Origin of the sequence: Pseudarthrobacter sp. R1 (assembly GCF_024494415.1) — a bacterium.
In the GTDB taxonomy this organism is placed as follows: Bacteria; Actinomycetota; Actinomycetes; order Actinomycetales; family Micrococcaceae; genus Arthrobacter.
Genome location: NZ_JAMKFI010000008.1, coordinates 831,772 through 888,325 on the forward strand (window position 1 = coordinate 831,772; position 56,554 = coordinate 888,325).

Consider the following 56,554-nt stretch of genomic DNA (forward strand, 5'->3'; position numbering starts at 1 on the left):
GAGTGGTAGCACCCGCAGCCGCCGAGCCGGTTGCTGCGGAAACCAGCACCGCCGTTCCGGTTGAGGCTCCGGCCGCCGTCGAGGTCCCCGAAGCCGAAGGCGCAGCCGATCGTCGCCAGCCGCGCACCCGTAACCGCCGCCGCGGCGAAGCAGCCGCAACCGCGCCGCAGGGCGCCGAAAGTGTGGAGGCCCCGGCAGAACAGGCCGACGGCGAACAGCGCGCCGGAGCGCAGGCAGCCGCAGAGCCCCGCACGGCAGAACGCACCGAGCGGACGGAAGCTGAAGCCGGCGAAGCCGGGCAGCGCACCGACCGCCGCGAAGGCGCACGCACCCGCGGCCGTGACAACGCAGCACGCGAGAACGCCGACAGCGGCCGGGACAACGCAGGCAGCCGCGAGGCCGGCCAGCGTGAAGGTGCCCGCCGCGATGACAACCGCGACAGCGACGACACCGATGGCGGCAGCCGCCGCAACCGGCGCAACCGCCGCGACCGCAATGACCGTAATGACCGCTCCGGCGGCCAGGACCGTGACAGCAGCTCACGCAACGACCGCTTCCGCGACCGCAACGACCGCCGTCGGGGACGCGCCCAGGGACCGGACGTCGACGACGTTGAGGTCACCGAGGACGACGTCCTGCTGCCGGTTGCCGGCATCCTGGACGTCCTGGAGAACTACGCGTTCATCCGTACTTCCGGCTACCTCCCGGGCCCGAATGACGTTTACGTCTCCCTCGCCCAGGTCAAGAAGTACAACCTGCGCAAGGGCGACGCAGTGGTTGGCGCCATCCGCGCTCCGCGTGACGGCGAAGACCGCAGCCAGCAGTCGGCCCGCCAGAAGTTCAACGCCCTGGTCCGCGTCACCTCCGTCAACGGCAAGACGTCCGAGGAACTCAAGGACCGTGTTGAGTTCGCCAAGCTGGTGCCGCTGTACCCGTCGGAGCGCCTGCGCCTCGAGACCGACCCCAAGAAGATCGGCCCCCGCGTCATCGACCTGGTTGCCCCGATCGGCAAGGGCCAGCGCGGCCTGATCGTCTCCCCGCCGAAGGCCGGCAAGACGCTCATCCTGCAGTCCATCGCCAACGCGATCACCACCAACAACCCTGAGGTCCACCTCATGATGGTGCTGGTTGACGAACGCCCCGAAGAAGTGACGGACATGCAGCGCACGGTCAAGGGTGAGGTCATCGCCTCCACCTTCGACCGTCCCGCCGACGACCACACCACCGTGGCCGAGCTCTCCATTGAACGCGCCAAGCGCCTCGTGGAAATGGGCATGGACGTGGTGGTCCTGCTGGACTCCATGACCCGCCTGGGCCGCGCCTACAACCTGGCAGCGCCGGCCTCAGGCCGCATCCTGTCCGGTGGTGTGGATTCCGCAGCACTGTACCCGCCCAAGCGCTTCTTTGGTGCAGCCCGCAACATTGAAAACGGCGGCTCGCTCACCATCCTGGCCACCGCCCTCGTGGAGACCGGATCCAAGATGGACGAAGTCATCTTCGAGGAGTTCAAGGGTACCGGCAACATGGAGCTCCGCCTGTCCCGCCAGCTGGCAGACAAGCGCATCTTCCCGGCCGTGGACGTCAACGCGTCCGGCACCCGCCGCGAGGAGAACCTGCTCTCGCCGGAGGAAGTCAAGATCATGTGGAAGCTGCGCCGCGTCCTCTCCGGACTCGAGACCCAGCAGAGCCTTGAACTCCTGACCAACAAGATCCGGGAAACCCAGAGCAACGTTGAGTTCCTGATGCAGGTTCAGAAGACGACGCTTGGTGCGAAGTCGGATAACGACAAGTAGCTGAGTTCGGGGCGGGCGCCGGTGCGTTCGTGCGGTGGGTGCCGCGCGGATGTTCCGCCCCCGCCCCTTCGCGTTGCAGCTGACGTACTGCGTACGTCAGCTGCAACGCTCCGACAGGCCCGATGCCACTCCCGGGGCGGAACATCCGCGCGGCAGTACGTGGCTCCCTCACCGTGGCGCGCCGCTTCTTGTGCCAGTTTTAAACTGGGCACAGAACGAAAGGTTTTGAAAAATGTTTGAGTCCGTACAGGGCCTGCTTGATGAGCATGATGCTATCCAGGCGCAGCTGGGGGATCCTGCTGTTTATGCTGATCAGCGGCTTGCCCGGAAGCTTGGGCGGCGTTCGGCTCAGCTCAACGGCATCGTCGAGGCTTATCACAAGTGGGAAGCCATCCGTGATGACCTTGCTGCTGCCCAGGAGATGGCGTCGGAGGATCCTGAGTTTGCGGCTGAGGTCCCTGAGCTGGAGGCTTCGCTTGAGGTTGCTGCTGCGAAGCTGCGCCGGCTGCTCATTCCCCGCGACCCTGACGACGCGCGCAACGTGATCCTTGAGGTCAAGGGCGGCGAAGGTGGCGACGAGGCTGCGCTCTTTGCCGGTGACCTGCTGCGGATGTACACCCGGTACGCGGAATCACGCGGCTGGAAGACTGAAATCATTTCGGCCACCGAATCGGACCTTGGCGGCTACAAGGACGTCCAGGTCGCGGTGAAGGGCAGCTCGAATGACCCGGCCGAGGGCGTTTACGCCAGGCTGAAGTTTGAAGGCGGCGTGCACCGCGTGCAGCGCGTTCCCGTGACCGAGTCGCAGGGCCGCATCCATACGTCTGCTGCCGGCGTGCTGGTCCTGCCCGAAGTGGACGAGCCTGAAGAGCTTGAGATCAACCAGAACGACCTCAAGATCGACGTTTACCGTTCGTCCGGTCCCGGCGGCCAGTCCGTGAATACCACTGACTCTGCCGTGCGCATCACCCACCTTCCCACCGGCATCGTGGTGGCCATGCAGAACGAGAAATCCCAGCTGCAGAACCGTGAAGCGGGCATGCGGGTGCTCCGGGCACGCATCCTCGCGCACCAGCAGGAGCAGATCGACGCCGAAAACTCCGCCCAGCGGAAGTCGCAGATCCGCACCATGGACCGTTCGGAGCGCATCCGCACCTACAACTACCCCGAAAACCGGATCGCGGACCACCGCACCGGCTACAAGGCATACAACCTGGACCAGGTAATGAACGGTGACCTTGAGCCGGTTATCCAGTCCGCAATCGAGATGGACGAACAGGCCCGCCTGGACGCCATCGGCGACTAACCTGTTCCGGGAATACAGCGTATGACACTCGGGCCAGGCCAGTCGCTTGCGGATGCCGTCAGCGCGGCAACGGATATACTGCGTGACGCCGGCGTACCCAGTCCGCGGGTGGACGCCGAGCTGCTCGCCGACCACCTGCTGAACGTCGGGTTGGGCCGCCTGCGGGCCATGATGCTGGGGAACGCTCCTGCCCCGGAGGGCTATGAGGCCCTGGTCGCAGAGCGGGCCAGCCGGATTCCGCTGCAGCACATCACCGGCGTGGCGCATTTCCGGTACCTGGAGCTGGCCGTGGGCCCGGGCGTTTTCGTGCCCCGCCCCGAGACCGAATCCGTGGCGCAGCTGGTGATCGACCACGTCAAGGACATGCCGCACCCGCGGATCGTCGACCTCGGGACCGGTTCAGGCGCCATCGCGGGCTCCATTGCCCACGAAGTGCCAGGCGCCGAGGTGCACGCGGTCGAGTTCAGCCCATTCGCGCACGCCTGGGCGGCAAAAAACCTGGCCCCGCTGGGCGTCCATCTCGTCCTCGGGGACCTGCGCGACGCGCTGCCGGAACTCAACGGAACCCTCGACGTCGTGGTTTCCAACCCGCCGTACATCCCGGCCGAGGCCGTTCCCAACGAGCCCGAAGTCGCCCTGCATGATCCCCCCGAAGCGCTGTACGGCGGAGGAGCGGACGGCATGGAACTTCCGACGGCGGCAGCGGCCTCGGCTGCCCGCCTGCTGCGGCCCGGCGGCTACTTCGTGATGGAACATGCAGAAGTCCAGGCAGGCTGGATCTCGGCCATGCTGGCCAGGACCGGGAACTGGACCACTATCAGGACGCATCTGGACCTCAACGGCAAGGAGCGCGCCACCAGCGCCCTGCTCGCGGATCCGGACCCAGGGAATGAAAGAATAAGCCAGTGACCACAACCTATAACTGCACCAGCGACGACGAGCGCGCCCAGGGACTTGAACACGCGCAACGGGCCATCAGCGAAAAGAAGTGCGTGGTCTTTCCCACGGACACTGTCTACGGCATCGCCGCCGACGCCTTCTCGCCGCAGGCCGTCACCATGCTCCTGGTGTCAAAGGGACGCAGCCGCACCATGCCGCCGCCCGTGCTGATTCCACGCGTGAACGCCCTCGACGGGCTCGCCACCGACGTGTCTGCCGACGCACGAAAGCTTGCCGAGGCGTTCTGGCCGGGCGGCCTGACCCTCATCCTGCACGCCCAGCCGTCCCTGGACTGGGACCTTGGGGAGACCAAGGGCACTGTGGCGCTGCGGATGCCCGACGACGAAATCGCCCAGGAACTGCTCACACTCACCGGGCCGCTGGCTGTTTCATCCGCCAACCGCACCGGCCATGCTCCTGGACAGACAGCAGCGGCCGCCCGCGAGCAGCTGGCGGACTCCGTGGAGGTCTACCTGGAGGGTGGCTTCCGGCCGCTCGAAGGTGAGGCAGCCGTACCTTCCACCATTGTTGACGCCACCGGACCCCGCCTGCGCGTTGTCCGTAACGGCGCAGTGAGCCTCGACCAGCTCCGCGAACATGTGCCGGGTGTCCTGGGACTCGGCGAGATTCCGATGGCGGAAGAGGAACCGGTGGAGGCAGCGCCGGTGGCAGATGCACCGGTTGACGCAGCGCCGCTGGAAGCAGCACCGGTGGCGGAGACACCGGTTGAAGCAGTGCCGGTGGCAGAGACACCCTCGGGTTCATCGGTGGTAGAGCCCGAAGCCCCGGGAGCAGCTGAAGTCACCGCCGCCCCGGCACCAGACCGGGACTCCCGGCCTTGATGACGCTGGACCGGCAGCGGATTCCCGTCCTGGAGGTTGATGCCACGCCGCTGCGGGTTCCTGAACTCGTGGAGGAACTCAGCCGATTCCTTCAGGAGGGGTCAACGCGGACGATCTTGGGCCACAACCTGCACAGCGTCACGCTGACCCTCTCGGATGAGGGCTTCAGCAAGTTATACCAGCGGAGCGACGTAGTCTTGCTGGACGGCGCTCCCGTGCTCTGGTTGTGGGGGAGGACCGGCAAGGCCGAAGGCCCGGTGATGGACTACCGGCTGGGCTCCACTGACTGGCTGCCCGCCCTGGACCAGGTGCAGGGACTTGAGCGGATCGCCGTGCTGGGTGCCGGGGCCGAGGCGAACGCCGGAGCCGTCCGGAAACTCCAATCCATCGTTCCTGGGGCCCATGTCTCAGGCTTCCCCGGCGAGGGCTGGAATGGGGAGCTCGAAGACAAGGCAGTGGCATGGCTTCACCTGCAGCAGCCGCAGCTGGTTCTCCTTGGGCTGGGCATGCCCCTGCAGGAAAAGGTCCTGGAGCGGCGCCTTGGCGACATGCCGCCGGCCATCTACTGCGCGGTGGGTGGAGCCATCGAACAGTTGGCCGGCTTTCAGAAGCTCGCACCGCGTTGGCTGGGCCGAATGGGACTTGAGTGGGCGTGGCGCCTGCTGCTTCATCCACGCCGCGTTGCCTACCGGGTGCTCGGCGAGCCTTGGGTCCTGCTGTGGCTCCTGGCAGGCCGCGGGTTGAAGCGGCAGATGCTCAAGCGCCGGAAGTAGAACCGCCGAAATTGGTAGTGCCGGAACAGCGGGCTGCAGCCTAGAACTTCTGGTCCTCCAGTGGCGCGAAGCCTTTGCCGCGGAGGCCGGTGGTAAAGGACCTGGCCCAGCCCAGGAATCCAGGAAGGTCCCTACGCTGGGCGAAATAGCCCACGTAGCCGCCGACGTCGGCCACAAAGGACCGGACGCGGAAATAGCGGCGGATCAGGTAGCCGCGGTTCCGGTAGTAGTAGTACCGCTTGAAGGCGGACTCCGGAACAATGACGTGCCAGCGGGCTCCGAACACGTGCTGTGTCTCGGAAAATGCGTGCGGATGCGTGATTGCGGTTGTGGTCACCGTGCCGAAGCGGATGCCCGCCTTGCGGAGTCGGATGGTGAAATCCACCTCGTCGCCGCGGATGAACAGGCGCATGTCCGGCATGCCCACTTTGAAGAAGACGTCAGAACGGATCAGGGCGCCGTTAAAGAAGTGTCCGTCGTTCGGAAGGAAGCCGATCTTCTCCACCTCGGCACGGCTGTGCGTGACCTTGCCGTCCAGGCGGAAGAAGAAGGAAAGCCGGTCCGGCTGGCCGGGCGCTGTCACCAAGGGGACCACCGCCTCCAGGTCGCGCGCCTCAGCCTCCCGGAGCAGCGTGGCGAGGCATTCGGGATCGGCCGGCTCGGCGTCGTCGTCCATCATCCAGATCCATTTGGCGCCGCTGGCAACCGCCTTGAGCGCAGCCAGGGAGAAGCCGCCCGCGCCGCCGAGGTTTGCTTCGGAACGGACGTAGTCAACGTTCGGGTGCTTCCCGGCCACGTCCAGTGCCGGGGTTTTGCCGCTGTCCACCAGGCAGATCGTGTCCACCGCTGCCGTCTGGTTGTTGATCGAATCCAGCAGGACAGCAAGTTCTTTCGGCCGGTCGAACGTCACGGCGGCAACTGCTATGCGGGGGGTCATGGGGGTCCTTTCAGCATGGCTGACAGGGATTTCCCCGCTCGCGATGCGCCAGTGTGGCGCGAAGCCATGATGCTGTTGGCGCTAGTATCTTTGACTAGAGTCCACTGTAATACAGCCCTGTAAGGCACCGCGTACAAGGAAAAACGCACTGCCTGCTGCGCGCTCGGCGACGGAGAAGTTTCATTTATCGAAGAACAGATTCCCGGCCAGTGAGCCCATCGACCACGGACCATCGAGCAACAAGGTTGTCCGGCTTCAGCAACACCTTTGAAACGGCCATCGCCCCATGATCATGTACCTGCTGATGGGGCTGACCGCTGCGGTGGTGTCCTATTTTGCCACCTGGGGTGCCCGGATCGTCGGCCACCGGCTCGAGCTGCACCTGCCCATCCGCAGCCGGGACATGCATTCCATTCCCGTGTCCCGGCTGGGGGGCGTGGCCATCTTCCTTGGAATCCTGGTGGCGCTCATTTTGGCCAGCCAGTCCTTTTTTGTTAAGGACATCTACCGGAACAACTTCTCGCCCTGGGGCGTGCTCGCCGGTGCGGCCGTCATCGTCCTGGTGGGCGTTGCGGATGACCTGCTGGACATCCGCTGGTGGGTGAAGCTGATTGGCCAAAGCGCCGCGGGCCTCACAGTGGCCATCTGGGGAGTCCAGATGACCATTGTCCCGTGGGTACCTGAGCCCATCAACCTGGAAAACGAGACCCTCCGGGTAGTGCTGACCGCCGGCCTCATCGTCACCACCATGAACGCCTTTAACTTCATTGATGGCCTGGACGGGCTGGCGGCCGGAGTGGCGGTCATCGGCGGTACTGCCTTCTTCTTCACGGCGTATTGGGTCCACCGCAACGCGGTGCTGCTGGACTACTCGGATCTCGCCACCTTGATTACCGCTGTCCTGGTGGGCAGTTGCCTGGGCTTCCTGCCCCACAACTGGTTTCCGTCCAAGATCTTTATGGGTGACTCCGGGGCAATGCTGATCGGCCTGCTTATGGCCTCAGCCGGCGTGGTGTCCACAGGCCAGATCACCTCGGGCCTCTACGACCGGGCCAACGGTATCTCCACGGTGATACCCATCCTGCTTCCGTTCGCCGTCCTCTTCCTGCCGCTGCTTGACCTTGGCTTGGCTGTGGTCCGGCGCACGGCCCGGGGCCGTTCGCCCTGGTCCGCAGACCGGGGCCACCTGCACCACAAGCTGCTGGACATCGGCTACTCACACCGCACCGCCGTCATCCTGATGTACCTCTGGACCGGCATTCTGTCCTTCGGGGGACTGGCATTCGCGATCTTCCCCTGGCAGATCGTGCTGTCCGTGGACATCTTCGCCACGCTGGTGATGGGCCTCATCACCGCCTGGCCGTATCTTTCCCGGCGGGGCGAGGAAACCCGGGCGTAACCCCTGTGCAGAAATATTTCTATCTCATGTAGAATTTAGGGGCAGCCAAAGCTGCCCCTCCAACCCTGCCTCCTGGCTAACTGCCTCTTGGTGCCGACGATTGGGATCGAATGACCTCCAACGCCGAGTCCGGACCTGCGTCCGGCAACGGAAACGTTGGCGCATCCGGCCCCACGCCGTCCCTGTGGCTGAACCTCCTCAAGCGAAGTTCTGCGGCCGCTGCGGCCGGACTGGCGCTGTGCGCAGTTCCTGCAGCGCTGGTGGATGGAGCGAGGGGTGCCCTTTCAAGTTCCGCGGGCGGACTCCTGGTGATGCTGTTCTTCGGGATCAGCCTGCTGGTGGGCCATTTCGTGGGACGCAGCAATCCCTCGGGAGCTATTGGCATGTTCGTGGCCACCTACTTCGTGAAGGTGGTGGGGTTCGCCGTGGTCCTGTTCGTCATCGATGCTCCGCAGTGGCTGCAAGGCCGCTGGTTCGTCGCCGGCGCAGTCACCGCCGTCGTCCTCTGGCAGGCCGCTGAAATTTACGGTTTCAGCAAAGCCCGCCTCCAGATCTACAACGATCCAGAAACCAAGGAAACCCGTGATGCGTGATCCAGACAAGCCAAGCGACGGCACCAACGGCACGGGCCGATCCTCCCGCTCTGCCCCCGGTGTATCAGGCGACGGAACCAGCGGCGGATACAACGCCGGCATGGCCGTATTCAGCTACATCATTGGCGGAATCATCGTCTGGAGTTTGATAGGGTGGGGACTGGATTACGTGTGGGGAACGCGCTGGATTGTGCTCGCAGGCGCTCTGCTTGGAGCCGTCGGAGGTTTCTACCTTTCCCACATGCATGGCCTTACCAGTTCTCGAAAAAATGCTGGGGAGCGCCATGCTGCCAGCGGGCCGTCCCAGGACGGCGACACTAATGCCAAATAATTTCACAGGGGGAACAGCAGGCCTTCAGGCTGCCGGTCCCCGCCCAACGCCCAATGATGGACACTGCAGAGAGGAAACGCGTTGATCGCGCTTGCGCTCCCGGCCCAAGATTCAGGAGAGTTCACTCCTCCTGGTATTAACGATATGCATTTGCCGGCAGTCCTGCCGTGGGGTGCCGCAGAGGGATTCACCAAGCAAATGCTGCTGGTCCTCCTCTCTGTCGTCTTTATCGCCGTCTTCTTCGTGCTCGCCGCACGCAAGGGGCAGCTGGTACCCGGCAAGCTCCAGTTTGCCGGTGAAGCCGCCTACGGCTTCGTCCGCAACGGAATCGCCAAGGACATCATCGGCGGCAGGGACTTCATTAAGTACGTCCCGCTGTTGTTCAGCCTGTTCTTCTTTATCCTGGTGAACAACATTTACGGTGCCATCCCGTTCTTCCAGCTCCCCTCGTTCTCGCACGTCGGCGGCGCGTATGTACTGGCGGCCATTGTCTACTTCACCTGGATTGCCATCGGCGTGAAGAAGAACGGACTCCGTTACTTCAAGCTGGCCACTGTGCCCTCCGGTGTTCCCTGGTTCATCCTTCCGATCGTTATCCCGATCGAGATCATCTCCAACTTCCTGGTCCGGCCCGTCACGCACAGCCTCCGTCTGTTCGCGACCATGCTCGCAGGACACCTCATCGTGATGATCGCCGGCTATGGCATCGAGTTCCTCATCATGCAGGAGAACGTCCTGCTCAAGGGAACCTCCGTCCTGGTCCTGGCCGGTGCCATCGCCATGTACATGCTTGAAGCCCTGATCATGGTCCTGCAGGCCTACGTCTTTACCCTGCTGACAGCGATCTACATTGAAGGCGCAATTCACGCCGACAGCCACTAGGCACCCCTAAACTTCCCCTCGCGGGGATGATAGCAACCCAAACAACCTGCCACATGGGTGGCATCTTGAAAGGAAGAAAAATGGAAGGCAATCTCAACCTCGTAGGTTACGGTCTGTCCGCAATCGGCGGTGGTATCGGTGTTGGTCTCGTATTCGCTGCCTACATCAACGGCGTAGCCCGCCAGCCGGAAGCACAGCGTGTCCTGCAGCCGATCGCATTCCTCGGCCTTGCGCTGACCGAAGCCCTCGCCATCCTCGGCCTGGTCTTCGCCTTCGTTCTCTAGTCCTTAGAGCGAAGCGAATTTACAGAACCGAGTAGAAAAGGACGGGTGAAATATGAATCAGCTGATCATCTCAGCCGCCACTGAGGGCGACGTCAACCCCCTGGTTCCCAATGTTTGGGAAATGGGCGTTGTCCTCGTGGGCTTTGCCACCCTCATGTTCATCGTGGTCAAGTTCGTTGTCCCGATGTTCGAAAAGACCTTCGCCGAGCGTGCCGAGGCTATCGAAGGCGGCATTGCAAAGGCTGAAAAGGCCCAGGCTGAGGCGTCTGCTGCACTCGAAGAGTACAAGCAGCAGCTGACCGATGCCCGCGCCGAAGCCAACCGCATCCGTGAGGAAGCCCGCGCCGAAGGTGCCCAGATCCTCGCGGATCTCAAGGAAAAGGCAGCTGCAGAGTCTGCCCGCATCACGGCCCAGGCCCATGCCCAGATCGAATCCGAGCGTCAGGCGGCCGTTGTGTCCCTGCGTTCAGAGGTCGGCACCCTGGCCACCACCCTTGCCGGCCGCATCGTCGGGGAATCACTGAACGACGACGAGCGTGCAGCACGGGTAGTGGACCGCTTCCTGGCAGATCTGGAGACCCAGAACGCAGGTGCAGCTAAGTAATGGCAGGCGTATCGAGCGAATCGCTGGCAACAGGGCTGGCCGAGCTGGAAGCCAAGCTTCCGACGGCGTCACTGCAGCTGGCAAAGGAACTCTTCGGAATTCTGGGAATGGTGGACAGCTCGGCTGGCTTGCGCCGCGCCCTGACTGACCCGTCCCGCAACGGTGACGAAAAGTCGGCGCTGGTCAGGCAGCTGGTTGGCGGAAAAGTCTCCGCTGATGCTGCAGACATCGCGGGCGGACTGGCCAGCTCACGCTGGGCAACCGCACGGGATATCGGCGATGCACTCGAGACTCTTGCCGCAACGGTGGTCATTTCCGTTGCTGAAAACAAGTCGGCCGTTTCTGCCTCCGGAATCTCTGGCCTGGAGGAGCTGGAGAACGATCTGTTCTCCTTCAACCAGGCCGTTGCCTCCAACCACGAGGTACAACGTGCTCTGTCTGAACCGCAGGCCAGCGCTGCAGCCAAGGCAACCCTGGCCGAGAAGCTGGTGCCCGGCGTGAGCGAGGAAGCAAAGGTCCTTATCACGCAGGCGGTCACCCAGCCCCGCGGCATCAAGCCCACCCGGCTGGTGGAACGGTTCGCCGAACTGGCGGCCAAGCGGCAGCAGCGCTGGATTGCGACGGTCAGCGTGACCCGTCCCCTGACAACGACGCAGCTTGCACGCCTCCAGGCGGGCCTGAATGCAATGTACGGGCGGGAACTGAAGGTCAACGTCAATGTTGACCCGGCACTCATTGGCGGCATCCGCGTCCAGATTGGTGACGAAGTGCTCGACGCTTCGGTCATCACCCGCTTGGGCGAGCTTCAGCGCCAGCTGGCCGGCTAGCCGGACAAGCACAACAAAACTGATAGAAACCCCGGTCATCGTGAACAACGGTGATCACAAAACAGGAGAGCAGGGACTGCAGATGGCCGAATTGACCATCAACGCCGACGACGTCCGTAATGCGCTGAACGAGTTCGCGGCGTCCTACGAACCCGGAAACGCAGAACGCGTAGAGGTCGGCCGCGTAACCACCGCTAGTGACGGCATCGCCCGTGTTGAGGGCCTTCCCTCGGTCATGGCGAACGAGCTGCTGCGTTTCGAGGACGGCACCCTGGGCCTGGCCCAGAACCTCGACGTCCGTGAAATCGGCGTCATCATCCTCGGCGACTTCACCGGCATCGAAGAGGGCCAGGAAGTCCACCGCACCGGACAGGTTCTGTCCGTGCCCGTGGGCGACGCCTTCCTCGGCCGCGTTGTTGACCCGCTGGGCGTGCCCATTGACGACCTCGGCGAAATCAAGGCCGAGACCACCCGCGCACTGGAGCTCCAGGCTCCCGGCGTGACCCAGCGCAAGTCGGTGCACGAGCCGATGCAGACCGGTCTCAAGGCCATCGACGCCATGATCCCGATCGGCCGCGGCCAGCGCCAGCTCATCATTGGCGACCGCCAGACCGGCAAGTCCGCTATCGCAATCGACACCATCATCAACCAGAAGGCCAACTGGGCTTCGGGCGATGTGACCAAGCAGGTCCGCTGCATCTACGTGGCGATCGGCCAGAAGGCGTCAACCATTGCCGCCATCCGCCAGACCCTCGAGGACAACGGCGCACTGGAGTACACCACCATCGTGGCGTCTCCCGCTTCCGACCCCGCAGGCTTCAAGTACCTGGCACCGTACGCCGGTTCGGCCATCGGCCAGCACTGGATGTACGGCGGCAAGCACGTCCTCATCGTGTTTGATGACCTGTCCAAGCAGGCTGAGGCCTACCGTGCAGTGTCGCTGCTGCTCCGCCGTCCGCCGGGACGCGAAGCCTACCCGGGCGACGTGTTCTACTTGCACTCCCGCCTGCTGGAGCGTTGTGCAAAGCTCTCCGACGAGCTGGGTGCGGGTTCCATGACCGGCCTGCCGCTGATCGAGACCAAGGCCAACGACGTTTCGGCCTACATCCCGACCAACGTGATCTCCATCACCGATGGCCAGATCTTCCTCCAGTCGGACCTCTTCAACGCCAACCAGCGTCCTGCTGTTGACGTTGGTGTGTCGGTGTCCCGCGTAGGCGGCGCCGCGCAGGTGAAGTCCATGAAGAAGGTCTCCGGTACCTTGAAGCTGGACCTCGCCCAGTACCGCGACATGCAGGCATTCGCCATGTTCGCCTCGGACCTGGACGCCGCTTCACGCCAGCAGCTGACCCGCGGCGCACGCCTGATGGAACTGCTCAAGCAGGGCCAGTACTCCCCGTTCCCGGTGGAGAACCAGGTTGTGTCCATCTGGGCAGGCACCAACGGCTACCTCGACGATGTGCCGGTTGAGGACATCAGCCGCTTCGAGTCGGAGTTCCTGGAGCACCTCACGCACAAGTCCTCGATCCTCACCACGCTGGCGCAGACCAACGTGCTGGACGATGACACCGCAGCAGCGCTGAAGTCCGCCATTGTGGACTTCAAAAAGGGCTTCTTCGGTGAGGGTGACAACCACTTGGTAGGCGCCGGCCACGAGGAGCACAGCGCTATCTCCGAGGGCGACGTCGACCAGGAAAAAATCGTCAAGCAGAAGCGCTAATTCCACTGACCGGGTGTGCCGGGCCCACAGGGTCCGGCACACCCGGTCTACGGAATGTTAGGAAAGGATAAGTATGGGAGCCCAGATTCGGGTCTACCGCCAGAAGATCAGCTCGACCACGTCGATGCGCAAGATCTTCAAGGCGATGGAACTGATCGCTACCTCGCGCATTGGCAAGGCCCGTGCGCGCGTAGCAGCTTCACTGCCTTACGCGAACGCGATCACGCGCGCCGTTTCTGCTGTCGCCAGCCAAAGCGAAATCGACCACCCGCTGACCACTGAGCCGGAGCAGATCCGCCGCGCCGCCGTCCTGGTAATCACCTCGGACCGTGGCCTGGCCGGATCCTACTCGGCAAGCGTGCTCAAGCAGGTGGAGGGTCTCAACGAGCTGCTCCACGCTGAAGGCAAGGAAGTCAAGACGTACCTCGTCGGACGCAAGGCGCAGGCCTACTTCGAGTTCCGGAACCGTGAGTATTCACGGGTCTGGACCGGTGGGACCGACGCACCCGAGTTCACAACCGCGCGCGAGATCGGTGAAGCACTGCTGGCCGATTTCGCAACCGACTTTGAAGAGGGCGGCGTGGACGAAATCCACGTGGTGTACACCCGCTTCAAGTCCATGGTCACCCAGGAGCCCACGGTCATCCGCCTGCTTCCGCTGGAAGTAGTGGAAGAGCAGGCCGCTTCTGAGTCGGACCTGTTGCCGCTGTACGAGTTCGAGCCGGAAACCGAGCGGGTTCTTGACGCTCTGCTGCCGCGCTACATCGAGTCACGCATCTTCGCGGCCATGCTGCAGGCAGCGGCTTCCGAGCTCGCTGCCCGCCAGCGTGCCATGAAGTCCGCAGGCGACAATGCCACGGACCTCATCAAGAAGTACACGCGTCTGCGCAACACGGCCCGCCAGGCTGAAATTACGCAGGAGCTTTCCGAGATTGTTGCCGGCGCCGACGCCCTTGCGTCCTAGCCTGCACCACCTTCGGTTTCCGCTGGACCTGCACCACCACAGATAAACTTAAACCCACGCCATCTACTGAGTGAAGTGAGAGAGATGACTGCCACTGCTACCGAACACGTAGCCGCAACGTCCGGTGCTACCGGCCGCATTGCGCGCGTAATCGGCCCGGTTGTCGACGTCGAATTCCCGGCTGACGCAATCCCGTCCATCTACAACGCCCTGACTACCGAGATCACCCTCAACGGAGTCACCAAGACCATCACATTCGAGACCTCCCAGCACCTGGGCGACAACCTCGTGCGCGCCATCTCCCTCCAGGCCACCGACGGACTTGTCCGCGGAACGTCCGTGGTGGACAGCGGTGCCCCCATTTCCGTACCCGTTGGCGACGGCGTCAAGGGCCACATCTTCAACGTCCTGGGCCAGCCCCTGGACGTTACCGAGGCCGAGCTGCAGATCAGCGAACGCTGGCCTATCCACCGCAAGGCCCCGAGCTTCGCGTCCCTTGAAGGCTCCACCGAGATGCTGGAAACCGGCATCAAGGTCATCGACCTCCTCACCCCGTACATCAAGGGTGGAAAGATCGGCCTGTTCGGCGGCGCCGGCGTGGGCAAGACCGTTCTGATCCAGGAAATGATCACCCGTGTTGCCCGCAACTTCGGTGGTACTTCCGTGTTCGCCGGTGTGGGCGAGCGTACCCGTGAAGGTAACGACCTCTGGGTTGAAATGGAAGAGGCAGGCGTCCTCAAGGACACCGCCCTTGTATTCGGCCAAATGGATGAGCCGCCGGGAACGCGCCTGCGCGTGGCGCTGTCCGCACTGACCATGGCGGAGTACTTCCGCGATGTGCAGAACCAGGACGTGCTGCTCTTCATCGACAACATCTTCCGGTTCACCCAGGCAGGTTCCGAGGTTTCCACCCTCCTCGGCCGCATGCCTTCGGCTGTGGGCTACCAGCCCAACCTGGCAGATGAGATGGGTCTCCTGCAGGAGCGCATTACCTCCACCAAGGGCCACTCCATCACCTCGATGCAGGCCATCTACGTTCCCGCAGATGACTACACCGACCCGGCACCGGCAACCACCTTCGCACACCTCGACGCGACCACGGAACTGTCCCGTGAAATCGCCTCCCGTGGTCTGTACCCGGCAGTTGACCCGCTGACGTCGACCTCACGCATCCTGGATCCCCAGTACATCGGCAAGGACCACTACAACACGGCTGTCCGTGTGAAGCAGATCCTGCAGAAGAACAAGGAACTCCAGGACATCATCGCCATCCTTGGTGTTGACGAACTGTCTGAAGAGGACAAGATTGTTGTGTCGCGTGCGCGCCGCATCCAGCAGTTCCTCTCGCAGAACACCTACACGGCCAAGCAGTTCACCGGCGTCGAGGGTTCCACGGTTTCCATCAAGGACACCGTCGAAGGCTTCACCGCCATCTGCGACGGCGACCTTGACCACATCGCGGAGCAGGCGTTCTTCAACGTCGGCGGCCTCGATGACGTTGAGCGCCAGTGGGCCAAGATCCAGGAACAGACCAAGTAATATGGCTGAGCTTGAGGTTGAGATTGTCGCAGCGGACCGGTTCATCTGGTCCGGAGCGGCCAAGATGGTCAAGGCCCGCACCAGCGATGGTGAAATCGGAATCCTGCCCGGCCACTCGCCCCTGCTGGCGATCCTGGCCGAGGGTGAACTGGCCATCCAGCCGGTGTCCGGTGACCGTATTGCCGTAGATGTTGACGGCGGATTCTTCTCCGTGGACAACAACCGCGTGGTTATTGTTGCTGACAACGCCCACCTGGGCGGCTCGGCTACCGCTGGGATCCGCTAGCACCAATTTGATGGACGCACCGAGTCTTCCGTTCATCGCCATGGCAATCACTTTTGGATTGCTGATCTTTGCACTGTGCCTTTCGGGGGTGCGCCGCTTCAATCTGCGGCGTGCCCTCGGCACGGTGGACGCCTCCATTTGCATGGCTGGAAACAGCTGGCAGATGGGGGTTTGTCGTTATCAGGACAACGACCTTGAGTGGTTCCGGCTGCTCTCGTTGAGCGTCAGGCCCAAACACAAGTTCAAGCGGCACTCGCTAGAACTGCTGGGCCGCCGCAAGCCCACCGAAGCCGAGGCAGTCAAGGTCCAGCCCGACGTCGTGATTGTCGAATTGCGGTACGAGGGGCAGGACCTTCGCGTTGCCATGAAATTTGACGCCTATGCCGGCCTCTCGTCCTGGCTTGAAGCCGGGCCGGTTATCGGCATTGGTACCTGGCGCTAGCCCGCGTGGACTGGCTCTACGACCTCCGGATCACCGACGGCCCGGTGTATTGGCTTTCCTTTGCCCTGGGCGTTGCCGGTGCCGTGTATCTCCTGGCTCCGCCCCCTCATATCCGCGGCCGCCGCTGGTTCGTCCGCGCCCTCGCCGCTGCCGCCGCGGCCTACGCGCTGGTGGCCACCGTCCACTGGGCGCTTATCAACGTTTTTTCCGTATTCCCGGAGAACATTCCGGATCCGGTCCTGCTGTGGGTGGTGCCCGGCGTCGCAGCCCTGATCCTGCTCTTGCTCCGGCTGCCCCGGAGCAGTTGGAACCGCGGCGCAGCCGGCCTGGTGGCCGTGCTTCTGGTGGCAGCCCTTTCATCCGTCCAGATCAACGCGTACTTCGGGCTTAACCGCACGGTAAGCGACCTGTTGGGCACGGCGCTGGCCCGGATCCCGGCCCTCGAGGCGGACCTCAAGCGGCAGCCGGGGGAGGCCGACGGCGTTCCCCTCCCAGGGTGGGCACCGCAAGGTGACATGCCGGATGGGGGAGTGCTCCGGAAGGCTGTCATCCCCGCCGTCCTGTCCGGAATGGACACCCGCGAAGCATATATCTATCTTCCGCCCGCCTACTTCGCGGAAAACCGCCCCGCCCTTCCCGTGCTGGTCCTGGTGGCCGGCCAGCCGGGCGGGCCTGCCGACTGGCTTACGGGCGGCACCCTGCAAGCCCACATGGATTCCTTCGCCGCTTCCCATGGCGGCATTGCCCCGGTGGTGGTGGTGCCGGACCCGAACGGCTCGCAATCCGCGAACACGATGTGCATGGACAGCCGGATAGCCAAGGCCGATACCTACCTGTCGCGGGATGTGCCCCAGTGGATCAGCTCCACCCTTGCCGTTGACACGAACCACAACCAGTGGGCCATCGGCGGATTTTCCTTCGGCGGCACCTGCGCCCTGCAAATGGGAACGCGGCACCCCGGCCTGTTTCCCTCCGTCCTCTCCTTTTCCGGGGAAGCCGAGCCGGCCATCGCCAAGGAGCGGCAGAAAACCATCGACGCCGCCTTCCCGGGGGACCCGGACGCGTTTGAGCGGCAGACGCCCCTTGCCATCATGAAAGAGCGCCGCTTCGAGTCCAGCGCGGTGTACCTGACAGCAGGACAGGACGACCCGGAATTCGTGGCGTACCTGCACACCCTGGCCGCAGCCGCACGGGAGGCCGGCTTCACCGTGCGGGCGCACGAGGTGGAAAACACCGGACACTCATGGGACACGTCCTCGAAGCGGATCGCCGATGCGCTGCAGTTCCTTGCCGACAGGTGGGGACTTCAACAGTGACTTCCGTGAAGCAGGTCCGCACAACATCCCTGGCTTGGACAACAGTGGGACGACCGGCACGGGACCGGGTCGTCGCCGCCCTGAAATCGATGCCGTTCTCCGTCGCTGTGCTTGCGGTGTTTCTTGTAACCGGGGCAATCACCGGCAGCTACCTCGCTGGGCCGCCAGAGCAGTTGCTGCACGTGGCAGGAGTGAGCGGACCGGGCCTGCGTGCCGGCAACTGGTGGTCCCTGTTCACCAGCCTTTTCTTCGCCACCAACCCGTTGGCCTATCTTGCCGCGTCCCTGATGATCCTCCTGCTGCTGGGCCTTGCCGAGCGCAGGATGGGAACACCAGCAGCGGTGGGGTTTTTCTTCGGCGGCCAGTTTGCTGCCGTCACGCTTTTCCTGCTGCTGACCCAGCTCGCAGGCTACGCGGGTGACGGGTGGCTGGACCGTATGGCCGACGACATCCTGATCGGCCCCTACCCGGCAATCCTGACGGCGGCCCTTGGTGCCAGCGGCAGGTTGCCGGTTCTGTGGCAGCGACGGTTGCGGACAGGCGTGCTGTCCATCTCGCTCCTGCTGGTTCTCTACGTTGGGCATGCGGAGACGGTGATCGGACTGCTCGGTGCCGTCCTGGGACTCCTGGCGGGGTGGTGGATCCAGGGCGACCACGGCCACCTGCACCGGCACCGGTCCACCGGCCGGGAGACCCGGAACCTCCTTGCCCTCACCGTCGCCGTCTTCGCCGTGGGTCCGATCCTCACGGGAATTGCGCGGGCGCCTACCGGCCCGCTGGCTCTTCTGCGCGACGTTGTCCTGAACCCCATGCCCACGCTCAGCCAATTGGCTTTCAACTGCGGTGCCACTGTGGAAGCATCCTGCCTCGAAGCCGGCAGGGCAGGGTTTGCGGGGCCATTCGGACTTGCGCTTGCTGTGGTTCCGGTGGTCCTGCTGCTGATCTGTGCAGACGGAATGCGCCGCGGCCGGCGGCTTGCGTTGAACATCGCGCTCGCCATCCAGCTTGCCGTCACGGCGCTGGCCGCCGTCTACCTGGCACTGTTCGCCCTGGTGCCGTCCCGGCTGCAGGGCCCGTCCGCCCCGCCGATGGGAACTGCCTTTGCCCACGTGCTTCCGCTGGTTGGCGTACCCCTGCTGCTGGCAGCGCTCCTGTGGTTCAACCGGCGGCAGTTCCGCGTGCAGACGCTTCCTTCCGCGCGGCGGACGCTGGCTCTGCTGGTGGGAGGAACGTGGCTTGTCCTTGCCGGAACGTACGCGGCCGCCTGGTTCTTGTCGGGCGGACTAACGCGCGACGGCGGCCTGCTGGGCCTGTTCGCGGAGCTGGCCCGGCAGTACGTACCGGTTCCCATCCCGCAGCACTACCACCGCGTCTTCGCCGACAGAAACAGTGTGGAGGCTGTCCTTTTTGCCTACTCAGGACCGGTGTTCTGGGTGGTTGCGCTGGCGGCCGTATGGTGGGCGCTGCTGGGCGGACACCATGGCAACGATTCCGGACGGCAGGACAGGATCCAGGCACGCAGGCTGCTGCACCAGGGCGGCGGACCGCTGTCCTGGATGGCGCTCTGGGAACCCAACAGCTACTGGTTCAGTCCGGACGGCAAGGGTGCGGTGGCTTTCCAGCGGCACGGCAGCGTGGCGCTGACACTGGGTGGACCTTTCGGTCCAGCGCAAGGCCAGCAGGACGTTACCACCGGGTTTTTGGCCCACTGCAGCCGCCAGGCAATGATTCCGGCCCTCTACTCCTGCGACGACACGCTCTGGCCCATGCTTGAGGAGCGCGGATTTTCCCGCGTGGCGGTGGCGCAGGAGACACGGCTGGCAATTCGCGAACTCGAATTCAAGGGCAAGGAATGGCAGAACGTCCGCACGGCGTTGAACCGTGCCGCGAAGCTGGGCGTCAGGGCCGTCTGGGGATCCTACGAGTCGCTGCCCGCGGCGCTGCGCTCCCGGCTGAGTGAAGTCTCCGAGGAATGGGCTGCAGGAAAAACGGTCCCCGAAATGGGCTTTACCCTCGGCGGCATCGATGAGCTCGATGACCCGGAGGTCCTGTGCTGCCTCGCCGTTGACGAACACGGCACCGTCCACGGAGTGACCAGCTGGCTGCCCGTGTACGACGGCGGGACCCTGGTCAGCCGGACCCTTGACGTCATGCGCCGGGGTGCCGAGGGATTCCCGGGGGTGATGGAGTTCCTCATCGCCTCGGCGGTACTCGAGCTGCGTACTTCCGTTGAGGTCATTTCCCTCTCCGGCTCTCCGCTGGCAAGCGTACCCGGAACCGGCGGTGGTTCCGGCCGGGAGGACCGGGCGGATAACCTGGTCCGCATCCTCGACCTCGTGGGCCATGCCCTGGAACCGGTGTACGGATTCCGGTCCCTGGCGGCATTCAAGTCGCGCTTCAAGCCGGAGTATCGCGCCCTTTACCTGTATTACCAGGACCCGCTGCACTTGCCCGCTATTGGCCGCGCATTAACACGTGCCTACCTGCCCGGGCTTTCCCTTCCGCAAGGCGCGCGCCTGGTGCGCAAATTGGTGAAGTGAACTCTTCCAATTAGCACCAACAATATGCGCGCCGGCCGAACAAGGCGGCGTGGTGATGCCCGGGGACGGAATCTGGAATTCAACAAAAATGATCCCCGGCATAATTGCCGGGGACCATTGTTTCGCTGCCGGCCGCATTTCGCGGCCGCACTGCGGGGACTAGACCAGCGTTACGCCGGTGGCCTGCGGGCCCTTGGCGCCCTGACCGATTTCGAACTGAACACGCTGGTTCTCGTCGAGGGTCTTGAAGCCACCGGTCTGGATCTCCGAGTAGTGCACGAAGACATCACCATCGGAGTCATCCGGGGTAATGAAGCCGAAGCCCTTTTCAGCGTTGAACCACTTGACGGTTCCCTGTGCCATTTATTTCTCCTCATTGTGGAACTTGTTTAAGATCGGCACACCTCGTGCCGGCCTTGGTCACTCCGCGAGAAGAATCCTGGATTGCCCGTCCCGGAAAGGGACCGGCGCTGCAGGAGCTTCGCGCTCGCAACATGTCTTGCGAGCATGAAAAACACCTACACAAAGACTGAGATAAGAATTTCACGCTACCCCGCGGAGGTCAACGGTTTGCGTGGAGAAACGGTTAAATTTTGGGTAAAAAGAAGGTTAAATGCCTTGTCAGAGCCGAATTGGGGCAGATTCAAGGCGCAGCGGCACGGTTCGGGAGCGGCCGGGACAGCCTCCGTCAAAAGAGGCGGGACTCGCTGTCGTCCACGCCGCGCATCGCGTCGTAATCAAGGGTGACGCAATCGATCCCGCGGTCGTTCGCCAGGACCTTGGCCTGCGGCTTGATCTGCTGCGCGGCGAAGATGCCCCGGACGGGCGCCAGCAGTGGATCGCGGTTCAGCAGTTCAAGGTACCGGGTGAGCTGCTCCACGCCGTCGATGTCGCCACGGCGCTTGAGCTCAATGGCCACGGTGGCGCCGCCCGCGTCGCGCGCCAGGATGTCCACCGGTCCGATGGCCGTGAAGTACTCGCGGCGGATGAGGGAGTAGCCCTCACCGAGCGTTTCGATCTGCTCCGCGAGGAGCCGCTGCAGATCCGCCTCAACACCGTCCTTGATCAGGCCGGGATCCACGCCGAGGTCATGGGAGGACTCACTGAGTTTCTCGTGGATGTTGATGATGAGCCGGTCGTCCGTCTTGGCGGATTGCACTGTCCACTGCTCGATGACGCCCAGTTCCAGGTCCACGTCCTCGGGGGAAGAGACGCGCAGCGTTGCCGGCGGGCTCATCCAGTTGAGCGGCTTGTAGGAGCCGCCGTCGGAGTGGACCAGGACAGAGCCGTCCGCCTTGACCAGCAGGAGCCTGGTGGCAAGGGGAAGATGGGCTTTGAGCCGGCCAACGTAATCAACAGAGCATCGGGCTATGACAAGTCGCACGCCGTACAGACTACCGCCTGGTGCCGCACCCCTCTGCCCCGGGCAGGGCCGCCAGGCGGAGTGGTTCCCGCCCCGGCAGCACCGGCGGAGGCTGGTGCTGGGGCAGAATGGATGCATGCCGCGTTCCAACCGTCCCCGCCGTCCCGTGTCCGGAAAAGCCGGGGCCGGTTCGGGCAGGGCGGCCGGAAAGAAGGGAAACGGCGAGGTCCCTGAGCTTGACCTGGAACGTGCGCGGGCGGGCATCGCCCGGCGGGAAAGCGCTCCGGACGGCGAGTGGATGGTCCGCACCATGACGGCCAGGAACGCCGAAAAGACCTACATCTGCCCGGAGTGTTCCACTGCGGTGCTGCCAGGGGTAGCGCACCTGGTGGTCTGGAAGGACGACCACCTCTTCGGCGCTGCCGCGGGGCTGGCGGAACGGCGCCACTGGCATACCAATTGCTGGATGACCCGCAGTTACCGCTACCGGTAGGGGGCCGGCCGCAGCTGTCGCTAAGCTGGCAGGCATGACTTTTGATCCGGCGTCGTTCGAATTCAGCCAGTCCACCGGTCCCGCTCCCATCAGGGCCGCCACTGTCCTGCCGGCCCGGCGCGAAAACGTGGAGCTGCAGACGGCGGACGGCCACACCCTGGTGGGCGAACTGGCACTGCCGGAGTCCGGGCCGGTGAAGGCCACGCTGATCACCCTTCACCCGCTGCCCACTCACGGTGGCTTCATGGATTCACATGTTTACCGCAAGGCCTCCTACCGGCTGCCCGCGCTCGCCGGCATCGCGGTGCTGCGGTTCAACACCCGCGGTACCGAATCCCCGCGGGGTACCAGTACGGGGGCCTTCGAGGAGGGTGTCGGGGAGCGGCACGACGTGGAGGCGGCGGTCCGCTTCGCGGTCGAACGCGGGCTGCCCAACCGGTGGCTGGTGGGCTGGTCCTTCGGCACCGAACTTGCCCTGATGTACGGGGCAACGGAGCCCGTCGCCTCGCAGATCGAAGGCGCCGTGCTGCTGTCCCCTCCGCTGCACCGGGCCAAGGATGCGCACCTGCTGCAGTGGGCGCAGTCCGGAAAACCGCTCAAGGTGCTGGTGCCTGAGCACGATGACTATCTGCAGCCGGACGCCGCCGCAGGGCGCTTCAGCCTGGTGCCCCAGGCGCGCGTGGTGGGTGTCAAGGGCGCGAAGCACCTGTGGGTGGGGGAGAAGTACGCGGGGCGCGTGCTGAACGAGATTGTGGAAGAGGTCACTGAAACTGGCGCCGGGGGTACCGGCCTGCCGCAGGAATGGGACGGCCCGGTGGCCACGGCGCCGGCCTAGGCCGGAATGACCAGGTGCGGAACAACAGGCCCTCGGGTCAGTGCTTGTCCTGCCGCACGATGTAGATTTCCCGGATCAGCAGCAGGACAGCGGCCGCCGTGGGAATGGCGATCAGTGCGCCGAGGACACCCAGCAGGCTGCCGCCGGCGATCACGGAAATGACTGCCACCGCTCCCGGCACCGCCACGGCCTTCTGCATGATGCGCGGGGAGATGAAGTAGGCCTCGAACTGCAGGTAGGCGAAGTAGCACACGGCGTAAACAGCGGCGGTCTGCCAGCCTTCGGTCAGTGCGATGAGGACTACCAGTACTCCGGCAATCAGCCCGCCGACCAGGGGGATGAAGGCGAGCAGCGCCACCACAAACGCCAGCAAAAGGGCGAAGGGGATCCCCACGATGGACATTACGATAAAGGCAAAGGTGGCATTAAGCAGTGCCACGCAGGCCTGCCCAATCACATAATTGCCCACGGAACGGGTGATCTCGTCGGACAAAGCCTCCACCCGGGCCCGGCGGGAACGCGGCGCCAGCCGGTAGCCCCACTTTTTCATCGCCGGCAGGGCGGCCAGGAAATACAGGCTCAGCACCAGGACAATCAGGGTGCCGAACAGGCCGTTGGCAACTGTTGACCCGAAGCTCACCACGCCGCCGAAGATTCCGCCCACAGCAGCGGGATCATTAACGAACTTGTCCAGTTCCTCGGTGAGCCGGTCACGGACGCCGAACTGGTCATCAAGGCTGCGGAAGAACTCGGAATCAATGAAGTCCCGCACCCAGATGGGCGCCTGCTGGACAATCTCCGTTACCTGCTCAACGATCGTGGGGATCAGGGTGGCGAAAAATCCGACGACGGCACTCACCAGCACGGTAACGGACACCAGGATTCCTGCCGGGCGGGGGATCTTCCGGCTCTCCAGCCAGCCCACAACAGGCTCGAGCCCAAGGGCAATGAACAACGCCGCAACAATCCACAACAGCAGTTGCGTGGTGTTGGATCCGATCCAGTAGACGAGCAGGGCCAGCCCCACGCCGACTGTGCCCATAAAACCCATGTAGAGGGGATGCTGCGGTGACATCCTGGGCCCGGGATCACCGAACTGGGGCTCTACCTCGCCGGGCTCGCGGCCAACCTGGTTGTCCTGGTGCGAGTACTCCGGCGGCATTTCGAAGCGGAGCCTTGGCTGGGCCCCCGGCAGCGGCTGGCGGAGGCGGCGGACCACCAGGCCGAGGGCTGCCGCCGCGGCCCCCTTTCGGCGCACCGGTACAGGGTCCTGCGAAGCGTGTGCCGAAGGCTCAGCACCCGCCGGATTCTCGTGTGCCGCGGAGGACTCGTCCGTCTTGTCAGTCACTGGAATTTAGGGCCTGTTCGATGCGTGGCGCCGCTGGTGCGGGCCGGTGTGATGATCATCGCAAACACTATCAGCAGCCTTGTCAACACCCGCTGAGGGGACGCTGACGGAAGCGGCGGACGATGTGTATCCGGCTCCGGAACCAAGGCTCCGGTAACCAAACCGTTACTATTGAAGGTAAACCCCCGCTGATGATAGGTGTTCCCTTGCGTTTAAAGACTGCAGTCGCACTCGTGCTGCTCGGCCTCCTGACACTGCTGGCCGGCATCGGCCAGAGAACCATCTGGGCCCCGTCCGAGACTTTCACGGCCTCTGCGCCCGCCGATTCCGAGGCGGCGCCGCTGACCGTCATAGACGGGAACCTGCGCACCCTGCATGGCGGAACCGTGAAGATCAACATTGAGGGCGACGGCAACTTCCTGCTCGCGTCAGGGCGTCCCGACGACGTGGACGCCTGGGTAGGCCAGACCGCCCACAACACCGTCACGGGGGTATCCGAGGACGGCAAGGCGCTTCAGGTGGAATACGCCGACGGTGAAGCCACTACACCCAGCCCCGCCGGCTCCGATCTTTGGGTTTCCACGGAGAACGCCAGCGGCCAGCTGGAATATTCCTGGACGCCGCCTGCTGATGGCGACTGGACGCTCCTGCTGGCCTCGGACGGGACCCAGCCTGCTCCGGCCTCCATCTCCATGACGTTCCCGAACGATACCTCCACCCCGTGGGCCATCCCGCTGATGGTGCTGGGCTCGCTGCTGATCATCGGCGGGATCGTCCTTGCCCTGCTTTCCCTCCGCAAGCGCAACGGCGACGGCGACGGCGAGGGCAGCGGCTTTGCCCAGCGCGCCCGCGCCAGGACTGAGGCACGCTCGTCCTCTCGGGTGACCATGGTTGCCGCGGGCGTCGTGGCTGCAGCCGTAGTGGCCGGAACCGGCGCCGCCGCAAACGCCACTTCGCCGGCGCCTTCCCCGGGTTCGTCATCAGCGGCCTCGCCTGCAGCGCAGGAGCCGTCCGGTTCGCCAGTGCTGTTGGATGCCCAGTTCCGCCGCATCCTGGAGCAGGTCTCCAGTGCAGCGGACGCCGGCGACGCAGCAAAGGATGCGGCAAAGCTGGCCGACCGCGTGGGCGGTACAGAACTTGAAGTCCGGACCCAGAACTACAAAATCCGCTCGCAGGTTGGATCCTACGAGGCACGCATGCCCGTGCGTTCCACCAAGCTCCTCACCACCGTGGTCACCAGCAACCGCGCGTGGCCCCGCTCCGTCCTTGCCGTGACCCAGGGCGAGGGCAACGTTGTGCCGCAGCTGCTGACGCTCGTCCAGGCTTCTCCGCGCGAGAATTACAAGCTGGTGGAGACGAATCCGCTGCAGCCGGGCACCACCTTCCCCACCATCAACCGTGACGGTACGGAAACGCTTGCTGCCGCTGACAAGACCGGGCTGCTGTACAGCGCCGAAGAGGCCATGTCCGGCCTCGCCGACCGCCTCACCTCCGCCGAATCGGCTTTCAAGGACAAACTGGTGGAGGGTGAGTCCTCGCCGTACATCGCGGACACGCTGTCCTACCAGGCCGAGGTGGTCAAGGCAGGCGAGAACGGAAACTTCTCCTTCACCCACAAGGTGGTTCCCGAAAGCACTGTGGTGTTCCGGACTGCCGACGGCGGTGCGCTGGTCCTGGGCCGGATCAACTTCGGCTTCGAGGGAACGCCGAAGGCTGCCGGTGACAAGCTCACCATCGGTGACGATGCCGCGGCCCTCGCCGGCGGCAAGGAAACCACCACCGGCATGGTCCTGAACTTCGCCGAGTCCGTCGCGGTATACGTTCCGCCGGCGGGCTCCACCGATCCCATGAAGCTTGTGGCTGCCACCCGCGGCCTGGTGGGCGCCAGCTTCAAGTAGCCGCCATACCTGCATTACCCCCGGCAGCGGCCGGAGTGGCTAGAGTGGAAAGCATGAGTTCGCCAGCTTCCCGCCCAGTCCCTCCTGCCGCTGCCAACCTGCTTAACCTGCGCGGCGCCGTCGACCTTTCCTCCCTGAAGCAGCGCCCGGCCGCCCCGTCCCCCGCCGCGCCGCCTACGGGAACGGAAGCACCCGCTGGAGCCCAGCCCGGCGCCGCTCCCGGCGCTCCTGAACTGATGGTCAACGTGACCGAAGGCAACTTCCAGCAACTGGTGGAGTTGTCCGCACAGGTGCCCGTGGTTTTCGCTCTTTGGGCTTCCTACTCACCCGAGTCATCAACCATGCTGGACGTCCTGGAACGCGTGGTGAGCAGCTATGGCGGCAGGCTGGTTCTCGGCGCCGCCGACATCGAAGCGTTCCCGCAGCTGGCCCAGGCGTTCCAGGTGCAGGCCGTTCCTACCGCCGTTGCGGTACTCAAGGGCCAGCCGGTGCCGCTGTTCCAGGGCGGTGCCGACGAACAGCAGGTCCGGAGCCTTTTTGACGAACTGCTAAAGGTCGCGGCGGCAAACGGCGTGACCGGAAGCCTTGGCGGCGGGGCTGCCCAGGACGGGGAGCCTGCACCGCTGCCGCCTCTGCACCAGGCCGCTTTTGACGCCATCGAAGCCGGCGATTATGCGGCAGCGGCAGATGCGTACCGGCAGGCACTGAACGAGATGCCCGCCGACCACGAGGCGAAGGCGGGGCTGGCCCAGGTGGAGCTGATGGCGCGCCTCCAGCCGCTCTCGGCCCAGGACAGCGAAGCACTGCGCGCGCAGGCGGCCAATGAGCCGGACAACCTGGAGGCACAGTTTGCCGTGGCTGACCTGGACGTTGCCGGCGGTCATGTGGACGATGCGTTGAACCGCCTGGTCAGCTTCATTGGCAGGAACTTCGGACCGGAGCGCGAGGCCGCCCGGGTCCGCCTGCTCGAGCTCTTCGATGTGGTGGGCGCCGCTGATGAGCGGGTGGCAAAGGCCCGCCAGGCACTCGCGAGGGTGCTCTTCTAGTGCCTGCCCTGTTCGAGCCGCTGAAGCTCCGCTCACTGGAGCTCCAGCACCGCGGCTGGGTATCGCCCATGTGCCAGTACAGTTGCGAGGCCGACGCCGCGCCCGGCGTTCCGAACGACTGGCACCTGATGCACCTGGGCTCCTTCGCCGCCGGCGGCGCGGCATTGATCCTCACCGAGGCTGCCGCCGTCAACCACGAAGGCATGATCAGCCCCCGCGACGCCGGTCTCTACAACGATGCCCAGGCCGAAGCCTGGCAGCGGGTTACGTCCTTCGTGCACCGGCACGGGGCGGCGGAGGCAAAAATCGGCGTCCAGCTGGCCCACGCGGGCCGAAAGGCCTCCACCTACTGGCCCTTCTCCGGCAAGCACGGCAGTGTCCCGGAGTCCGACGGCGGGTGGACAACGGCGGGGCCCTCGCCGTCGGCGTTTGACGGCTACGCCGAACCCGCCGTAATGAGCGGGGAGCAGATCGACGGAGTGATCAGCGACTTCGCGGCCGCCGCTGTCCGCGCCGTTGATGCCGGTTTCGACACGGTGGAAATCCACGGGGCGCACGGCTACCTCCTGCACCAGTTCCAGAGCCCGCTGATCAACTCGCGGACCGACGCCTGGGGCGGGGATGAGGCGGGACGGAACCGCCTGATGCTTGCCGTGGTGGACGCCGTGCGGGCGGTCATTCCGGACTCAATGCCCCTGCTCCTGAGGATCTCCGCCAGTGACTGGGCCGACGGCGGGGTGGACCTCGCGGCCTCGGTGCGGCTGGCACGCGAAGCAGCGCAGCACGGCGTGGACCTCGTGGATGTTTCCAGCGGAGGAGCCGTTGCCGATCAGCAGATCAAGGCAGGCCCCGGCTACCAGACGGGCTTCTCCGCTGCCATCCGAAGGGACGCAGGGGTGCCCACCGGAACTGTAGGCCTCCTGACCTCCGCCGGCCAGGCCGAACATGCCATAGCCACCGGGCAGGCCGACGGCGTCTTCATCGCCCGGGCGGCGCTGCGGGATCCGCACTGGTGGCTGCGGGCGGCCTTCGAGCTGGGCCATGACATTAGATGGGCGCCGCAGTACGAGCGGGCCGTGCCCCGGCGGACCTTCTGAAAGCCGCGCACATAATGGCTCACGGGCAGCGCGACAACCGCGATAACAAGGGGCAGGCTCCTGGTGACGGGATTGACCGGCGGCTGGAAGCCACCATCCTGGACCTTCTGGCTGCCAGGGCTCCAACGTCCACCATTTGCCCGTCGGATGCTGCCCGTGCTGTGGGCGATGAGAATTGGCGCGGCCTGATGGAGCCTGCCCGCAGGGCCGCCCGGCGGCTGGTTGAAGCCGGCGAGGTGGAGATCACCCAGGGCGGTTCGGTGGTTGATCCCGTCACGGCAAAAGGGCCCATCCGGATCCGGAAGGTGCGGTAGCAACCGGCATCCGCTTCGCCGGTTCCGGCAGTTGCTTTTGCCGGTCCTGCCGCGCCGGCAGAACGCCTCCCTACTCCTTTGACGCTACTCCTGCAGGAGGACCCCGCTGCCGCACCCTGAGGGCTAGTCTGGCTTCATGACTGCTCAGCAACCAGATCCGGCGCGGCCCGCCGGTCCCGTAGCCGCACTGTCCATCCGGGGACTCGCCAAGCGCTTCGGCGAAAAGATCGCGGTGGACGGCATTAGCCTGGACGTCCCCGCGGGCTCCTTCTTTGGAATTGTGGGCCCCAACGGCGCCGGCAAGACCACCACGCTGTCGATGGCTACCGGGCTGCTGCGGCCGGACTTCGGTACCGCCGTCGTCCACGGCGTGGATGTCTGGGCCCGGCCCCTGGAGGCCAAGCGGCTGATGGGGATCCTGCCGGACGGCGTACGGCTGTTTGACCGGCTGACCGGCGAACAGCTCATCACCTACGCCGGCTTGCTGCGGGGAATGGACAAGGACGTGGTGGCCAGCCGCGTGGGCGAGCTGCTGGCAGCCCTGGACCTGTCACAGGACGCCGGCACGCTGGTGGTTGACTACTCGGCAGGTATGACCAAGAAGATCGCCCTGGCATCTGCCCTGATCCACGCGCCGAGGCTGCTGGTGCTGGACGAGCCCTTCGAGGCCGTCGATCCTGTCTCCGCCTCCAACATCCGCTCCATCCTGGACAGCTACGTGGCGTCCGGCGGAACGGTGATCGTCTCCAGCCACGTGATGGACCTGGTGCAGCGCATGTGTGACCACGTGGCAGTAGTGGCCGGCGGCAGGCTGCTGGCTGCAGGAACCGTGGACGAGGTGCGCGGCGGAGTTTCCCTGGAAGACCGGTTCGTCCAGCTGGTGGGCGGCCGCAGCCACACGGAAGGGCTGGAATGGTTGCGCACCTTCTAAGGCTCAAACTGACCCTGCTGCGCAATGGCCTGCGGCGCAGCCCGTGGCAGCTGGTGGGCATGGCATTCGCAGGGCTTTATGCCCTCAGTGTCGTCGCCACGCTGGTGGTCGTCCTCGTCCTGCTTCGCCAGGCGGAACTCGAGCTGGTGTACACAGCCGTGGTGCTGGGCGGCGCCGCGGCCGTCCTGGGCTGGGGAATCATTCCGGTGGTGGCCTCTGCCACGGACATGACCCTTGATCCGGCCCGCTTCACCACCTTCGCCGTCCCCATGAAGCAGATGCTGGCCGGGCTGGCGCTGGGCGGACTGATCGGTATTCCGGGTTTGGCCACGGCGCTGGTGGCACTGTCCACGGTGGTGACGTGGTCCCGGGGCGTCCTGCCGGCGCTTGCAGCGTTAGTGGGTGCGGGCCTGGGTGTCCTGACCTGCATCGTGCTGTCCAAAGTGGTGACCACGGCAACGGTGAGCCTCGCGTCGTCCCGCCGCTTCAAGGATGTCAGTGCCGTCGGGTTTATGGTGCCCCTCGTCCTCCTGGGCCCGATCGTGGCGGGAGTGGGGCGGGGAATCACCGCCTCCACCGGCTTCCTGCCGGACTTCGCCCGGACGTTGTCGTGGACTCCACTTGGAGCTCCGTGGTCCCTGGCCGGCGACATCGCGGCCGGCCGGCCCGGCGAGGCGGCGTTGAAGCTGCTCCTTTCCGTTGCGGTGCTGGCCGGCCTTGCCTGGTGCTGGAAGCTGCTTTTGGAACGTGCCCTGGTCACCCCGCCGTATTCAGGCAGCGGGAAGCGCAAAGGCGGAAAGCTGGGGCTGCTCGGGTTGTTGCCCGCTGTTCCGGCCGGGGCTGTGATGGCGAGGGCGCTCACCTACTGGTTCCGTGACCCCCGGTACTCCGGATCGCTCATCGTGATACCGCTCCTTCCAGTGGTGCTTGTCTTCCAGGGCAGCCAGGCCGGCGACTTCAGCACCCTGGCATTCCTGGCGCCGCTGTCGGCGTTCATCCTTGCGTGGTCCATCTCTGCTGATGTGTCCTATGACAACACCGCCTTCGCGCTGCACCTGGCCAGCGGGGTCCGGGGTGTTGACGACAGGCTGGGCCGCGCCCTGGCGTGCCTGGCCTTCGCGCTGCCGGTGGTACTCGTGTTTGCCGCAGGATCAGCCGCCTTCACCGGCGACTGGGGCCCGTTGCCCGGCCAGTTGGGACTGAGCCTGGGGATCCTCTTCACGGGACTGGGGTTGTCCTCCGTGGTCTCGGCCCGGTACACGGTGGCGGTTCCCTTGCCGGGTGACAGCCCGTTCAAGAAACCCCCGGGAAACGTGGGCCAGACCCTTGCAGTCCAGTTCGCCGGGCTGGGAGTCCTGCTGGTCCTGGTTTTGCCGGAGGCGGCCCTCCTGATCGCCCAGCTGGTGACCGGAAACGCCCTGTTCGGCTGGCTGAACCTGGCCGTGGGGCTCCTGTTGGGGATGGGCCTGTTTGCGGCCGGTGTCAGGCTGGGCGGAAAATGGCTGGACGGCCGCGGCCCTGAGCTGCTGGCCCAGGTCACCGTGAACCGCTGACGCGTCAACCGCCGGCTTCTAGACCGCCACCCGTAACCGCTGGAACGGCCCCGGAAGGAACAGCATGGAAGTAGTCATCCTCAACGGCAGCAAGCAGATCGGAAAACTTGCCGCGGACGCCATCGAGGAACTCCTCCGGCGCAAGCCGAACGCGGTCCTGGGGCTGGCCACCGGATCGTCGCCGCTGCCCGTCTACGATGAACTCGCTGCCCGCCACGAGCGGGACGGCCTGGACTTCAGCCGTGCCTCCGGTTTTGCCCTCGACGAGTACGTGGGCCTGCCGGCGGGCCACCCCGAGTCCTACCGGGAAGTGATCCGGCGGGAGTTCACCAACAGGGTCAACATCGCTCCGGAGAACGTCCACGGACCGGACGGTACGGCAACGGACATCCTGGCGGCCTGCAGTGCCTACGAGGAATCCATCACGGCAGCGGGCGGCATCGATCTGCAACTCCTCGGCGTGGGCACCGACGGCCACATCGGGTTCAACGAGCCCGGCTCCTCGTTCGCCTCCCGCACCCGGATCAAGAGCCTCATCGAACAGACACGCCGGGACAACGCCCGGTTTTTTGGCAGCCTGGCGGAGGTCCCGCACCACGTCCTGACCCAGGGGCTGGGGACCATCATGGATGCCCGGCATGTGATCCTCGTGGCAACCGGCGCACAGAAGGCGCAGGCTGTCCGCGAGTTCGTTGAAGGTCCGGTGTCCGCGATCTGTCCCGCGTCCGTGCTGCAGTTCCATCCCCATGCCACCGTCCTGCTGGACGAAGCTGCCGCCTCGGCATTGAAACTGGCTGATTTCTACCGGCACACCTATGACAACAAACCCGCCTGGCAAGGTCTCTAGCCGGAGGGTTTCCGGCGGGTCCGGCAGCGGAAAAGTACGACGCCGGCAGGCGGCGGGCGGCTGTTTCCCACCTCCGGAGGACGCGCCGCCGTCGAACGCCGCACGGCCGGAACGGCTAAGATGGATCGCATGACTAGCATGACGGACCCTCTCGACAACGACCCGATGCGTGAGCTTTCCGGGGCTGGATCGTCCACGGCCACCATTGAGCGCGAGGAACTGCGCCAGGAGGTGGAGCCCGGAGACCGGGAGCGCTTTTCGCACTACGTGCGCAAGGAAAAGATCATGGAGTCGGCGCTGACCGGGGACCCCGTCATCGCCCTGTGCGGCAAGGTCTGGACGCCCGGCCGGGATCCGCAGAAGTTCCCGGTGTGCCCGATGTGCAAAGAGGTCTATGACGGCCTCCGCCCGGGCAACGACGGCGGCAAGGGTCCCGGAGGGGACTCAGGCAACAACAAGTAGTGACGGAGACGCTCTTTGGCGGCCCCACCCTGCCTCCGGCTTATCCGGAACGTGCAGCCTGGGGAACCGCCCCGAAACTCCGTGCCTGGCAGCAGGAAGCCCTGGACCTCTACCTGAGGACAAGTCCCCGGGACTTCCTGGCCGTGGCTACGCCCGGCGCCGGTAAAACCACCTTCGCGCTCCGCGTGGCGTCCATGCTCATCGAGTCCGGCACCGTCAACCGCGTGACCATCGTGGCGCCCACGGACCACCTGAAGCGCCAGTGGGCTGATGCGGCGGCCAGGGTGGGCATTGCCATCGACCCCAACTTCAAGAACTCCGACGGCCAGCATGGCCGCGGCTTCATCGGAGTCGCCGTCACGTACGCGCAGGTGGCCAGCAAACCCATGCTGCACCGGGCCAAAACCGAGGCCGCGCGGACGCTGGTGATCCTGGATGAGATCCACCACGGTGGCGAGGCGCTCTCCTGGGGTGACGGACTGCGTGAAGCCTTCGACCCCGCCGCGCGCCGGCTTTCCCTGACCGGTACCCCCTTCCGTTCGGACACCTCACCTATTCCGTTCGTGGAGTATGCCGAGGACCGGGACGGGATCCGGCGGTCCAAGGCGGACTACACCTATGGCTACGGCAACGCACTGCGGGACCACGTGGTCCGGCCGGTGATGTTTATGGCCTATTCCGGTCAGATGCGCTGGCGGACCAGCGCGGGCGAGGAAATGGCCGCTTCACTTGGTGAAGCCGCGGTGACCAAGGACATTACCTCGCACGCCTGGCGCACGGCTCTGAACCCGGCGGGCGAATGGATTCCCGCCGTGCTGGCAGGGGCGGACAAGCGGCTGAGCGAGGTGCGCCGCACGGTTCCCGATGCCGGCGGACTGGTGATTGCCACGGACCATGAGGACGCCCGGGCGTACGCCGGACAGCTGAAGAGGATTACGGGGGAGTCACCCACTGTCATCCTTTCCGATGATGCGAAGGCGTCCAGCAAGATCGAAGAGTTCACCGCAAGCGACAGGCGCTGGATGGTGGCGGTCCGCATGGTGTCCGAAGGAGTGGACGTACCCCGGCTTTCCGTCGGCGTGTATGCCACGTCAACCTCGACCCCGCTGTTTTTCGCCCAGGCGGTGGGGCGCTTTGTCCGTGCCCGCAAGCGGGGGGAGACGGCGTCGGTCTTCCTGCCGTCCGTTCCCCAGCTGATGGCCCTGGCCAACTCCATGGAGGCCGAACGGGACCACGCCCTGGACCGGCCGGAGAAGGAGGACGGGGACGGGCTCTTCAACCCCGAAGACTCGCTGATGGCCGAAGCCAACCGCGAGGACAAGGCCTCGGACAGCCTGACGAAGGGCAAGTTTGAGGCCCTGGACTCCCAGGCGTCCTTTGACCGGGTCCTGTTCGACGGCGGCGAGTTCGGCACCGGGGGTGAGGTGGGCTCAGACGATGAGATGGACTTCCTGGGCATCCCCGGATTGCTGGATGCCGAACAGGTGGGCACGCTGCTTCGCCAGCGCCAGCACGAGCAGCTCAACCGGAAGAACCGGAAGTCGTCCGCGTCAGCGGTCGGAACGGAACCCGCGGCACCGGCCGTCCCGGACCACCGCCTGCTCATGGATCTTCGGAACGAACTGGCCAAAAACGTGGCTGCGTGGTCGGCGCGGACCGGCACACCCCACGGCGTGGTCCACACCAAGCTGCGGACTGTCTGCGGCGGTCCGCCCGTGGCCCAGGCCAACGAGGAACAGCTGCAATCCCGCCTGCGGAAGCTTCAGGACTGGTTCATCGGCAGGAAATAGCAGTCATGTGCAAAAGCGGCCCGGTGCAGTGCACCGGGCCGCTTTCGCAGTTACCGCTATCAGGCGACGTCGACCCCGCCAAGCTCCATCTCGGTGACGGCTTCCTCGAGGTCCTCCGCGATCCCTGCCGTGAGGGACCGGATGACCGTCACGGAGTAGCCAGCCTGCACTGCGTCAAGGGACGTCGCCTTGACGCAGTAGTCGGTGGCGATACCCACCACCACCACTTCCTCGACGTCGTTGCTCTGCAGCCAGTCGTCCAGGCCGATGGCATCTTCGGCGGCGGCATACCTGTCCGCGTCGCCGGCGCCAGGCAGTGCGCCGGGTTGCCGTTCGCCGGTGGGCACGGCGTCTTCCGGCGCCTGCAGTCCTTCGAAGCCGGAGTAGGCGGCAGCAAACTGCCCCTTCTGGAAATAGGCGTCGATGTACTCGGTGTCCAGGTCCGGATGGAGCTCCGCGCCGCGGGTTCCCGCCACGCAGTGCGGCGGCCAGCTGTCGATGAAATCAGGGGTCTCGGAGAAGTGGTCTCCGGGGTTGATATGCCAGTCCTGGGTGGCCACAATGTGGTCGAACTCGCTGTGGTGGGCATCCACGTATTCGCTGATGGCACCGGCCACCGCTGCACCGCCGGCCACGGCGAGCGAACCGCCTTCGCAAAAATCGTTCTGGACGTCAACGATGATCAGGGCGCGGGACATCAGTTCTCCTCAGTTTTCTTCATAGAGAGTGGGGATGGCTGCTTCGCCGCGCTGGAGGCGGTTGACTACGGCCGGCAGCTCTGCCATGGACTCGGCGTGGCGCCGGCGTGCCCGGAGCACGCCTTCATGGCCGGTCCATCCAGGCATCAGTTCACCGTTCTTCATAAACTGCTGCAGCAGCGGACGGTCATTGCCGTCATCGTCAGGCCGGTGGCCAACTCCTACTACCTCGGCAGTGGCAATGCCGCGTTCGTCCAGTTTCCGCAGAGCGTACTTGCGCCCGCCCACGCTGCCCTTGTTCTTGGCGGCTTTGGCTACGGAGACGAAGTCCCCGTCGTCGTCCGTACGGCTCACCAGCTTGTAGACCATGCTGGCAGTCGGGGCGCCGGACCCGGTGACGAGCGAGGTGCCCACCCCGTAGGAATCCACGGGGGCGGACTGCAGGGCGGCGATGGCGAACTCGTCCAGGTCTGACGTGACCACGATCTTGGTGTTTTCGTTGCCGAGGTTGTCCAGGAGCTGGCGGACCCATTGGGCCTGGGCCACTAGATCACCGGAATCCAGCCGGACCGCCCCAAGCCGCGGGCCCGCAAGGTCCACAGCCGTGCGCACGGCCGTTTCGACGTCGTACGTGTCCACGAGCAGGGACGTGCCCTCGCCCAGGGATGCAATCTGGGCCTCGAAGGCCTCCCGCTCCGTGTCATGCAGGAGGGTGAAGGAGTGGGCGGCGGTGCCCACCGTCTTGATTCCGTAGCGGATGCCCGCCTCCAGGTTCGAGGTGCTGTCGAAGCCGGCAATGATGGCTGCCCTGGCGGAGGCGGTCGCCGCTTCCTCGTGGGTGCGTCGGGAGCCCATCTCAATGCAGGGGCGGCCGCCGGCGGCGCTGATCATCCGGGACGCGGCGGAGGCGATGGCACTGTCGTGGTTCAGCACGGACAGCAGGTACGTCTCCAGCATGCATGCTTCGGCGAAGGTGGCCTCGACGATCAGGATGGGGGAGTTCGGGAAGTACGCTTCACCCTCCGGATAGCCCCAGATGTCACCGGAGAAACGGTAGGACGCCAGGTACTCCAGCGTTTGTTCATTGACCACCTTGGTGCGGGCCAGGAAGTCGAGCTCGGCGTCTCCAAAGCGGAAATTTGCGATGCCTTCCAGCAGCCGGCCGGTGCCTGCCACAATGCCGTAGCGCCGGCCGTCCGGCAGCCGCCGGGCGAAGGCCTCGAAGACGGACTTGCGGTGCGCGGCGCCTGAATGAAGGGACGCCTGCAGCATGGTCAGCTCATAGTGGTCAGTGTAAAAGGACGTGCGGGGATGGTCCCAGCCGGCTGAGGTGCTCACGAAAGTCACTCTAGTCCCCACCGGCTCCCGCGTCTTGCTTCGCTTCGCCGCGGGGCCCTCACCGGCGTGGGCCCGTCCTCCCCATAGAATGGACAGATGACCTTAAGCGTTGCGCTCGGCCCTGATACGCAAGAGGGCACCCGGACCGGCACAGCGGAGTCAACCGACTTCCTCGCCGCACCGGACATCCCCTGGAACCTGGTGATCTGGAACGACCCCGTTAATCTGATGAGCTACGTCAGCTACGTGTTCCAGAGCTACTTTGGCTATCCGGAAAGCAAAGCCAACAAGCTCATGATGGAGGTCCACAAAAAGGGCCGCTCCATTGTCGCCTCAGGCAGCAAGGAACAGGTGGAGCGCCATGCCGTCGCCATGCACGGCTTTGGGCTGTGGGCAACGGTGGAGAAGGCCAGCGGCGGGTCCGGCGGCAATTCAGGCAAGTCCGGCGGGCCGGGCCAGGGTAAGGGGAAACGTGGCTAAGGCGTTCAAGTACGGACTCAAAGGCATCACCGGCTACCTGGAGCCGGCCGAACGGGAACTGCTGCGCAGCCTCATCGACGACGTCATTTCCATGCTCCAGCCGGAGGAGCGCAAGGGGCAGGATCCGCTGGCTGCACTGATCGGCCTGGACATGGACGTTGCCGAGCCTTCGGACCGGGCCGTGAAGCGGCTGCTGCCCAACGTGATGAAGGACGACGGCGCCGCGTCCCTTGAGTTCCGCCAGCTCACCGAGCGTTCGCTCAGGGAAACAAAGATCGGCGCGCTCCGTGCGGCGGCCCTTGACCTGGACAAGGACGAGATCGTGCTCAGCCCTGACGGGGCGCGGCACTGGTCCATGGCCCTGAACGACGTCCGGCTTGTGCTGGCCGAACGGCTGGACATCCAGGACGAGGAGGACGCCGAGCACGTCCACCTGATGCAGGACTGGTCCCAGGCCGAGGACGTGGAAAGCTACCTGGCCCTGGTCTACAACTTCGCCACCTGGCTGCAGGAGTCGCTTGTCCAGGCCATGCTGCAGTCCCTGGACACGCACCGTTGACCGGCCAGGTGTTCCCGTCGCGGCCCTGTGACACATTAGACATGAGTCACAGGCCACAAGATGGTGCCTGACGCTGCGGGGAAGACCTATCCTCGAATAATCATGACAACAGCCTCGAGCATGGATCCGGCAGCAGGCGCTGCAGCGGAACCCGAAGCCAGCGACCTCCCGGCCGCCGCCGTGGAATCACGGCCCGTCGGTGTCTTCGATTCCGGCGTAGGCGGGTTGACGGTGGCACGCTCCATCATCGACCAGCTTCCCAACGAGTCCATCCTCTACGTAGGGGACACCGCACACGGACCGTACGGCCCCCTGCCCATCGCAGAAGTCCGGGCCAACGCCCTGGGCGTGATGGACGAACTGGTGGACTCCGGCGTCAAGCTGCTCACCATAGCCTGCAACTCGGCGTCGGCCGCTGTGCTGCGCGATGCCAGGGAACGGTACACCGCCAGGTACGGCATCCCCGTCATCGAGGTCATCCAGCCCGCGGTGCGCCGTGCCGTTGCCGCCACCCGCAGCGGAAGGGTGGGCGTGATTGGCACCTCCGCCACGGTGGGCTCCCGGGCCTACGAGGACACCTTTGCCGCCGCCCCGGACCTGGATATCACCTCGGTAGCGTGCCCCGAGTTCGTCAGCTACGTGGAAGCCGGGATCACTACCGGCCCGGCCCTGCTCGCTGTCGCAGAGGAGTACCTCGCCCCGCTGAAGGCTGCCGGCGTGGATACCGTGGTCCTGGGCTGCACGCACTACCCGCTGCTCACCGGCGTCATCTCCTACGTGATGGGAGCGGACGTAACCCTGGTGTCCAGTGCGGAGGAAACCGCCAAGGATGTGTACCGCGCCCTGGCCACCCACAACCTGCAGCGCACCGACGCCGCGCCGCCGGAACACCACTTCGTGGCAACCGGGGACGCAGGCCAGTTCGAGGCACTGGCGCGCAGGTTCCTGGGACCCGAAGTACTCTCTGTCCGCCACGTTGACCACGTGTCCGCCCAGTACCCCACCGGCAGCCTGGCCCGCATCACACCGGAGATGATTGCTGCCGCGCAAGGTGCCCGCAGCCGCCCCCGGACATCCAACTTCGTGGGCAGCTCCGTAACCGGAGGCACCGGCCAGTGAAGCTCACCATCGTAGGCTGTACCGGATCCTTCCCCGGCCCCGGCTCCCCGGCGTCGTGCTACCTCCTGACGGCGAACGACGGCGAGCGGACCTGGAAAGTGGTGATGGACCTGGGCAGCGGTGCGCTGGGTGCCATCCAGCGCTACACCGACCTTGAGGACATCGACGCGATCTTCCTCACCCACCTCCACCCGGACCACTGCATGGACCTGTGCGGCCTGCACGTGGCTGTCCGATGGAAGCCGGGCGGCTGGGGCCGCGGGCGGATTCCGGTCTGGGGACCGGCCGCCACGGCAGACCGGATGGCCACCGCCTACGGCCTGGAGCTGGACCCGGGGATGCATGAGGAGTTCGACTTCACCAACTGGGCCGAACGTGTTGCGGTGACCGTTGGCCCGTTTACCGTGACTCCCTTCGCCGTCAACCACCCCATCGAGGAGTGCTACGCCCTGCGCGTGGAAGTGGTGGAGCCGGACAAGGACGGCAACAACGTCTCCCGGACCCTGACCTACTCCGGTGACACCGACTCCTGCGCGGGGCTGGAGGAAGCTGCCAAGGATGCCGACCTGTTCCTCTGCGAGGCGGCGTTCGAGGAAGGCCGTGACGACGGCATCAAGGATGTCCACCTGACCGGCAAGCGTGCGGGGGAGGCCGCAGCCGCTGCCGGCGCCCGCCGGCTCCTGCTGACGCACATTCCGGTGTGGACCTCGCAGACCACCGTGATGGCCGAGGCCCGTCCGGTCTTCGGCGGCGACGTCGCCGTGGCAGTGGCCGGCGTCCACTACACCATCTAGGGGGCACTGGTTCAGCGGCGCCCGTTCAGCGGCGACTGGAATCCGGCAGCGGCCCGCAGTGGATAAGCTAAAGGCATGACTTCTGAAGCAACTGCAGTGCCCATTGTGCGCGCCGACGGCCGCGCCCCGGACCAGCTCCGGCCCATCAGCATCACACGCGGATGGTCCAACCAGGCTGAAGGATCGGCCCTGATCGAGTTCGGCAACACCAGGGTCCTGTGCACCGCTTCCCTCACCCCGGGAGTCCCGCGCTGGCTGAAGGGTGAGGGCCGCGGCTGGGTGACGGCCGAGTACGCCATGCTGCCCAGGGCCACGAACACCCGTTCCGACCGCGAATCGGTCAAGGGCAAAATCGGCGGCCGCACCCACGAGATCTCCCGGCTCATCGGCCGTTCCCTGCGTTCCATCATCGACACCAAGGCCCTGGGTGAAAACACCATCGTGTTGGACTGCGACGTCCTTCAGGCAGACGGCGGAACCCGGACCGCAGCCATCACGGGGGCCTATGTTGCGCTCGCTGACTCCATCAGGTTTGCCCGTGACAACAAGCTGATCGCGAAGAACGCCCAGCCCCTCATCGACACCATTGCTGCGGTGTCGGTGGGCATCATCGACGGCGTTCCCATGCTGGACCTGCCGTACGTTGAGGACGTCCGGGCGGAGACCGACATGAACGTGGTGGTCACCGGCTCCGGCAAGTTCGTCGAAGTGCAGGGAACCGCCGAAGGTGCGCCCTTCGACCGCGCCGAACTGGACCAACTCCTGGACCTTGCCCTGCTGGGCACCACCCAGCTCGCCGCAATCCAGCGCGAAACCCTGGCAGATACGCTGTGAGCGCAGCGCCCGCCGCCCCGCGCCTGGTGCTTGCCACCCATAACAAAGGCAAACTCCGGGAGCTTCGCGAACTGCTGCGGGGGCAGGTGCCGGGGCTCGACGTCGACACGCAGGTAGTGGATGCTGCGGCGGCAGGGGCCCCGGACGTCGCCGAAACCGGTGTTACCTTCGCCGAAAATTCCCTGCTGAAGGCGCGCGCTGTCGCCGAAGCAACGGGCCTTGTGGCCATCGCCGATGACTCCGGCCTTGCCGTGGACGTGATGGGCGGGGCGCCGGGCATCTTCTCGGCGCGGTGGGCCGGCAGCCACGGCGACGACGAAGCGAACCTGCGGCTCCTGCTCAACCAGCTTTCCGACGTGCCGGACCCCCACCGGGGCGCGGCTTTCGTTTGCGCGGCCGCGCTGGCAGTACCCGGATCGGACCACGGACCCGGGCGCGAAGTGGTGGAATATGGCCAGCTGGAGGGCGTCCTGCTGCGTGAACCGCGCGGCGACGGCGGGTTCGGCTACGACCCCGTCCTGCAGCCGGCGGGGGAAAAGCGCAGCTGTGCGGAGCTGACCGCCGACGAGAAGAATGCCATCAGCCACCGCGGCAAGGCCTTTCGTGCGCTCCTGCCGGCCGTCGTCGAGGCCCTGCGGGACCGGTAACCGCCCCCTGGCCGTTCTTAAACAGCTGTGCTCCCCGCCGGAACGGGGAGCACAGCTGTTTGACGGTGAAGGGATCTTGCCTCCGGCACGGACAGCGCCAGGCAACCTAGTCTGGGCGGGTTCCCTCAGCAATATCCCGCGGTGCCTTGTGCTCGTTCCCGGGGGCATGTTCCTCGACGCGGACGCCCTCGTGGATATCGCGCGGTGTCTTGTGCTCGTTTTCGGGGGCATGCTCTTCGATGAACTCATCCACCGGGTCGGTGCCGTAGGCCTTCGCCTGGCGCTTTGCCGACACGCCGCGGAGGACTTCGACGCCGATGGGCAGGACCGAAACCAGGACGATGGCAATGAAGATGATGTCCAGGTTTTCGCGGACCCAGGGGATACGGTCACCCAGCAGGTAACCCAGGAGCGTCACGCCGCCGCCCCAGAGCACAGCGCCGATCACGTTGAAGAGGAAGAACTTCTTTTTGTTCATCTGGGCGACGCCGACGATGACGGGGACGAAGGTCCTGATGATCGGGACGAAGCGGGCCAGGATCAGCGCCTTGCCGCCATGCTTTTCGAAGAACGCATGGGCGTTCTCAACGTTCTCACGCTTGAAGAGGCGGGAGTTGGGCTTGTTGAAAATGGCCGGGCCGGCTTTGGAACCAATCAGGTAACCGGTCTGGTTTCCGATAATGGCCGACACCATGATCAACAGCGCAAAAAGCCACACGTTGAACTTGATGGTGCCCGTGGCCACCAGCAGGCCTGCGGTGAAAAGCATGGAGTCTCCCGGCAGGAAGAAGCCCACCAGCAGGCCGGTTTCCGCGAAGACGATGCCGCACACCAGCAGGACCACCCAGGGTGCCAGGGCAGGATCGGCCAGGAAGACCTGGGGGTTCAGCCAGTCGGGCAGGAAGGATGCCAGCTGTGGCTGCACCGGTCCCGCACCACCCAGCATGGACACAGCGAAGTCGTTCATCACAGGAAAGTTCACCACTCAAGGGTACTTGACGCACCCTCAGGCCCCGGCCGCTGCGGGGTTTCCCGCCCCATCCGGCAGGGGTGATATCCACGACAGGGCCGCACGGCTGACACGGGAAGGATGGTCCCCGGAGGTAAGGTTGGCCCGTGGGTTTGGACTTTACGGCGATCGACTTCGAAACAGCGAACGGATTCCGGGGCTCGCCCTGTGCCGTAGGACTGACGAAGGTCCGGGGCGGGAGGGTTGTCGAGGAAGCTTCGTGGCTGATGCGGCCGCCGGCCAACCATGACCACTTTGAATACCACAACGTGCGTATTCACGGCATCACTGCCCGGGATGTTGCCGGAAGGCCGCGCTTCGGGGAGCTTTTCCCCGAGATTGGCGCCTTCATCGGCGATGACATCCTCGCCGCGCACAATGCCGCGTTTGACCTGGGCGTCATCCGCTCCGGACTCGAGGTCTCAGGACTGGCCGGCCCGGCCTACGACTACGTCTGCACGGTGATGCTTTCCCGCCGGTGCTATTCGCTGGTGTCGAACTCCCTGCCGTTTGCCGCCGAGGAAGCCGGCGTGCCCCTGGTCAAGCACCACGACGCCGCCGAAGACGCGCGTGCCTGCGCAGGCATCCTGATCGACATCGCCGGCCGCAACGGAGCCAACAGCATCGCTGAGCTCTATCTTTCCCTGGGGCTCGTGATGCCGCGCCAGGAGGCCTTCGATCCGGCACGGGACGGGTTGTCCAAGCCGAGCCTGGCTGCGGTCACCAGTGCCGCGGGCGGAGCGGCGCTGGTCAGGCCGTTCCAGTCAGGCTGGCCGGAGGAGGGGGTTAACCCGGACCCCAACCCCGATGCCCACCCCGGCCACCCGCTGTACGGCCAGACGGTTGTTTTTACGGGACAGCTCTCCATGGCCCGGCCGGAAGCGAAGCTGCGGTCGGCGGAGGTCGGTGCCCGGCCCGAAAGCAGGGTCACCGGACGCACCACCGTCCTGGTGGTGGGGGACGGCTTTGTGGCCTCCGACCTCCGCTCCGGCAGGCTCACGGGAAAAGCCCGGCGTGTGCTGGAGCTCCATGAGCGCGGCCAGGCTATCGAGGTCCTGTCGGAGGGGGAGTTCCTGCAGATGGTGGGCAGCTTCGCCGCTGCCGCTGTCAGCGCCTAAGGCCTGCGCGCCGTGCAGGTTCACGCGGCGCAATAATTCTGCCTCCCGGCGCCGCCTCCACCTAACCTTGGCTCATGCGCCCGCTGTTTGCCTTCCCCAACCCCGTCAACGAGTATGCCGCCCGGGTGACGGCAGGGCTGGTTGTGCTGCTGGCCCTGGTTACCGCAGCCGCCGGGTCGGGATGGGGACTGCTGGCCATCGCCGTCGGGTTTTGGCTCAGGTTGCTCTTCGGCCCCCGGATCTCACCGCTGGCCCTGCTCTCCGTCAAAGTCATCACGCCCCGGCTGGGCCGGGTCAGGCTGGTTCCGGGGCCGCCCAAACGCTTTGCGCAGGGCATGGGAGCCGTGGTTTCCACTGTGGCCCTCGTCCTGTTCGTTGCGGGCGCGGCTCCGGCCGCCTGGACCGTGCTGGGAATCCTCATCGTTGCGGCGTCACTGGAAGCGTTTGCCGGCTTTTGCCTTGGCTGTGTGATCTTCGGATTCCTGCAGCGGCACGGCCTGATACCGGAAGATGTCTGCGAGGCCTGCAACAACGTCAGCCTTCGGCGGACGTAACCGCCACGAGCTGGTCGGCCATGCCGCGGATGACTTCCGGTGCCTCCAGGGCTGCAAGCCATTCGCCGGGCAGGCAGTCCTCGCCGTAGAAGGCCCCGAGGATGTTCCCTGTCAGTGCGCCAGTGGAATCACTGTCGCCGCTGTGGTTGACGGCCAGGGCCACGGCCTCGCGGAAGTGTTGCGCCGGGTCGGGATCGGTTGCGCCGGCGTCGGGAAGGGTAGCCAGGGCAGCGTAAAGCGCGACGGCGAGTGCTTCCTCAGCCACCCATCCCTCGCCAAGTGCCTGGACAAGTTCCTCCGGCGTCACGATGCCCTTGCCGGCCAGCCGGAGTGCGCCCTCCAGCCGGTCGGGCAGTTCTGGAGCCACCCCTTCGAAGCCGGTGGCGTGGGCGAGGGCTTCGGCGGCCGCTTCGCGCAACCCGTCACCGGCCACGAGCCGATGGATCAGCAGGCTGAAGGTTCCGGCGCTCTGGCGCGCTGACGGATGGCCGTGCGTCAGGGAGGCGGCGTCGGAACTCAACTTATAGACGGCGTCGGGCGTAATGTGCGGGATCAGCCCGAACGGGGCGGACCGCATCACTGTCCCGCACCCCTTCGACTCAGGGTTCACCGGCCGGACCGAGGTGCCCATTTCGCCCGTCGCCAGGCCGGAAATGCAGGCCTTGCCGGGATGCCGCCGCTGATGCAGGACCGGCTGCGCATCGATCCAGCGGGGCTGGGGCGCCGGGGCCGATGCCGGGGCCGCTTCGCCCTGCGTTGCGAGCCAGCGCAGGTATGCGAGCCACAGGCAGGCGTTGACGTCCGCGCCCACCCCCGAGTTCGCCCATTCCAGCGCCTCCACGAGGCCGTCCACGGTGTAAAGCGTCATCTGGGTGTCGTCGGAGAAGTGGCTCGTTCCTGCCAGGGCCTCGAAGCCGGTCACACCGGCTGCACCGAATCGGGCACGGATCCGGTCGATCGAGTCGAACTCCACTGCGTAGCCCAGGGAGTCGCCAAGTGCGCCGCCCAGCAGGCAGCCATGGATGCGGGACTTGAGGGAGGGTGTGGAAGTGTCCGGCTCGATGCTCATGCAGTAAATTTACCGTGGTGTGCCGGGGCCTTTTGACGCGTGCCGGCGCGAGCTGCCACCCTCTCAAACTTCCTGTCCAGCGAACCCACAGCCTGCGCTGGAATAATGCCCGGGTTGCCCGAGAGCAATCCCCGTCCGCCTACCTGAAGGTCGTCACCATGAGCACCCCTGCCCCGGCCCGTCACGACGCACTGCAGCCGTCCGGATCTGAAGCAGCCCGGCCAGGGCTCCTGCCCCGGTTGACCGCCGAGGCGTTCGGCAGCTTCTTCCTGGCAGTGGCCGGTCTCGGCGTGCCGCTGTTCAGCATTCCACAGTCCAGCCCGTTGCCTGCCGCCCTTGCCGCCGGCCTCGCGGTTACCGCCGCCATGCTCGCTTTTGGACACGTTTCGGGCGGCCATTTCAACCCTGCCGTCACGGCCGGCCATCTCCTCGCCGGCCGGATACGTGCAGGCGCGGCTGCCGCCTATGCCGGGGCACAGTTGGCCGGCGGTCTGGCGGGGGCACTGGCCCTCTACGGGATCCTGCGCACGCTGCCGGGGATTGCGGACAGCCGGACGGCGTACGACACGGTAACGGCCGGTTTTGGCGAACACTCCATCATCCAGGCGCCGCTGGCGGCAGTGCTCCTCCTGGAAATGATCGGAGCCGCAATCATTGTGGCCGTTTTCCTGGGTACGGCCGGCAGGGACAACACCAGCCGCTCCACCGCCGCAGTCTCGGTGGGGCTGTCCTTTGCCGTTCTCCTGCAGCTTGGCCAGTCCGTTGGGAACCTGCCTTTCAACCCCGCCCGGGCCGTTGCATCTGCACTCTTCAGCTCGGCGTGGGCGCTTGAACAGGTCTGGGTGTTTGTGGCCGCTCCGCTGGTGGGCGCTGCCGTGGCCGGGCTCGTGTTCAGGACTTTTGGCAATAGTTCCCCCTCCGCGGGGGCGGAAGCCGGAGTGACCGCCGCGGAAGGAACCGGCAGCGCAGCCCATGAGCCTGAAGCCGGAGAGGACCCAACCACCCGAAAGGACACGGCGGGTGCAGCCAGCGAAGCGCAGGAGTTCTTCGAGGGCAAGCGTGGTTGATCGCGGCACCTGTGAGCCATTTCCGGAAGTGTCAGTGGCAGCCGCTAGCTTAGAAACATGAGGTTACTTCACACATCGGACTGGCATTTGGGGCGGTCCTTCCACGGCGTCGGCATGCTGGATGCGCAGCGGGCCTTCGTCGACCAGCTGGTGGACGCCGTCACCCGGCATGCTGTGGACGTTGTGCTGATCGCCGGGGACGTCTACGACCGCGCCCTGCCCGGTGTGGATGTGGTCCACCTGCTTGACGACGCCCTGGTCCGGCTGACGTCGGCGGGAGCCCAGGTGGTGCTCACCAGCGGCAACCACGATTCCGCCATCCGCCTGGGCTTCGCCTCGCGCCTGCTGGAGCGCGGGGGAGTGCATCTGCGGACCAGGCTGGAGAGCCTTGACCAGCCCCTGCTGCTGCCAGCGGGCGCAGCGTCTGCCGGGGAAGCATCTGCAGGTGAAGCGGTAGTGGCCATCTACGGCGTACCCTGGCTCGAACCACGGCTCGTGGCGGAACAGTTGGGCGTCCAGGCCGCCAGCCACTTCGAGGTAACCCGCGCGGCTACGGAACGCATCCGCGAGGACATCGAGCGCCGCTCCGTGTCGCAAACAGTCCACTCCGTAGTGCTCGCCCATACGTTTGCCAGCGGCGGCATCAGCTCAGACAGCGAACGCGACCTCAGCATCGGCGGGGTGGGCGCCGTCCCGCTGGACCTCTTTGACGGCTTCAGCTACACCGCCCTGGGCCACCTGCACGGGCGGCAGTCCCTGTCGCCCCACGTCAGGTACTCCGGATCCCCGCTCGCGTACTCCTTCTCCGAAGCCTCCCACCAGAAGGGGGCATGGCTCATCGACATCGATGCCGACGGCGTGGCCGGTGTCCAGGAAGTCCTGTGGGATGCCCCGCGAACGCTTGCAGTGTTGCGTGGCCCCTTGGCCGAACTGCTCGAGTCGCCAGAACACTCGTGGGCCGAAACCGCCTACTGCCAGGTGACCCTGACGGACGCCCAGCGTCCTGCCCGCGCCATGGAACGTCTTCGTTCACGGTTCCCCGACACCCTGGTGCTGGGGTTTGATCCTGAGGGCGGACCTGGCGCCGCCCCAGCAACGTACAGCAGCAGGCTCGCGGAAGCCCCCGATGACCTCGGTGTATGCTGCGGCTTCCTGGAGCACGTGCGCGGACGCGTCCCGGACGACGCCGAAAAGGCCGCGCTCGCGGGCGCCCTGGAAAACGTCCGGCTCCAGGAGGTTTCGCGTTGAGGATCCACCATCTCCGCATCTCCGGCTTCGGTCCCTTTGCCGGCACCGAGGAGGTCGACTTCGACAGGCTGAGCGCGCACGGCCTTTTCCTGCTCAATGGCCCCACCGGTGCGGGAAAAACAAGTGTGCTGGACGCCATCTGCTTCGCCTTGTACGGGTCGGTGCCGGGAGCACGCCAGGACGGCAAACGCCTGCGCAGCGACCACGCAGAGCCCGGCCAGGAACCCGCCGTCAGCTGCGAATTTTCCGCGCAGGGCCGCCGCTTCGAGGTAACGCGTTCGCCTGCCTGGGAAAAGCCGAGCGCCAGGGGCAGGAACGGGTTCACCACCCAGCAGGCCAAGACCCTTCTGCGGGAACGCGTGGACGGCACGTGGATCGAAAAATCGGCACGGAATGACGAGGCAGGGGCCGAGATACTCGCCCTGCTGGGAATGGACCGTGAGCAATTTACCCGGGTGGTGATGTTGCCGCAGGGTGATTTTGCGGCTTTCCTGCGGTCGAAGGCCACTGACCGGCTGGAGCTGTTGCAAAAGCTTTTTGGCACTGAACGGTTCGAAGCGGTTGAACAGGAGCTGTTCCGCCAGGCGCAGGCGGCAAAGGAGCAAGTGTCTGTCCTTGCCGGCCGGCTTGAGCTCCTGGCGGCCCGGGCAGAATCCGAAGCGGCAACCTTGCAGCTTGACGAGGCCGATGGCCAGGCCACGGACAACCCCGCTGCAAGATTTGACTGGCTGAAGGATGCCGCCGCACAACGGTTGCGCGAACTGGCTGACCAGGCGCAAACAGCGGAATCGGCAAGCCATGAACGTGCCAGGAAGGTTGCCGCCGAGACCGCACGCCGGGACCGGCACCGCAGGCTGGAGGAAGCGACGGCCCGGCAGGCAGCCGTGCAGGACGCCGTGCCGCGGCTGGAGAGCCTGAAACTCCGGCTCGGCCGGCACCGGCAGGCAGAGGTACTCGCCGGTCAACTGCGCAGCGTGGACGCGGGAGCGGTCAAAGTCCGGCGCGCTGCCGACGCCATGGAGTCGGCTTTTACGTTGCTTCGCCTGGCCGCGGACGAAGACCCTGAACTCGCCCAGTTGGACCTCGGCTTCCCGGCAGACGACGCACTGGACCTCTCCGGGCCCGCGGCGGTTCCCGGCGCAGCTGACGAATTGAACCGGATCCGGTCCCTGCTGGCGGTGGTCGAAGCCAGGCTTCCGGACGAAGACCGGTTCAAAGCGCTCCGGTCGAAACACCAGCAGCTGGTGGCCAAACAGCAGGACCTTACCGAAGCCGGTGCCGCACTGGCCGCACGTGTGGAGAACCTCGCCGACGAACGGTCCCGCCTCACCGACGGGCTGGGGCCATTGGAAGTGCGGGCCGGAGTGGCGGCCCTGCGCGCGAAGGAAGCAACGGCGGCCGAGGAGTTGCTGGATGTGGTCCGGCGCTACGCTGCGGCCGCGACCGTCCGCGACGCGGCGAAGCTGGAACACGACGCCGCCCGGGAGAACCAGCTGGAAACCAAACGGCGCTGGCTTGACGTGAGGGAGCAGCGGCTGGCCAATGCCGCAGCAGAGCTTGCTGCCACGCTGGTGGAGGGAGAACAGTGCCCGGTATGCGGAAGCCTCGACCACCCCATGCCGGCGGCGGCGGAGGAGGGCGGTGCAGGACTGGTCCAGGAGGAGGAAACAGCCCACCAGCTCCACGAAGCCGCCGAAGCCGAATATGCAGCGGCCGGCCACACGCTGGCCGAGGCCAACCAGCTGGTCGCCGTCCTCGCCGGCCAAGGTGGAGAAACAGCCAAGGAGGAGGCCGCCGGCGCGGCCCGGGAAGCGCGCCGCGCCGCGGCCGACGCTGAACAGGCAGTTAGGGACCTCGCGGCGGCTCGGTCGCGGCTTGAAGCACTTGAAGCCGACATTGCGGCGGCACAGGCTTCCCGCTCCGCCACCGAGGCAGAGTTGGCACTGGCCGCGTCCACCCTTGCGGATGTGGCTGAACAGTCGTCCTCCCTGGACCACGCATTGGCAGGGCTGAGGGCAGGCCACCGCAGTTTGGCCCACAGGTTGCGTGCCCTGGAGAACGCTGCGGCGATGCTGGGCAAAGCGGTTGACGCCCAGGCCGAGCTGGGCTCTGCGAAAGCCCAGGCCGCGGAGGCACTGGAACAGCTGGAGCAGGCGTTGCCGGAAGCCGGGTTCGCCACTGCGGAGGAGGCCCGGAAACACTTGCTGGCCGCCAGTGAAGCTGCTGCCCTGGAAGCCGACATGCGGTCCGCCCAGGACGAAGCCGCAAGGGTGGCGGAGCTGTTCGCATCGGAGGACATTGTGCTTGCCCTTGAGGAGGCGGCTGCCGGGCTTGCACCGGATGAGCAGCAGCTCGCCGCCCTGCAGGCCGGGGCTGCAGCTGCCCTGAAGGAAGCCCGTGATGCGGATTTGGCAGCAGGCCTGGCCAGGCGCTGCCTGGAGTCGCTGACCTCCATCCGTACCGGCTATGAGGAATTGGCCGGGTCCGCCCGCGGGCCCGCCGAGCGTGCCCGCATGCTTTCCGGCCTGGCGGACGCGGCAGCCGGCAGGGGAGACAACACCTACCGCATGAGCCTGAACAGCTACGTACTGGCAGCGCGGCTGGAGCAGGTGGCCCTGGCGGCATCTGAACGCCTGGTGGCCATGAGCGACGGCCGGTACCTCCTGCAGCACACGGACGCAAAGGCGGCGCGCGGTGCGAAGTCCGGGCTGGGGCTTGAAGTGGTGGATCAATGGACCGGCCACCGCCGGGACACGTCCACCTTGTCAGGCGGCGAGTCCTTTATGGCGTCGCTCTCCCTGGCTCTCGGATTGGCAGACGTTGTCCAGCAGGAGTCGGGCGGGGTCGAGATCGAAACGCTTTTTGTGGACGAGGGCTTTGGGAGCCTTGACGAGCAGTCCCTCGAACAGGTGATGGACGCCTTGGAAGGCCTGCGGGACGGTGGCAGGGTAGTGGGACTGGTCAGCCACGTAGGGGAGATGAAGCAGCGGATTGGAACGCAGCTTCAGGTGCTGAAGACACGAAACGGTTCGACCCTGCGGATAGCGGAAGCCCTGGACGTCCAAAGCTGAGGGAGCGGGAAGGCCGGATATACTTGGAGGGTTACCGGGTTCGGCGCATCGGGAGGAGGGACGATGCGCATTACTGAACGAGCCCGAATTGAAATCCTCCACTTCCCTTTCACCTGGCCAGCCCTCCACTTCCGGGCAGTCCGCCCTTCCCGCAGCCCAGGCTCCTGCCAAACCGCAGCCTGCCTCCGGTGGCCGGTTCGCCAGGCTTCCACAACTTGCCGGCCGCGGCTTCCTTCCCCTGGGTCTTCTTGCCCGGCTGCCCTTGGCCATGCTCACGGTAGGCACCCTGACCCTCGTCACATCCAACAGCGGTTCCTATGCACTGGGCGGAACTGCCGCGGGTGCGGTGGGCATCGGGTCCGCGCTGGGAGCTCCGGTCCTGGGGTCCCTCGCGGACAGGCGGGGCCAACGTCCTGTCCTGTTGCTGGCTGCAGCCCTTAATACTCTGGCCGTCGTGGGACTGATCCTTACAGCCTCTGCCATGGGGGCACCGGCGGGCTTCCCGGCCGCCGTGCTGGCCGCTGCGTTCCTCGCCGGGGCCAGCTGCCCGCAGGTGGGCCCGTTGGCCCGCGTCCGGTGGATGGCGCTGACCGCGCAAGGCAATGCACCGGACAACCGGCGGGACCTGGACACGGCACTCTCCTACGAAAGCACAGCCGACGAAGTCACCTTTGTGCTGGGACCGGCACTCGTGGGCATCCTGGCCAGCCTCCTGGCTCCCTGGCTTCCGCTCGCATTGGCCGCGGCGATGACCATCACGCTCGTTCCCGCGTTCGCCACCCACCGGACCCATCGGGCAGTACCGGCGGCACGCCGCCGACCTTCACCAGCGGGACGCCGGGGGCGTGGCGGGATGCCGGCAGCCGTCCTTCTGCCAGTGGTCGCCATGGTGTGCATGGGCACGTTCTTCGGCTCAACGCAGGCGGCGTTGAGCTCCTTCTCCGCCAGCTATGCCACCTCGGAACTCGCCGGACTGCTGTATGCAGTCATGGGGCTAAGTTCCGCCGCTGCCGCCCTTTCGGTTGCCTATTGGCCGCAGCGTTTCAGCCTTTCCTTGCGCTGGGTGGTGTCCGCCGCGCTGATGGCAGGACTGGCCGTCCTCCTGCTGGTGCCGTCATCACTAGGCGCGATGGTGGCCGTGCTGCTGATCCTGGGTGTCCCGGTGGGACCGGTGATGGTTACCGTCTTCGCCGTCGGCGGAGTGGTGGCACCGGAGGGACGGCTGGGCACCGTTATGACCGCCCTGGCCAGCGGCATCGTGGCGGGCACCGCGCTCGCCTCGTCCCTGGGCGGCGGGCTGGCGCAGGGTCACGGCTACGCAGCGGCCTTCCTCGTTCCCGCCTGCGCGGCCTCCGCGCTGGCACTCCTTGGGGCCGCGGCCGTGGTCGTGCTTCGCCGCCGGCCCGCCCGCTGACACCGGCCTCAGGCCAGCTGGCGTTCGATTCTCGCCGCGCTCTCGGCCAACGCCGCGCCCACCGCTGAGGGTTCATGCGTGGAGCGGATATAGACGACGGCGAGTGCTGCCGGGCGGCCGCCCGGCACCCGGACGGGCGCGGCAAGTGAGGAAACCCCGGCGATGACCTCATCGTGGCTGGCCGAGTACCCGGTTCGCCGGGCCTCTGCGGCTTCGGGACGGTACGGGACGCCGGTCTCCAGCCGGTCCCACTCAGCTGCAGTCAGCGCGGACTGGATGGCGATGCCTGGCGCCCCCGCGTTGATGGGGTGCCTGGTGCCGGGATGCTGGGCTACCGTCGCGCCCGAATGCCGGGGCTCTACAGTCACCAGTGTGATGCAGTCGTGGTGGTCCCACAACGCCACAAAAGCCGTCATGTCCAGCGTGTTGGCCAGATGCGTCAGTTCGGGAAGCGCAGCGCTTTGGAGGTTCCGGGAAACGCTTCGGGCCAGGACGGCAAGGCCAGGTCCGGGCTGTACCCGTCCGCCGTCGTCCCGCACCAGCAGCGAATGGTCCTCGAGCGTGCGCAGGATGCGGTACGCAACGGAGCGGTGGACACCCATGGCATCGGCGAGCTCGGCGATGGTCATCGCTTCCGGCGCCGCCGCCAGGATCTCCAGGGCGCGGATGCCGCGGGAAAGCGTCTGGGAGGGCGAAGCCTGCGCCGGCGCCGCTCCGGCCGGGGCTGCGGCGGTGGGAGTCATGTTGTCCATCCTAGGTTGCTCTCGGCACGGTACAGCGGCGCTGATGTCGCTTGCCGTGCAGGCCGGGCATTCCGCAATGAGAAACGGCGGTTCAAATATAGAACTTCCAGCCCCGGCAGTCTATCGGGCGACAGGCTGTGGAGACACAATAAGAGCCCTCCGTCCGCAAATTCAGCCAGGGCGTGTCCTGCCTCACAGTTTCGTAGTACTCTTTCAACTAACTGACCGTTCTGTCGGTAATCCTGAAGGCGCCCGGCAGCATGCCTGCCGAATAAAACAATGGAGTTTCAATGACCACACCTTCGAAGGTGGATACACTCGCCGGTCCGAGCACCCGGCGTGAGGAGCGCAAAGTCCTTGCCGGCACCCTGGTCGGTACCACCATCGAGTGGTACGACTTCTTCATCTTTGCCCAGCTGACCGCAACGCTGCTCTCGCCCCTGTTCCTGGCTCCGCTGAACGAGTCCAACCCGGGGCTGGCGCAAATCCTCTCCTTTGCCCTGATCGGCATCAGTTTCCTGTTCCGCCCCCTGGGCGCAGTGGTTGCCGGACACCTTGGCGACCGGCTGGGACGCAAGGCAATGCTGGTCTTCACCCTGGTGATGATGGGTGCCGCCACTGCCCTGATCGGCATGCTGCCCACCTACGCGCAGATCGGTGCCTGGGCGCCCATCCTCCTGATCACCCTGCGCATCATCCAGGGCTTCTCCGCCGGAGGCGAGTGGGGCGGCGCAGCGCTGATGGCAGTGGAGCACGCACCCCTGAACAAGCGCGGCCTGTTCGGTGCCTACCCCCAGATCGGCGTGCCGATCGGCATGATCCTTGCCACCGGGCTCCTCTTCTTCCTGAACACCAGCATGTCCAGGGAGGACTTCGCGGCCTGGGGCTGGCGGGTTCCGTTCCTGCTCTCCATCGTCCTTATCGTGGTGGGCTACCTGATCCGCCGAGCTGTCGCTGAAAGTCCGGTCTTCCAGGAAATGGCCGCGCGGAAGCAGGAAAGCAAGGCGCCCCTGGGTGTACTTGTCCGCAGCCACAAGAGACCCGTCCTGTACTCCACCATGATTTTCATCGGCAACAACGCAGCCGGTTACCTGCTGATCGCCTTCTTCATCGCCTATGCCACCAGAACCCTGCAGATGCCTACGCCGCAGGTCCTCCTGGCCACCACCCTGGCCTCCTTCGGCTGGCTGATCTTCACCCTGGCGGGCGGCTGGCTGTCAGACCGCATCGGACGGGTCAAGACGTTCCTCACCGGCTACGCCATCATCTTCTTGTGGATGATTCCCATGTTCGCCCTGATCGACACCAGGAACATCTGGCTGTACGGCGTTGCATTGTTCGTCCTCACCGTCGGACTCGGCCTGTCCTACGGACCCATGTCCGCGATGTACGCCGAAATGTTCCCGGCCAATGTCCGGTACTCCGGCATCTCCATCGGGTACGCTTTCGGCGCCATCCTCGGTGGAGCCTTCGCTGCGACCATCGCCGAATTCCTGCTGCAGACCACCAAGTGGGCCGGGTCCATCGGCATCTACATCATGGTCCTTTGTGTCATCTCGGCCATTGGCGTGCTGCTGGCCAAGGAGACCAAGGGCCGCCCGCTGGGCGTCAGCCACCACTAATCCCCGCCGTTTCCCTAACCTCGCTTCGCTTCGGCCAGGGAACCCTAACGGCGTGGGCCCACCGCCGGTTCCCTAACCTCGCTTCGCTTCGGCCAGGGAACCCTAACGGCGTGGGCCCACCACCGTCCCCCTGGCGGCGCTTCGCTTCGGCCAGGGAACCCTAGCGGCGTGGGCCCACCGGCGTTTCTCTAACGGGGGCCATTCACAAACGGCGGCGGGCCCGGACCACGGTGGTCCGGGCCCGGCCTCGTATTCGGGGGCGTTGGGAATGCTTGACGATGCCTACTGCCTTAGGAAGCTGATGGCGTCATCGTCCGTGAGCTGTTCGAAATGCCGGTAGAAGCTGCCCACGGCGCGGAACTTGCCCGGAAGATGCAGGCACAGCACTGCGTCGCACGCCCGCTCCACGGAGGACGCGGCTTCTATCGACCCCACTGGGGCGGCGGCCACCACAGTGTTCGCCCCACCCCCGCGGACGGCTTCGATAGCGGCCCGCATGGTGGCGCCGGTGGCAAGGCCGTCGTCGATCAGCAGGACCGTTTTACCGGAAACATCCTGGTCCATTCCCGGATAGAGGTCCACCCGGCGCAACAGTTCGGCGCGTTCGCGCTGCTCCACCTCGTCCAGCAGTTCCTGGCGCACTCCGTGCTCAAGGACCCGGTCCACCAGAGGTTTGTTGAGCAGGCGGACCGTCCGGCCACGCGCCCACGCCAGGGCTCCATACGCCGTTTCCTGGTGTCCCGGGATCCCGAGTTTGCGCACCAGGACAGTTCCCAGCGGGAGGTAGAGGGCTTTGGCGGCCGAAGCTGCTACGGGGATACCGCCCCGGGCAAGGCCAAGGACGACGGTGTCGGGCCGCCCGCGGAACTGTGCGAGTACCGCGGCCAGCCTCTCGCCGGCCTCCGTGCGGTCTTCGAAGCGCGTCACCATGGCTCCCTCCCGGCTCTTTCCAGCCCTCACTTCAGCCTACCGCCGGGGAAGGGACAGCAGGAGGCAAGCGGCAGGGACGCGGAAGTATTTAGCGGGAAGTATTTAGCGGGAAGTATTTACACGGAGAGGAACGTGATGGCCGCCTGCTTGAAGGCCCGGCTGGTGACCGCATTGGTGTGGTTGCGGCCCGGCAGCATCACCTCTTCGACCATCGCCCCGGCATTGCGTGCGAGCCCCGCGAGTTGCGGCAGGCTGGCGGCGCGTTCATCCTTGTCGCCGGCCACCAGGAGCATGGGTACGTGGGGTACCGCCTCGGCAGGATCATAGGGTTCGGCCTTGATGGCTTCCACCAGGGAGAGCAGCGCAAAGATGTTGTTGCTGGGCAGCAGCAGGGCCATCTTGAGCAGCCGGGCGGTGGACTCGTCAGCGATCGGCGTCCCGTCCGCGAGGTAATCCTGCGCTGCAACGAGATCGAAGGCCGCGAGCGGATCCGCGACGTTCGGCCCGCCCAGCACCAGCCGGTGCACGATCTCGGGCTGCGTGGCGCCGAACTCCCAGGCGAGCCGGGAACCCAGGGAATAACCCACTATGTCCAGCCCGCTGGAAGGTTCGCCGTCGTGTAAAGGGCGCACACCGGCGTCGAACGCCACCTGGAGCAGGTCCGCCCGGATCCTGCTGGGGGAGTAGGAGTCCATGTCCTCCGGCGCCCCGCTGCGGCCGTGCCCGGGCAGGTCAACAGTGATAACGCGGCGGCCGGCGTCAAGCAACGCAGCCACCCAACCGGTGTCTTCCCAATTCAGTTTGCTGGAGGACGAGAAGCCGTGCAGCAGCAGAACGGGCCGGAGCCCGGCGTCCACCGCAGGCTCATGCACCCCCACATATAACTGGGGATCTGTTCCCTCTACAGTGTGCGAATGCTGCTCGCCGGTGTGCCTGCCGCTCATAGTGCCAGTCCTCATCAACTACGGCGCCCAGGCGGACCCGGCGCGTGGAAGCTCGTCCTTCGGCACTACTCTACCTGCCGGAAGTGCAGGTAATTCCACCCCGGATTCCGCCTTGCCGCCACGCCCCACCGGGTCTCACTATAAGCCGTTTTCGGCGGTCAGACCTGCACTCAACGCGGCTTATGTGGACCGGTGCGTCTTGGCGTTAAACCGACCGGCCAGGGCGCAGGCCACCGCGATCCCGGCAATCAGTCCGATGGTGCTGAAGAGCTGGATGCGGCTGCTCTCAGCGCTGAAGCCCACCGCGAAAATCAGGCCCAGCAGGACGAGCCCCACAATGGTCAAAACGGGGAAGCCCTTCATCAGCAGGGGCAGCGGCGTGCCCTCCCGGTCTGCCCGGCGCCGCAGGATCAGCTGCGAGACCAGCGCGCTGCCCCACACCACCAGGCAGGTGGACCCCACCAGCTGGAACAGGGCAGGAAGGATCCGCTCGGGAAACAGCAGTTCCAGGACAGTGGCGATAAAACCGAAGGCCACGGACACCCCAACAGCCAGCATCGGCACGCTGGCGCCGCTCAGCCGGGTGAGGAACCGCGGTGCTTCGGCCCGCTCTGCAAGGGAATAGACCATGCGGGAGGCCCCGTAGAGGTTGGCGTTCAACGCCGAAAGGAGCGCGACGACGGCCACCAGGGTGATGGCGGTTGCGGCGCCGGGGATGCGGGCGGCATCCAGAACGCCGGCGAATGGTGACGCGAGGCTTTCCGAGGTTGCGGGAAGGACGGCGGCGATCACGAAAACGGAGCCGATGTAGAAAACCAGGATGCGCCACACAACAGTCCTGATGGCTTTGCCCACGCTGTGTTCCGGATCTTCCGTCTCTGCCGCCGCCACCGAGACGATCTCCGTGCCGCCAAAGGCGAAGATCACCACAAAGAGGGCGGAGGCGATCCCGCCAAGGCCGGCGGGGGCAAAGTCAGACGTCAGGTTGGCCAGGCCAGGGGA

General features: G+C 65.6%; 55 protein-coding genes (2 of these 55 running past the window's edge). 43 read left to right on the forward strand and 12 right to left on the reverse strand.

The features are described from left to right. The 5 genes from rho to M8J71_RS14685 form a co-directional block, all read left to right on the forward strand. A protein-coding gene (rho, locus tag M8J71_RS14665; protein ID WP_256248575.1) for a transcription termination factor Rho crosses the window boundary here: on the forward strand, positions 1-1,793 show its 3' portion. Its footprint begins 373 nt before the window's first position; the window shows 1,793 of its 2,166 coding nt (coding positions 374-2,166); its start codon lies beyond the left edge, outside the window; it ends in the stop codon at positions 1,791-1,793. A gap of 232 nt (positions 1,794-2,025) precedes the next feature. Further along, positions 2,026-3,099, forward strand: a complete 1,074-nt coding sequence (gene prfA / locus M8J71_RS14670; RefSeq protein ID WP_256248576.1) for a peptide chain release factor 1 — start codon at positions 2,026-2,028, stop codon at positions 3,097-3,099. Positions 3,100-3,120: 21 nt separating this feature from the next. Further along, positions 3,121-4,008, forward strand: coding sequence for a peptide chain release factor N(5)-glutamine methyltransferase (prmC, locus tag M8J71_RS14675; RefSeq protein ID WP_256248577.1), 888 nt, complete (start codon positions 3,121-3,123; stop codon positions 4,006-4,008). After that, positions 4,005-4,880, forward strand: a complete 876-nt coding sequence (locus tag M8J71_RS14680) for an L-threonylcarbamoyladenylate synthase (protein WP_256248578.1) — start codon at positions 4,005-4,007, stop codon at positions 4,878-4,880. Before prmC ends, M8J71_RS14680 begins: the two co-directional genes overlap by 4 nt. Then, positions 4,880-5,653 (forward strand): WecB/TagA/CpsF family glycosyltransferase, encoded by a 774-nt coding sequence (locus tag M8J71_RS14685; protein ID WP_256249002.1) that lies wholly within the window; start codon positions 4,880-4,882, stop codon positions 5,651-5,653. The genes M8J71_RS14680 and M8J71_RS14685 overlap by 1 nt, the downstream gene beginning before the upstream one ends. Positions 5,654-5,693: 40 nt before the next feature. Here the strand turns inward: M8J71_RS14685 and M8J71_RS14690 are convergent, their stop codons facing one another. Next, on the reverse strand, positions 5,694-6,590 hold the full coding sequence (locus M8J71_RS14690; RefSeq protein WP_256248579.1) for a glycosyltransferase: 897 nt from the start codon (positions 6,588-6,590) through the stop codon (positions 5,694-5,696). A gap of 286 nt (positions 6,591-6,876) precedes the next feature. On the opposite strand from M8J71_RS14690, the gene M8J71_RS14695 reads away from it, so the two are divergent. From M8J71_RS14695 to M8J71_RS14760, 14 genes are all read left to right on the forward strand, one after another. Beyond that, positions 6,877-7,989, forward strand: coding sequence for an MraY family glycosyltransferase (locus M8J71_RS14695; protein ID WP_256248580.1), 1,113 nt, complete (start codon positions 6,877-6,879; stop codon positions 7,987-7,989). A gap of 110 nt (positions 7,990-8,099) precedes the next feature. Beyond that, positions 8,100-8,582 carry a hypothetical protein gene (locus M8J71_RS14700; RefSeq protein ID WP_256248581.1) on the forward strand — a complete coding sequence of 161 codons (483 nt, stop codon included), beginning with the start codon at positions 8,100-8,102 and terminating at the stop codon, positions 8,580-8,582. After that, positions 8,575-8,913: an AtpZ/AtpI family protein gene (locus tag M8J71_RS14705; RefSeq protein ID WP_256248582.1), complete on the forward strand. Its 339-nt coding sequence runs from the start codon at positions 8,575-8,577 to the stop codon at positions 8,911-8,913. Before M8J71_RS14700 ends, M8J71_RS14705 begins: the two co-directional genes overlap by 8 nt. An 81-nt stretch (positions 8,914-8,994) precedes the next feature. After that, positions 8,995-9,795: a F0F1 ATP synthase subunit A gene (gene atpB, locus M8J71_RS14710; RefSeq protein ID WP_256248583.1), complete on the forward strand. Its 801-nt coding sequence runs from the start codon at positions 8,995-8,997 to the stop codon at positions 9,793-9,795. A gap of 80 nt (positions 9,796-9,875) precedes the next feature. Then, positions 9,876-10,079 (forward strand): ATP synthase F0 subunit C, encoded by a 204-nt coding sequence (gene atpE, locus M8J71_RS14715; RefSeq protein WP_009356484.1) that lies wholly within the window; start codon positions 9,876-9,878, stop codon positions 10,077-10,079. 52 nt (positions 10,080-10,131) lie between these two features. Further along, complete coding sequence (locus M8J71_RS14720; protein ID WP_256248584.1) at positions 10,132-10,683, forward strand: F0F1 ATP synthase subunit B; 552 nt, start codon at positions 10,132-10,134, stop codon at positions 10,681-10,683. Then, complete coding sequence (locus M8J71_RS14725; protein ID WP_256248585.1) at positions 10,683-11,510, forward strand: F0F1 ATP synthase subunit delta; 828 nt, start codon at positions 10,683-10,685, stop codon at positions 11,508-11,510. The genes M8J71_RS14720 and M8J71_RS14725 overlap by 1 nt, the downstream gene beginning before the upstream one ends. An 82-nt stretch (positions 11,511-11,592) precedes the next feature. Then, the gene (atpA, locus tag M8J71_RS14730) at positions 11,593-13,230 is read left to right on the forward strand and encodes a F0F1 ATP synthase subunit alpha (RefSeq protein WP_163162911.1); all 1,638 of its coding nucleotides are present in this window, start codon (positions 11,593-11,595) and stop codon (positions 13,228-13,230) included. Between the two features lie 73 nt (positions 13,231-13,303). Then, a complete protein-coding gene (locus M8J71_RS14735; RefSeq protein ID WP_256248587.1) occupies positions 13,304-14,194 on the forward strand; it encodes a F0F1 ATP synthase subunit gamma in 891 nt (296 codons plus the stop codon). 84 nt (positions 14,195-14,278) lie between these two features. Continuing rightward, on the forward strand, positions 14,279-15,733 hold the full coding sequence (gene atpD, locus M8J71_RS14740; RefSeq protein ID WP_163162500.1) for a F0F1 ATP synthase subunit beta: 1,455 nt from the start codon (positions 14,279-14,281) through the stop codon (positions 15,731-15,733). Position 15,734: 1 nt separating this feature from the next. Then, entirely contained in the window at positions 15,735-16,019 is a 285-nt protein-coding gene (locus M8J71_RS14745) for a F0F1 ATP synthase subunit epsilon (protein ID WP_256248588.1), read from the forward strand. 10 nt (positions 16,020-16,029) lie between these two features. Further along, positions 16,030-16,461 (forward strand): DUF2550 domain-containing protein, encoded by a 432-nt coding sequence (locus M8J71_RS14750; RefSeq protein WP_256248589.1) that lies wholly within the window; start codon positions 16,030-16,032, stop codon positions 16,459-16,461. A gap of 5 nt (positions 16,462-16,466) precedes the next feature. After that, a complete protein-coding gene (locus tag M8J71_RS14755) occupies positions 16,467-17,777 on the forward strand; it encodes an alpha/beta hydrolase (protein ID WP_256248590.1) in 1,311 nt (436 codons plus the stop codon). After that, positions 17,705-20,317 (forward strand): bifunctional lysylphosphatidylglycerol flippase/synthetase MprF, encoded by a 2,613-nt coding sequence (locus M8J71_RS14760; protein ID WP_305479331.1) that lies wholly within the window; start codon positions 17,705-17,707, stop codon positions 20,315-20,317. Before M8J71_RS14755 ends, M8J71_RS14760 begins: the two co-directional genes overlap by 73 nt. A gap of 159 nt (positions 20,318-20,476) precedes the next feature. Here the strand turns inward: M8J71_RS14760 and M8J71_RS14765 are convergent, their stop codons facing one another. Continuing rightward, positions 20,477-20,680, reverse strand: coding sequence for a cold-shock protein (locus M8J71_RS14765; protein ID WP_011692441.1), 204 nt, complete (start codon positions 20,678-20,680; stop codon positions 20,477-20,479). A 325-nt stretch (positions 20,681-21,005) separates the two neighbouring features. Then, the gene (gene nucS / locus M8J71_RS14770) at positions 21,006-21,701 is read right to left on the reverse strand and encodes an endonuclease NucS (protein WP_256248592.1); all 696 of its coding nucleotides are present in this window, start codon (positions 21,699-21,701) and stop codon (positions 21,006-21,008) included. A gap of 115 nt (positions 21,702-21,816) precedes the next feature. Between nucS and M8J71_RS14775 the strand changes: the two genes are divergently transcribed. Both M8J71_RS14775 and M8J71_RS14780 read left to right on the forward strand, forming a co-directional pair. Then, positions 21,817-22,173 (forward strand): ATP/GTP-binding protein, encoded by a 357-nt coding sequence (locus M8J71_RS14775; protein ID WP_256248593.1) that lies wholly within the window; start codon positions 21,817-21,819, stop codon positions 22,171-22,173. Positions 22,174-22,207: 34 nt separating this feature from the next. Beyond that, positions 22,208-23,008 carry an alpha/beta hydrolase gene (locus M8J71_RS14780; protein ID WP_256248594.1) on the forward strand — a complete coding sequence of 267 codons (801 nt, stop codon included), beginning with the start codon at positions 22,208-22,210 and terminating at the stop codon, positions 23,006-23,008. 37 nt (positions 23,009-23,045) lie between these two features. Here M8J71_RS14780 and M8J71_RS14785 read toward each other — a convergent pair whose 3' ends face one another. After that, positions 23,046-24,356: an AI-2E family transporter gene (locus M8J71_RS14785; RefSeq protein WP_256248595.1), complete on the reverse strand. Its 1,311-nt coding sequence runs from the start codon at positions 24,354-24,356 to the stop codon at positions 23,046-23,048. A gap of 191 nt (positions 24,357-24,547) precedes the next feature. Between M8J71_RS14785 and M8J71_RS14790 the strand changes: the two genes are divergently transcribed. From M8J71_RS14790 to M8J71_RS14830, 9 genes are all read left to right on the forward strand, one after another. Further along, complete coding sequence (locus tag M8J71_RS14790; RefSeq protein WP_256248596.1) at positions 24,548-26,254, forward strand: hypothetical protein; 1,707 nt, start codon at positions 24,548-24,550, stop codon at positions 26,252-26,254. Between the two features lie 53 nt (positions 26,255-26,307). Next, complete coding sequence (locus tag M8J71_RS14795; protein ID WP_256248597.1) at positions 26,308-27,300, forward strand: tetratricopeptide repeat protein; 993 nt, start codon at positions 26,308-26,310, stop codon at positions 27,298-27,300. Beyond that, a complete protein-coding gene (locus M8J71_RS14800) occupies positions 27,300-28,397 on the forward strand; it encodes an NADH:flavin oxidoreductase/NADH oxidase (protein WP_256248598.1) in 1,098 nt (365 codons plus the stop codon). The genes M8J71_RS14795 and M8J71_RS14800 overlap by 1 nt, the downstream gene beginning before the upstream one ends. A gap of 14 nt (positions 28,398-28,411) precedes the next feature. After that, the gene (locus M8J71_RS14805; RefSeq protein ID WP_256248599.1) at positions 28,412-28,711 is read left to right on the forward strand and encodes a DUF3253 domain-containing protein; all 300 of its coding nucleotides are present in this window, start codon (positions 28,412-28,414) and stop codon (positions 28,709-28,711) included. 136 nt (positions 28,712-28,847) lie between these two features. After that, positions 28,848-29,642, forward strand: a complete 795-nt coding sequence (locus M8J71_RS14810) for an ABC transporter ATP-binding protein (protein WP_163162522.1) — start codon at positions 28,848-28,850, stop codon at positions 29,640-29,642. After that, the gene (locus M8J71_RS14815) at positions 29,624-31,195 is read left to right on the forward strand and encodes a transporter (RefSeq protein ID WP_256248600.1); all 1,572 of its coding nucleotides are present in this window, start codon (positions 29,624-29,626) and stop codon (positions 31,193-31,195) included. The genes M8J71_RS14810 and M8J71_RS14815 overlap by 19 nt, the downstream gene beginning before the upstream one ends. A gap of 64 nt (positions 31,196-31,259) precedes the next feature. Beyond that, on the forward strand, positions 31,260-32,042 hold the full coding sequence (gene nagB, locus M8J71_RS14820; RefSeq protein WP_256248601.1) for a glucosamine-6-phosphate deaminase: 783 nt from the start codon (positions 31,260-31,262) through the stop codon (positions 32,040-32,042). A gap of 129 nt (positions 32,043-32,171) precedes the next feature. Next, entirely contained in the window at positions 32,172-32,504 is a 333-nt protein-coding gene (locus M8J71_RS14825; protein ID WP_374114851.1) for a DUF3039 domain-containing protein, read from the forward strand. Next, a complete protein-coding gene (locus M8J71_RS14830; RefSeq protein WP_163162530.1) occupies positions 32,504-34,294 on the forward strand; it encodes a DEAD/DEAH box helicase in 1,791 nt (596 codons plus the stop codon). Before M8J71_RS14825 ends, M8J71_RS14830 begins: the two co-directional genes overlap by 1 nt. A gap of 59 nt (positions 34,295-34,353) precedes the next feature. On the opposite strand, the gene M8J71_RS14835 is transcribed toward M8J71_RS14830, so the two are convergent. Then, a complete protein-coding gene (locus M8J71_RS14835) occupies positions 34,354-34,992 on the reverse strand; it encodes an isochorismatase family protein (protein ID WP_256248602.1) in 639 nt (212 codons plus the stop codon). Positions 34,993-35,001: 9 nt separating this feature from the next. Beyond that, positions 35,002-36,330, reverse strand: coding sequence for a nicotinate phosphoribosyltransferase (locus M8J71_RS14840; protein WP_256248603.1), 1,329 nt, complete (start codon positions 36,328-36,330; stop codon positions 35,002-35,004). A gap of 96 nt (positions 36,331-36,426) precedes the next feature. On the opposite strand from M8J71_RS14840, the gene clpS reads away from it, so the two are divergent. The 6 genes from clpS to rdgB all read left to right on the forward strand — a co-directional run bounded on the left by clpS (position 36,427) and on the right by rdgB (position 40,763). Further along, positions 36,427-36,810 (forward strand): ATP-dependent Clp protease adapter ClpS, encoded by a 384-nt coding sequence (clpS, locus tag M8J71_RS14845; protein ID WP_163162536.1) that lies wholly within the window; start codon positions 36,427-36,429, stop codon positions 36,808-36,810. Beyond that, positions 36,803-37,369 carry a DUF2017 domain-containing protein gene (locus M8J71_RS14850; protein WP_256248604.1) on the forward strand — a complete coding sequence of 189 codons (567 nt, stop codon included), beginning with the start codon at positions 36,803-36,805 and terminating at the stop codon, positions 37,367-37,369. Before clpS ends, M8J71_RS14850 begins: the two co-directional genes overlap by 8 nt. A 102-nt stretch (positions 37,370-37,471) precedes the next feature. After that, positions 37,472-38,488 carry a glutamate racemase gene (murI, locus tag M8J71_RS14855; RefSeq protein WP_256248605.1) on the forward strand — a complete coding sequence of 339 codons (1,017 nt, stop codon included), beginning with the start codon at positions 37,472-37,474 and terminating at the stop codon, positions 38,486-38,488. Further along, positions 38,485-39,282: an MBL fold metallo-hydrolase gene (locus tag M8J71_RS14860; RefSeq protein ID WP_256248606.1), complete on the forward strand. Its 798-nt coding sequence runs from the start codon at positions 38,485-38,487 to the stop codon at positions 39,280-39,282. The genes murI and M8J71_RS14860 overlap by 4 nt, the downstream gene beginning before the upstream one ends. A 75-nt stretch (positions 39,283-39,357) precedes the next feature. Beyond that, a complete protein-coding gene (gene rph, locus M8J71_RS14865; protein ID WP_163162542.1) occupies positions 39,358-40,116 on the forward strand; it encodes a ribonuclease PH in 759 nt (252 codons plus the stop codon). Then, a complete protein-coding gene (gene rdgB, locus M8J71_RS14870) occupies positions 40,113-40,763 on the forward strand; it encodes an RdgB/HAM1 family non-canonical purine NTP pyrophosphatase (protein WP_256248607.1) in 651 nt (216 codons plus the stop codon). Before rph ends, rdgB begins: the two co-directional genes overlap by 4 nt. A gap of 106 nt (positions 40,764-40,869) precedes the next feature. On the opposite strand, the gene M8J71_RS14875 is transcribed toward rdgB, so the two are convergent. Continuing rightward, a complete protein-coding gene (locus M8J71_RS14875) occupies positions 40,870-41,730 on the reverse strand; it encodes a DedA family protein (RefSeq protein ID WP_256249004.1) in 861 nt (286 codons plus the stop codon). A 149-nt stretch (positions 41,731-41,879) separates the two neighbouring features. Here M8J71_RS14875 and M8J71_RS14880 point away from each other — a divergent pair, with 149 nt between their 5' ends. Both M8J71_RS14880 and M8J71_RS14885 read left to right on the forward strand, forming a co-directional pair. Further along, on the forward strand, positions 41,880-42,890 hold the full coding sequence (locus M8J71_RS14880) for an exonuclease domain-containing protein (protein ID WP_256248608.1): 1,011 nt from the start codon (positions 41,880-41,882) through the stop codon (positions 42,888-42,890). A gap of 74 nt (positions 42,891-42,964) precedes the next feature. Then, positions 42,965-43,444 carry a DUF4395 domain-containing protein gene (locus M8J71_RS14885; RefSeq protein WP_256248609.1) on the forward strand — a complete coding sequence of 160 codons (480 nt, stop codon included), beginning with the start codon at positions 42,965-42,967 and terminating at the stop codon, positions 43,442-43,444. On the opposite strand, the gene M8J71_RS14890 is transcribed toward M8J71_RS14885, so the two are convergent. Beyond that, positions 43,425-44,513, reverse strand: a complete 1,089-nt coding sequence (locus M8J71_RS14890; RefSeq protein ID WP_256248610.1) for an ADP-ribosylglycohydrolase family protein — start codon at positions 44,511-44,513, stop codon at positions 43,425-43,427. The two genes, M8J71_RS14885 and M8J71_RS14890, sit on opposite strands and share 20 nt — an antisense overlap. 158 nt (positions 44,514-44,671) lie before the next feature. Here M8J71_RS14890 and M8J71_RS14895 point away from each other — a divergent pair, with 158 nt between their 5' ends. The 4 genes from M8J71_RS14895 to M8J71_RS14910 all read left to right on the forward strand — a co-directional run bounded on the left by M8J71_RS14895 (position 44,672) and on the right by M8J71_RS14910 (position 51,313). After that, positions 44,672-45,580 (forward strand): aquaporin, encoded by a 909-nt coding sequence (locus tag M8J71_RS14895; protein ID WP_256248611.1) that lies wholly within the window; start codon positions 44,672-44,674, stop codon positions 45,578-45,580. A gap of 57 nt (positions 45,581-45,637) precedes the next feature. Beyond that, positions 45,638-46,828, forward strand: a complete 1,191-nt coding sequence (locus tag M8J71_RS14900; protein ID WP_256248612.1) for an exonuclease SbcCD subunit D — start codon at positions 45,638-45,640, stop codon at positions 46,826-46,828. Further along, positions 46,825-49,899, forward strand: coding sequence for an AAA family ATPase (locus tag M8J71_RS14905; protein ID WP_256248613.1), 3,075 nt, complete (start codon positions 46,825-46,827; stop codon positions 49,897-49,899). The genes M8J71_RS14900 and M8J71_RS14905 overlap by 4 nt, the downstream gene beginning before the upstream one ends. Positions 49,900-49,987: 88 nt before the next feature. Then, complete coding sequence (locus tag M8J71_RS14910; protein ID WP_256248614.1) at positions 49,988-51,313, forward strand: MFS transporter; 1,326 nt, start codon at positions 49,988-49,990, stop codon at positions 51,311-51,313. A gap of 8 nt (positions 51,314-51,321) precedes the next feature. On the opposite strand, the gene M8J71_RS14915 is transcribed toward M8J71_RS14910, so the two are convergent. After that, the gene (locus M8J71_RS14915) at positions 51,322-52,056 is read right to left on the reverse strand and encodes an IclR family transcriptional regulator (RefSeq protein ID WP_256248615.1); all 735 of its coding nucleotides are present in this window, start codon (positions 52,054-52,056) and stop codon (positions 51,322-51,324) included. A 290-nt stretch (positions 52,057-52,346) separates the two neighbouring features. Here M8J71_RS14915 and M8J71_RS14920 point away from each other — a divergent pair, with 290 nt between their 5' ends. Further along, complete coding sequence (locus M8J71_RS14920) at positions 52,347-53,678, forward strand: MFS transporter (RefSeq protein WP_163162563.1); 1,332 nt, start codon at positions 52,347-52,349, stop codon at positions 53,676-53,678. A gap of 282 nt (positions 53,679-53,960) precedes the next feature. Here the strand turns inward: M8J71_RS14920 and M8J71_RS14925 are convergent, their stop codons facing one another. From M8J71_RS14925 to M8J71_RS14935, 3 genes are all read right to left on the reverse strand, one after another. After that, a complete protein-coding gene (locus M8J71_RS14925) occupies positions 53,961-54,608 on the reverse strand; it encodes a phosphoribosyltransferase (protein WP_256248616.1) in 648 nt (215 codons plus the stop codon). A gap of 116 nt (positions 54,609-54,724) precedes the next feature. Further along, on the reverse strand, positions 54,725-55,552 hold the full coding sequence (locus tag M8J71_RS14930; protein WP_256248617.1) for an alpha/beta fold hydrolase: 828 nt from the start codon (positions 55,550-55,552) through the stop codon (positions 54,725-54,727). Between the two features lie 180 nt (positions 55,553-55,732). Continuing rightward, positions 55,733-56,554: the 3' portion of an amino acid permease gene (locus M8J71_RS14935; protein ID WP_256248618.1), read on the reverse strand. It continues 558 nt past the right edge of the window; only the last 822 of its 1,380 coding nucleotides appear in the window; its start codon lies off the right edge, out of view; the stop codon is at positions 55,733-55,735.

What these genes read in the sequence shown, in the direction of transcription:
- prfA (WP_256248576.1), top strand. Translation starts at nt 2,026, where the DNA reads ATGTTTGAGTCCGTACAGGGCCTGCTTGATGAGCATGATGCTATCCAG.
- prmC (WP_256248577.1), top strand. Translation starts at nt 3,121, where the DNA reads ATGACACTCGGGCCAGGCCAGTCGCTTGCGGATGCCGTCAGCGCGGCA.
- M8J71_RS14685 (WP_256249002.1), top strand. Translation starts at nt 4,880, where the DNA reads ATGACGCTGGACCGGCAGCGGATTCCCGTCCTGGAGGTTGATGCCACG.
- M8J71_RS14690 (WP_256248579.1), bottom strand. Translation starts at nt 6,590, where the DNA reads ATGACCCCCCGCATAGCAGTTGCCGCCGTGACGTTCGACCGGCCGAAA.
- M8J71_RS14695 (WP_256248580.1), top strand. Translation starts at nt 6,877, where the DNA reads ATGATCATGTACCTGCTGATGGGGCTGACCGCTGCGGTGGTGTCCTAT.
- M8J71_RS14700 (WP_256248581.1), top strand. Translation starts at nt 8,100, where the DNA reads ATGACCTCCAACGCCGAGTCCGGACCTGCGTCCGGCAACGGAAACGTT.
- M8J71_RS14705 (WP_256248582.1), top strand. Translation starts at nt 8,575, where the DNA reads ATGCGTGATCCAGACAAGCCAAGCGACGGCACCAACGGCACGGGCCGA.
- atpE (WP_009356484.1), top strand. Translation starts at nt 9,876, where the DNA reads ATGGAAGGCAATCTCAACCTCGTAGGTTACGGTCTGTCCGCAATCGGC.
- M8J71_RS14720 (WP_256248584.1), top strand. Translation starts at nt 10,132, where the DNA reads ATGAATCAGCTGATCATCTCAGCCGCCACTGAGGGCGACGTCAACCCC.
- M8J71_RS14725 (WP_256248585.1), top strand. Translation starts at nt 10,683, where the DNA reads ATGGCAGGCGTATCGAGCGAATCGCTGGCAACAGGGCTGGCCGAGCTG.
- atpA (WP_163162911.1), top strand. Translation starts at nt 11,593, where the DNA reads ATGGCCGAATTGACCATCAACGCCGACGACGTCCGTAATGCGCTGAAC.
- M8J71_RS14735 (WP_256248587.1), top strand. Translation starts at nt 13,304, where the DNA reads ATGGGAGCCCAGATTCGGGTCTACCGCCAGAAGATCAGCTCGACCACG.
- atpD (WP_163162500.1), top strand. Translation starts at nt 14,279, where the DNA reads ATGACTGCCACTGCTACCGAACACGTAGCCGCAACGTCCGGTGCTACC.
- M8J71_RS14745 (WP_256248588.1), top strand. Translation starts at nt 15,735, where the DNA reads ATGGCTGAGCTTGAGGTTGAGATTGTCGCAGCGGACCGGTTCATCTGG.
- M8J71_RS14750 (WP_256248589.1), top strand. Translation starts at nt 16,030, where the DNA reads ATGGACGCACCGAGTCTTCCGTTCATCGCCATGGCAATCACTTTTGGA.
- M8J71_RS14760 (WP_305479331.1), top strand. Translation starts at nt 17,705, where the DNA reads ATGGGACACGTCCTCGAAGCGGATCGCCGATGCGCTGCAGTTCCTTGC.
- M8J71_RS14765 (WP_011692441.1), bottom strand. Translation starts at nt 20,680, where the DNA reads ATGGCACAGGGAACCGTCAAGTGGTTCAACGCTGAAAAGGGCTTCGGC.
- M8J71_RS14775 (WP_256248593.1), top strand. Translation starts at nt 21,817, where the DNA reads ATGCCGCGTTCCAACCGTCCCCGCCGTCCCGTGTCCGGAAAAGCCGGG.
- M8J71_RS14780 (WP_256248594.1), top strand. Translation starts at nt 22,208, where the DNA reads ATGACTTTTGATCCGGCGTCGTTCGAATTCAGCCAGTCCACCGGTCCC.
- M8J71_RS14790 (WP_256248596.1), top strand. Translation starts at nt 24,548, where the DNA reads ATGATAGGTGTTCCCTTGCGTTTAAAGACTGCAGTCGCACTCGTGCTG.
- M8J71_RS14795 (WP_256248597.1), top strand. Translation starts at nt 26,308, where the DNA reads ATGAGTTCGCCAGCTTCCCGCCCAGTCCCTCCTGCCGCTGCCAACCTG.
- M8J71_RS14805 (WP_256248599.1), top strand. Translation starts at nt 28,412, where the DNA reads ATGGCTCACGGGCAGCGCGACAACCGCGATAACAAGGGGCAGGCTCCT.
- M8J71_RS14810 (WP_163162522.1), top strand. Translation starts at nt 28,848, where the DNA reads ATGACTGCTCAGCAACCAGATCCGGCGCGGCCCGCCGGTCCCGTAGCC.
- M8J71_RS14815 (WP_256248600.1), top strand. Translation starts at nt 29,624, where the DNA reads ATGGTTGCGCACCTTCTAAGGCTCAAACTGACCCTGCTGCGCAATGGC.
- nagB (WP_256248601.1), top strand. Translation starts at nt 31,260, where the DNA reads ATGGAAGTAGTCATCCTCAACGGCAGCAAGCAGATCGGAAAACTTGCC.
- M8J71_RS14825 (WP_374114851.1), top strand. Translation starts at nt 32,172, where the DNA reads ATGACTAGCATGACGGACCCTCTCGACAACGACCCGATGCGTGAGCTT.
- M8J71_RS14835 (WP_256248602.1), bottom strand. Translation starts at nt 34,992, where the DNA reads ATGTCCCGCGCCCTGATCATCGTTGACGTCCAGAACGATTTTTGCGAA.
- clpS (WP_163162536.1), top strand. Translation starts at nt 36,427, where the DNA reads ATGACCTTAAGCGTTGCGCTCGGCCCTGATACGCAAGAGGGCACCCGG.
- murI (WP_256248605.1), top strand. Translation starts at nt 37,472, where the DNA reads ATGACAACAGCCTCGAGCATGGATCCGGCAGCAGGCGCTGCAGCGGAA.
- rph (WP_163162542.1), top strand. Translation starts at nt 39,358, where the DNA reads ATGACTTCTGAAGCAACTGCAGTGCCCATTGTGCGCGCCGACGGCCGC.
- M8J71_RS14875 (WP_256249004.1), bottom strand. Translation starts at nt 41,730, where the DNA reads ATGAACGACTTCGCTGTGTCCATGCTGGGTGGTGCGGGACCGGTGCAG.
- M8J71_RS14885 (WP_256248609.1), top strand. Translation starts at nt 42,965, where the DNA reads ATGCGCCCGCTGTTTGCCTTCCCCAACCCCGTCAACGAGTATGCCGCC.
- M8J71_RS14890 (WP_256248610.1), bottom strand. Translation starts at nt 44,513, where the DNA reads ATGAGCATCGAGCCGGACACTTCCACACCCTCCCTCAAGTCCCGCATC.
- M8J71_RS14895 (WP_256248611.1), top strand. Translation starts at nt 44,672, where the DNA reads ATGAGCACCCCTGCCCCGGCCCGTCACGACGCACTGCAGCCGTCCGGA.
- M8J71_RS14900 (WP_256248612.1), top strand. Translation starts at nt 45,638, where the DNA reads ATGAGGTTACTTCACACATCGGACTGGCATTTGGGGCGGTCCTTCCAC.
- M8J71_RS14915 (WP_256248615.1), bottom strand. Translation starts at nt 52,056, where the DNA reads ATGACTCCCACCGCCGCAGCCCCGGCCGGAGCGGCGCCGGCGCAGGCT.
- M8J71_RS14920 (WP_163162563.1), top strand. Translation starts at nt 52,347, where the DNA reads ATGACCACACCTTCGAAGGTGGATACACTCGCCGGTCCGAGCACCCGG.
- M8J71_RS14925 (WP_256248616.1), bottom strand. Translation starts at nt 54,608, where the DNA reads ATGGTGACGCGCTTCGAAGACCGCACGGAGGCCGGCGAGAGGCTGGCC.
- M8J71_RS14930 (WP_256248617.1), bottom strand. Translation starts at nt 55,552, where the DNA reads ATGAGCGGCAGGCACACCGGCGAGCAGCATTCGCACACTGTAGAGGGA.